A 49,005-nucleotide genomic window follows, 5' to 3' on the forward strand; every position below is an offset into this window, starting at 1 on the left:
ACACACTTAGATATATAAGGGTGATTAAAATGGGGTGGATAATGGGATTCGAACCCACGACCTCAGGAGCCACAATCCTGCGCTCTAACCAACTGAGCTACATCCACCACGATATTTAATTAATACTTAATTTAAATGGCATGCCTGGGAGGATTCGAACCTCCGACCTACGGCTTAGAAGGCCGTTGCTCTATCCAGCTGAGCTACAAGCACACAATAAATTAATGGATATGGGAATCCGGACTAGATCCGGTGACTCCCAGCTCGGAAGGATGGTGCTCTAGCCACCTGAGCTACTCCCGCGCATTCATTTAATTAATAGTTGATAGTGGATAATTGATAGTAAATAAATAGAAAAATTATAGACTATCAATTTTAAATTATCGATCGTCAACTGATTTTAATGGTAGGAGCAGCAGGATTTGAACCTGCGACCCCCTGGTCCCAAACCAGGTGCGCTACCAAACTGCGCCATGCTCCGATACTTAATTTATCACTTTTTTCCTAGCGACATCTAATAGTATAACCAAAAAGTATAATAAGGTCAAAAACAAAAAACCCGCTTAAAGTTGATTAAACGGGTTTATCTTTTAATAACTCATTTTTTATATCAAAAACTACCTTTTTTAATATTATTAAAAATCACAATGCTTATACTTTATCCCCTCATTATTTATCTCAATAACACCATAAGAAGGAGGCCAACCATCCCGAGGTAAACTTATACTTCCAGGATTAAAAAAAATAACTCCATCCTCTTTTTGAGCATAACGACAATGAGTATGACCAAAGATAACAATATCAGCCTCTACCTCTTTTGCTCTATAATATAACCTATCTATCCCATACTTAATATTATATTTATGACCATGCGTCAGAAGAATTACCTTCCCTCCTACTTCAAAGACTAACTCTTCACTATAAGTACTATTAAAATCACAGTTACCCCTTACTGCTAAAACCTTAAAATCACCTTTTCTACTTTGAACTTCCTTTAAATCACCTACTACATCACCAGCATACAGAAGATAATCAACTCCTTTTAAATCCTTTACGACCTTAGCCATCCTTTCTCCTCTTCCGTGGGCATCACTAAATACAGCTAATTTCATCTTAATCATCCAAACCTTTTCTTAAGAATTCTTTTAACTCAACTAAGGCGTTGGCCCTGTGACTTATCTCATTCTTAATTTCAGCTCCAATTTGAGCAAAGGTCCTCTCATATCCTTTGGGTATAAAAAGTGGATCATAGCCAAAACCTTCTTCCCCTTTTTCTTCAAAGCCTATACTTCCATAACATCTTCCTTCAAAAATTTCCTCTCTACCATCAGTAAATACTAGAGCTATAGAGGAGATAAAGTAGGCTGATCTCTCCTCTACGGGAACTCCTTTCAATAATTCAAGTAATTTCTTATTATTTTCTTTATCAGTTGCTCCTTCACCAGCAAAGCGTGCAGAATATACTCCCGGCTTTCCATCTAGTACATCTACAACCAAACCAGAGTCATCAGCTAAAGTGGGCATCTTTGTATATTCACAAATCTCTCTAGCCTTCTTTAGGGCATTTCCTTTAAACTCTTTACTATCTTCAACAACCTCTGGTATATCTCCTATATCTAGCTTAGATATGAGATCTATATTATTACCCTTTAAAATCTTCTTCATTTCTTCTATCTTATGTAAATTTCCTGTTGCTAAAAAAAACTTCATACCTATTCCTCCTCAACCAACTTCACTTTATCACCTAAAGCATCCTTTTGAAGATCAACTAACTCTTTAATCCCTTTATGGGCCAACCCTACTAACTCAAAGAGGTTATCTTTTGAAAATGGACTTTCTTCTCCTGTACCTTGAACTTCAATCACTCCACCCTTACCAGTCATAACCATATTCATATCTACTTTGGCATTAGAATCTTCACCATAGCAAAGATCTAACAACAATTCATCATCAACAATCCCTACACTTACTGCTGCTACAAATTCATTTACTGGAACCTTCTTAATCATCCCTTTATCTAACATATGAGACAGTGCATCAATCAAAGCGACAAATGCTCCAGTAATTGAAGCTGTTCTAGTACCACCATCTGCTTGAATAACATCACAATCAATCCAAATTGTTCTCTCGCCAAGAGCTTTTAAATCAACAACAGAACGAAGAGCTCTCCCAATTAGCCTTTGTATCTCTTGGGTCCGACCACTAAGCTTACCTTTTGCTGCTTCTCTAATATTCCTATTTTGAGTTGCCCTAGGTAACATTGAGTATTCAGCAGTCAACCATCCTTTACCTTGACCACGTAAAAAATAAGGAACTCTATCTTCTACTGAAGCATTACAGATAACCTTTGTTGAACCTGCTTCAATCAAAACAGAGCCTTCTGCATATTCTGTATAATTTCTAGTTATCTTTATATCACGCAACTGATCTTTACTTTCTCTTCCATCTACTCTTATCATTATAATATCTCTCCCTTATAAATTCTTATAGTAATATAGTTAACTAGCTACTTGCTACTAGTTACTTGCTATTGGCCAAACCTCCACCATTAAAGTAGGGTTTAATGTTACTTAGCTAAAAGCCAACAGCTAGAGGCTAGCAGCTAATAAAGCTATGGTTTATTACTATTATTCTTTCAATAAAACAAAATAATTATCCTCTTTATCCTAAACCTCTTAGACAGCCTCTCTATTATATAGGTTATTCCCTTTACTGTCTATTACACAAATTAAAGGTAAATTATCAACCTTTAATTTTCTTACTGCTTCTGTTCCTAAATCTTTATAGGCTATCACTTCAGCCTCTTTGATTGATTTGGCTATTAAAGCAGCAGCACCACCAATAGCAGCTAAATAAACTGCTCCTTCTTCTTTCATTGTATCTATAACCTCTTGGTTTCTAGCACCTTTACCAATCATAATCTTTAACCCTTCTTTTAATAATCGTGGAGCAAAGGGATCCATTCGATAACTGGTCGTTGGCCCGGCAGAACCAATGACTTGCCCAGGTTTTGCTGGACACGGGCCAACATAATAAATCCCTTGGCCCTCAAGCTTAAAAGGTAACTCTTCACCTTTATCCAAAGCTTCGATCATTCTCTTATGAGCAGCATCCCTACCAGTATAGATTATCCCAGATAATAATATTCTATCTCCTGCTCTTAACTCCCTAACCTCTTCTGTACTAAGAGGAGTAGTCACTCTAATCTCTCCCACTTAAATACCTCCCTTTTATTTCAATTGATAATTGATAGTGGACAATTGATAGTTAAAAGGCTTAAAATAATTTTACTCTTTTAACTATCGATTATCAATTCTCAACTATGAATTCTTATAAAACGATTTCCTTATGCCTTGCCACATGGCAATTAATATTAACCACTACTGGCAGGCCAGCTATATGGGTTGGGAATGTTTCAATATTAACAGCTAAAGCAGTAGTAATTCCACCTAACCCTTGTGGTCCAATATCCAAAGCATTAACCTCTTCTAAAAGTTTTTCTTCTAACTCCTTAAATTTATCATCATTATTATGTACTCCTATTGGTCTAAGTAATGACTTTTTAGCCAAAAGTGCCGCCTTTTCTACAGTTCCACCAATCCCTACCCCAACTACAATAGGAGGGCAAGGGTTTGGCCCAGCCTCTTTTACAACCTTTAGTACAAATTCTTTTAGACCACCTACTCCATCAGTAGGTCGCATCATCTTTAATTGGGACATATTCTCACTGCCAAAACCCTTAGGTGCTACATTAATCTTTAGCTTATCCCCAGGAACTATCTCAGTATGAATTATAGCAGGAGTATTGTCTTCAGTATTTTTTCGATCTATTAAAGGATCCTTTACAACAGACTTTCTTAAATAGCCCCTCTCATAACCTTCTCTAACCCCTTTATTTATAGCTTTATATAAATCCCCTCCAACAACCCTTACATCTTGTCCTAATTCCAAAAAGACAACTGCTATTCCAGTATCCTGACAGATTGGAACCTCATCCCGCTTAGCAATCTTAGCATTTTCAAGAAGTATCTTTAATACCTCCTTTGCTACAGGATTATCTTCCCTTTCATAACCCCTCTTGTATTCCTTTATTATATCATCACCTAAATTATAGTTCGCATCAATACAGAGCTTAGCAACTTCATTACTAATATCTTCAACCCTTATCTCTCTCATAAAATCCTCCTTTGAATTACCCCTACGCCTTCAATAAAATAATAAGATATTTAAGCTAAACCTCTATACTTATTATTTGCCCAAAATTTAAAGAAATCCTTTATTATAATCGATCATTATAGATTTTATCAAATATTATATACCCCATTAATATTGGCTAATTCAACATCAACTTCTCCATTTTCTATTTCTTTATCAATATCTGATTTTTTATAATATGAGCCCAAATGTGATAGCAGTAATTTATTTACTTTAGCCTTTTTAGCAAAGTTTATAGAATCTTTAACTGTCATATGACCCATCTTCCTCTTATCCTTATCTCTTTCTAATAAACTAGCTTCAGCTATCAATAAATCTGACTCTCTAACAAAACCTATTAACCCCTCATCCCAGCCTGTATCTGCAGTATAAGAGAGGGACTTGTCTTCTTTAAGCGCTTTCATAGCATAACACTCTTTAGGGTGGTTACTCCTCTTAAAAGAAAAATTCAAATCACCAAAATTTAATTTAGTATTTTCATCTATCTGATTTAAATAATATTCTTCCTTCACCTTAGATCTAAGATAATCTAATTCTCTTCCCTCATCAAATGGAAGGTACACTGCCAATGCTTCTTTTCGTTTGCCTCTTTTTATGTCTAACATTATAGCATAATGAAGTGGCAAGAGGTCTAAAAAATGATCCTCGTGTAGATGGGAGATGATAATAGCAGTTATTTTATGATAAGGTATAACTTTATTTAATCTTTCTAAAGTACCAGGGCCAACATCTATTAAGATATTCTGACCTCCATCTTGTAAAAGATAACTAGAACACCCTCCATCCTTAGTAGGAAAAGGGGAACGATTTCCTAAAACAGTTAACTTCATTTTATACTCCTCCTTCTTTAAATTTCATTATTTAACATAACCTTCTTAGCTAAATTTTATTGCTATTAAAAAGGTTTGCTTCAATTTTAAAATTGAAGCAAACCTTTTTAATAACCTTCTAAAAGCCAAAGCTAAACTTAGCTGTTATGGTAGGACCCGAAAAGTTCTCAACTAGATCATCAACTTTAGTTCCAAAAATTTCAGCTTCCCCACTTAAATTATAAGTCAACAAATAGCCTGCTCCTAACTCAACTCCTGTAAACCCACCCAGTTTATAATATAAATCTACCCTAGGTTCAAAGAGAATAAAGCTACTCTCAAGGATACTACCAGCAGGATGATTAATAACATCTTCTGCATTATCAACCCTTCTATGACGCATCTCTAGCTTAGTACTACCTCCTCCAAGTAAAGCTCCAAAGGCGATATCTGTTCTTTTAGTAGCAAATAAGCCTTTTTGGTACAAAAACCCACCATAATTAATCTCTAAAGCAGCTCTTTTTTCTCCATCACTTGAAGAAAGCTTACCGCTTAAACCATAACCTCCAATTCGGCTCCCCTCTCTTGAGCCAATAACTCCACCACCACCAAATAAAATCATATCCTCACTTAAAGCTTTAAATTTAGCATCATCTCCAGTTAATACTTCATTTAAAGAGCTTAAATCCAACCTCAATAAACCAAGCATTGGACCACCATTGGCCCTGAAATTATCAAAGACAAATTCTAATTCAAAATTTTCATCAGAGTCTGCTAAAAATTCTTCCCCACCAACTCTGATTACCTTCCCCGACTCTTTATTATTAACTTTATCATCTTCATTAAACTCTATAACCTTTACATATTCATTGGCTTCATTGGCCCAAACATCTTCTCCACTAAAACTTAGTACTATTAGCATTGATAACACAATAAATAAAACTACTATCTTTTTCTCCATCAAACCCCCCCTTTTTTACCTATTAATTTCTCTTTACAAGATAATTCCCTATATAAAAATATAACTTTTTCTGCCTCCTAATCATTTACCTGAAATATCAATATTACCTGTAGAAGCCTCTATACTTAAATTTGCTTTACCTTCTCCTATAAAACTATCTAACTCTTTCTCCTCAAATTTATAAGCTTTTAACTCTAACCCGTTAAGGTTTAAATTGCCTGTATTTGTCTTAGCCCTTAATCTAAGAGATGGATCATAAAGCCTAAGGCTTATAAGAATATAAAAACCAATAAAATAATTTTTTATACACTCTATCTCCTCCCTAAGTTTCTTACTTACTTTAATATTAATTTCAATTACTTATATTGTCAACCTTTTTCTAAAGTTATCTACAACTTTCAAAAAAAGCATATTTTCTTAACAATAAAAAAAGAGTATCGCAATTGCGATACTCTTAATAGCTTATATCCCTTCTTCAACTAAAGATCCTATATTATCACTTTCGCTTTTTTGCATAAAGTAAATAGAAGCTAAAATTACAACACCTATAATATCACTTCTCCAATCAGGAATTAAAAGAGTTAAAGCACTAACTAGCAATAACATCCTTTCTACACCTGTAGTCTTTCTCTTAAAATAACCTAAAATACCTCCTGATAAAGCAACTATACTAAAAATCGAAGTCCCAACTATCGTAATTATAGATAAAAAATTTGGCCCTGCTGCAGAAGCAGAATCAAGACCCTCAATAAATGCTGGGTCAATTAATAGTAATTGTGGTGAATAAGCAAAAGCAAAAGGAACCACAAAACCAGCTGCAGCAAGCTTAATGGCTGTTATACCAGTTTTAAAAGGATTAGCTTCTGCAATTCCAGCTCCAGCATAAGCAGCTAAAGCAGCTGGTGGAGTAAGATCTGCTACAACACCAAAATAAAGTACAAATAAGTGAGCAGCAAGTACAGGAACCCCAAGCTCTACTAAAGCAGGTGCTGCCATAGAAGCTAAAACAATATAAGTAGCTGTTGTAGGCAAACCTTTACCCAATATAGTACAAGCTATCATAGTATAGAATAGGGCTAAGAACAAACTTCCACCGGCTAAACTCACTGTAAGAGTTGCTAACTGTAATCCTAATCCCGTTAATGTAGTAACACCAACAATGAATCCAACGCAAGCACAAGCAATTGCTACACCTAGTGCACTTCTAGCTCCTTTTTCAAGAACATCTAAAAGCTCCTTAAAGGACATTCTTGTATCCTTTTTCCAGAAGCTTAAAAGATAAGCTAAAACTATACCTACAAAAGCTGCCCTTAAAGGAGTATACCCTCTAAACAGATAATAAAATATAGTCACTAATGGTATAGCCATATGACCTCTTCTTTTTAAGACATCCTTTACTTTAGGAATTCTCTCCTTAGGCATAGGTTGTAAGCCTAATCTTTTAGCCTCAAAGTGAACCATAAAACCAACAGCTAAATAATAAAGCAAAGCTGGTAAGATAGCCGCTTTAGCAATTGCAACATAAGGAACTCCAACAAATTCAGCCATAATAAAAGCTGCTGCTCCCATTATCGGAGGCATAATTTGTCCTCCTGTAGAAGCCGCTGCCTCTACTGCTGCAGCAAAATGAGGTTTATACCCTATACTTTTCATCAAAGGAATAGTAAAGGAACCCGTAGTTACAGTATTACCTACAGAACTTCCCGATATAGAACCCATTAACCCACTAGATAAAACAGCCGCCTTAGCAGGTCCACCAGCAGTTTTTCCAGTCAAAGCCATAGCTAAATCTATAAACAACTCCCCAAGACCTGTCTTCTCAGCAAAAGAACCCAACAAAAGAAATAAAAATACAAAGGTAGCTGATACACCTAAAGGTATACCAAATATACCCTGATCCGTAAAATACATATGACTTCCGATTCTACTTAGTGAATAACCTCGATGAGCCAACATCCCTGGCATATGCGGGCCAAAGTAAGCATAGCCCAAGAAGATAACTGAAATTGCAGGAAGTTCCCATCCTACTACCCTTCTTGTAGCTTCTAAGACCAATAAAATTGCTAGAATTGACATTGTCCTATCCAAAGTAGTGTAGACTCCTGCTCGTCCAACCAATGCTTCGTAATTGACAACTAGATACATAGAAATAACAAAACCTAAAAAAGCAAGTACTACATCAAGATAAAAAACCTTCTTACTATCCTTATACTTCTCACTTGTAGGATAAAGTAAGAATATCAATACTAAAACAAAAGCTAAATGGACAGCCTTCTGTTTTAAATCAAGTAAAACTCCAAAACCTGCAGTATATAAATGAAATAAAGACATAGCAGCTGCAATAATCGTAACAGCAATTGCCATTCTTCCTTTAAATTTTCTAAATCTACTTGTAGGATCGAAGGTTTCTAATAACTCCTTAGCCTTCTTATCCTTCTTATTATTTAACATCTTCATAATAAATCTACCCCCAATCTTAGTCTATCAAAGAAACTAAAGCTACTAACTTTAATTTCAACAACCCCCTTAACCTTTTCGTATAAATGGTATTCCTTACTATTAAAGACCAGCTTATGCTTAGCATAATTTCCTACCCTTAAAGGAATAAGACCTATTACCTTATTGATATCTCTAACTTTAAGGAAGCCTTCCTCTAATAAGTACTCACCTGGTAAATCATCTTCTGAAAAGGGCAATCCAGCTCCATAACTTTGATAATCGGTACCATACAAGATCAACTTACACCCATCAACTTTAAAATACTCTAATACAGGAGTTAGATGAACTGAATGGGTATATCGGATAATAAATTTACTACCATCATAAACTTTTGAGTTCCATATTATATCTCCACTCTCAAGCTCTCTAACTATCAAGAAAGTTTCATTAAAACCTAATAATATACCAGCTAGTAAAAAAATAATTAATATAATTAATAAATATAACTTCATAAAATTGATAACCGGACATTATAAAAATGCCCGGCATCCCCCCTTCAAAAATCAGAGATAACTTTTAATAAACTTAATTAACTTCATCAAAATACCTTTGAGCACCTGGATGCATAGGTACTGTCATTCCATCTTGAGCAGTATCAATTGTTATATCGTTGGCCCTATTATGAGCTCTAATTAACCTATCTCTATTCTCAAAGATTACCTTAGTAATATCATAGACTACATCATCTGATAATTCTTCTTGAACAACCAAAGTGGCTTGTAAAGCAACAGTACTTACTGCTTCATCTTGACCACGATAAGTCCCAGCTGGCACCTCAACACCAGTCAAGAAAGGGTACTCACTATTTAAAGCATCTATTTGGTCTTGACTCATACTTAATAATCCTATATCTTGTGTAGCTGCAACATCCATAACAGCTGAAGTTGGAATACCTGCAGTTATAAAAGCTGCATCTATTTGACGATCTGATAACCTTCCAGCTGCTTCTGCAAATGAAAGATAATCTTGTCTAATATCATCATAAGTAATACCAAAAGCGTTTAAGATTTGTTGTGCATTAGCTTCAGCCCCGCTTCCAGGAGCACCTACAGCAATCCTCTTACCTCTTAAGTCATCTATAGTCTCAATCCCAGCACCCCTTCTAACAACAATCTGAATAACTTCAGGATAAAGAGTTGCAATACCTCTAATATTTTCAACTCGATTGTCTTCAAATTGTCTCTCTCCATTATATGCATAATTTGCAATATCATTTTGAATTATAGCCAACTCAACCTCTTCATTCATAATTAGCCTAGAGTTCTCAACAGAAGCACCAGTAGATTGGGCAGAAGTATTTACACCATCAACCTCATTATTTATAACCTCTGCTATAGCTCCTCCAAGAGGATAATAAACTCCAGCTGTCCCCCCTGTGGCAATTGATATAAACTCTTCATTTGCTGAACAGCCTACTAAAAATAGCGAAACTGACAATAAAATTGCTATAACTACTCTCTTCTTATTAAACTTCATAATACCATTCTCCCTTCTCAATTATTTATTATATTATTTAAAATTTATAGTAGATGGCGGTTGGCCCACCATCTACTATAAGAGATAACTCTATTATTTAGATCTCCTTATTTAAAAAGTTTTTCTTTTGGCTATGTAAGAAATTCAAATGAAGCCTAGATTACTTTTATGAGTAATTTAGAAAATTATAAATAAGTATATACAGAACTATCTTTTATTGGTTAGGAATTCGCTGATACAATTATATACTACCTAACAAACAATGTCAAGTATTTATTTTTCATCTTTAACCTCTTTAAACTTCACCCCCTAAGATTAACATAGGTATGTTATATCACCTTGAATTATCGAAAGACTAATACTTAATAACTCACATCAACAGAGAAATTTAAATTTAAATGTGAAATCAGCAAACTAAATTAATTATTGCCAACTTAGCTTACTGATCCTCTATTCTAAAGCTTATCAACTTCTAAGAAAATAATCCCCTCTCTAAAGCCTTTCTCATAACCTTAACTGGAGCCTTTTCTCCTGTCCAAATTTCAAAGGCGATTGCTCCTTGATAAAGAAGCATACCTAAACCACTAACACCCTTGGCTCCTACTTTTTTTGCTTCTTTTAATAATACAGTCTCCTTAGGATTATAAACCAGATCGTAAATTACCTGGTTAGAATTTAAAGACTCACTACTTAAGATAGGGGATACATCAACCTTTGGAAACATACCTATCGGTGTTGCATCAACAATTAAATCGACCCCAGCAGCTATTTCCTTAATAGAAGCTACTGACTCAACCTTTAGAGCCCCTAACTTAGACTTAACATCAGAAGCCAAATCATCTGCTACTTTAATATCAAGATCATTGATGAAGATCTCCTTAGCACCTTCTAATCCTAATTGAAAGGCTACTGCCCTTGAAGCACCACCTGCTCCGATTATTAATACAGATTTTCCCTTTGGATCAAACTCTCCCTCTTCTCTAAGAGATCTAATAAAACCCCGACCATCTGTATTATGCCCTATCAATTCCCCACCTTTATTCTGGATGGTATTAACAGCCCCAATCAACTTAGCCTCTTCTGATAATCTATCTAAGTAAGGTGTTACTTGCTCTTTATGCGGTATAGTAACATTAACACCACTCATCCCTAACCCTTTAATTCCACAAACAGCTTCCTTAACGTTATCTACTTCCACCTCATAAGGTAAGTAAATATAATCAAGCCCTAGTTCCTTAAATGCAGCATTGTGCATTGCCGGTGATAAAGAATGTTCTACTGGATATCCAAATAACCCTGTCACCTTCACCTTCGATAAATCTAACTCTAATTTAGTCTCCTCCATACTCTTCTCCTCCTTTAAAGTTCAGTTAATAGAGAATATTTAATAAATTAAATCAGAAAATTAAAATTCTTTATTTTGTACTATTTATTCTCTACTGTCTGTAATTTATTAATTATTAAGCTCTCCTTAAACCTAATTTGGGCCAACACCATGCCTAAAACAATCAACCCACCTCCAAAGTAAGCTCTCGGTGAGATTAATTCTCCTAAAATAGCATAAGAGAATACACTCCCAAAGACAGGCTCTAAGGAAAAGATGATGGCTGCCTTAGCCGGTGTCGTCTTTTCTTGGGCCTTATTTTGAATAAGCAAGGCTATTGCCGTAGCAAAGAGTCCCATATAGAGAATGTTAGCCCAAAGCAAAGAACTATTTATTGATACAACCCCCCCTCTAAACACTGCTAAAACCCCACTTAATAAAGCAACAACCCCTATCTGAATAAGGGCCAACAATATGGCATCATTAAACTTTACATATTTGTCAACAAATAATATATGCAAAGCAAAGGATAAGGCACATAAAAAGATCAAAAGATCTCCATAGTTTAAACTAGCTACACCATCAAAACTTAAAAGAAATAACCCTCCAGTAGCAAAAATAACTCCAAAGCAAGTGGAAAGAGACAACTTTTTCTTAAAAAAGATAGCTCCTAGAAAAGGTACTAAAACCACTGATAAACCTGTTATAAATCCCGCCTTAGAGGCAGTAGTATACCTTAATCCACTAACCTGCAAAGCAAACCCTAAAAATAGAACAACACCTAAGTTGGTCCCGGATTTAAGTATATTAACATCAATCTTCTTTAACCTATTAAAGAAGAGAAGTAAGAGGATAAAAAAAGCCAGCCCAAATCTTAAAGTCAAAAAATAAAAAGGTCCAACATCATCAAAGGCCCCCTTCATTAAAGCAAAGGTACTACCCCAAATACTAACTACAAATAATAAAGCCAAATCAGATCTCAACTTACTATTAAAAAATCCATCTAGCATCCTTTACCTCCCTGACAAAGATCTACTTCTTCTAACCCATTATTAATTATACTTCCTCTAGTATACCTAGCATAAACTAAAGTAACTATAAGAGCCAAAAGCATTCTTACTGTCAGTATAATAAACCAATTACCACCAATTGCTATAAATAATAAAGTATCTTCAATTACAGCATGACAGATCGCTAAGAACACTCCTACAATCATAAGTTCTCTTGAAGATAGTTTGTCTTCATCTACAATCTTTAATAAAACTCCTGCACCATAAGTCAGACCAAATATCTGAGCAACTACCAAAGGTAGTCCAGCCTCTTTAGGAAGATCAAAGTGCTTGACAAAGGGAGTAAATAATTTCGATATCCTATCTAGTATACCTAAATCTTCTGCTAACTCTACACTTATTAAAAGAGGAAAGATAATTATTGCTATTCCTGTTAACATATCAAACCCACCAACGAAGACCTCTTCAAAAAATAGACCCCATTCCATAAAACTTCAACTCCTTGTAATCTTATAATATTAAATTTAATAAAACACCAGCAAATAAAGAAGCAGCTAACCTCAATATAGTTAGAGGAACTACTTTAACTCTCATCTTCTTCATTACTGCACCTTCAATGATTAAACTATGGGCCAACCCCAACATCGCCCCTAAAATAGTAACTTCCTTCAACCCTAAATCCAAACCAACAATTACAGCTATTGCACCATAGATATTTAGAAGATACCCTGTCAACAGGGCCAAAACAGCCTCTCCTGGAAGACCAACTATCCTCATTAAAGGACTAAAGAAACCGGCTAAATAATTTATTACACCTGTATACTTTAAAAAGGTTACCACTATGTAAACAGGAATGATTATCTTCACAAGCTCTAAATAGGTGAAAAATGCTTTCCTTCCACCTCTTTTAATAGCATTTATCATTTTATTCAATCCCCTTTCAAAGTTACTTATCTTATTATTTTATAATATAGAATTCTAGGTGTAAAGAGATATAATAATTAAGTGTCAGTAGTCTGTGTCAGTGCCAGTGAAATTCAAAACCTAATAAACCTATAGTTCTTAAGGTTTTACTGACACTGACTACTGACACAAACACTAGTAATAAAGTTAATATCTAAAAAGAAAAATGATGGCCTAGGCCATCATTTAAAATCTAGTCTCAACACCGAAGAATAAACCCTCTGTGCTTCTATTGATATTTGTTAAATCTGTTAAAGTGGTTCCATTAACCTCGATGGGAATACTAGAAAAACTTGTACTTTGTATAGAACCTTGGCTTTTTCTATAACCGATGTTGGCCCTTAAATCATCAGCAACCCTAAAGGAGAGACCAGCCTGCAAAGAATAACTTTCATCACCTCTAAAATTCCCTAAATCACCTACTTCTATATTAGGAGAAGAGATATTATAATCATTTAATAGACCATACTTATAATTTGCAAATAAGCCAATATGCCTTGTCAAGTTATGTTCAACCTCTCCAATTAAGTTAACACTTTGCTCTTGAATATCAAATAAACCTTGTCCAAATATATCAGTAGAAAATAGAGATTGATTAACTCCAGCCCCTAAACTCAACTTACTCCTATCATTTTCAATAAAATTCCTTATCAAAGACAAGTCAGTATTCTTTAAGTCAGAATTTATATACCCCCTATTATCACCAAAGGCATAGCTTCCTTGCAAAGTAAATCCTTTATTTAGATTTACCCTACCATTCACCTCTCTAAGACCTAAATCGCCTTCTAAACCACCACTGAGATTTTGTTGAGAGTTAAAGTAATTAAAACCCATTCCAAAACGATCTCCTGCATAAAGATTAGTAGAACCTACTAAAACCATTATTACTGTCAAAATTACTGCCCATCTTGCTTTCATCTTTGCACCCTTTCTAATTATAGACTTATATTATTAATTTTATCGCAAAACCCTTCTAATGAAAAGATGTAAATATTAGAAATAAAGTCAAATACTCAAAGCTCGCGATAACTCTAGTTATCACGAGGTTTTTACTGACACTCCCAATAAAGCTACGCTTTATTACTATAATCCTTCACTTTTATACCGATATAAATTCCTCTGCAAAACTCTTGATATTCTCTTCATTAATCTCAGACTTGCTCTCATTTACCTTTGCCATCATCTTGATAACCAACTTAAATAGGAAGTTCATCTTCTTAAAATCATACTCATAACCAAAATAGCCCTTTGCATCTACTTTATCCACTAATTCATCTTCAAAAACGGTTACTAACTGCTCATCTGCCCTCTCTACATCTCCACAACAGAGAAATAATCCTAGTCTCTTCTCTAATAAGGCACCCATATTCTCTTCACAGAACTTCTTAACCCGCCTTTGAATATTTCCTGCGTAGATTGAACCACCAATAGCTACAGCTTCATAATCATCTAAGTTCAAACTCTTTAAATCGTCCTTCTTCAGATTAAATAACTGAGCATCTTCTCCTATAAATTCCGCCAACCTCTTTGCTGCCTTCTCTGTAGCACCATACCTCGTTCCATAAGCAATTAATGTTTTCATCTATATTCCTCCTTTTATTATTAGTGCTAGTAAGGAAATAATCTTCATTCTTTTATCTCCCACTTTGAGTTCATTGTAACTTGGTCACCTTCTAAGTTGATTCTCGCAGTCCAGTTATAAGGCTTGGGCCAATCCTTGAAGAAGTCTGAACCAAAGAAGTATATGAACCTAAGCTCCCATTTGCTTATCTTAGGCTTCCATCCACCACTAGGATTAATCTCTATTAATACTTCTTCTCCAACTCTATCTATCTGGTAGTCACCACTTATACTCCCTGCTTTCTCTCTACTTGTTGATACAAGAAACTTACCGCTTATGATAACCCCGTCCTTTAAGGCTATTATATCTGGTATAGCAGGTGAAAAATCAATCCTTAACTGGTGTTCTCCTTGGCTAATACTCATTCCTTCAATCTCATAATAGCCGTTATTCTCTCTAATACTATAACGAACATCCTCATCCCAAACCTCTCCATCAGTCCTTGGCCCTAAAGGTGATAATGACCCTTCATAATCCGCATTCCATTCTACTAAAAAAGGATCTGATGAGTAACGTGTAAAGTAACACCTTGACCAATCCAAAAAGAAAGGAAGATTTTCAACCTCTTGCTTCTTTCCAGCAATCTTTATTATACTTTCTGTCCCTGCACGCCTGACAAAATAAAAATCATATAAGAAGTAAAGTGGCAAATAAGAAGGGTTTTCTGAGCTTCCCCCTACCGGGGCCAACAAATCAAATGGTTTAATAACTTTATCACCCTTCTCTTTTATCCTTGCCTCAACCTCTCTTCCCTTCTTATCTTCAAAAGAAAAGTAAAGGTCAACTCCCTTTGAATTAATCTCAAATTTAAAGTCTTCCATATCTCTCTCCAAAAAATTAGCCAATCCCTTGCCAGCAACATCAAGGTTGTCCACAGAAAGCATACTAGGCTGTTGATAAACATCAACAAAGCCATCATTACGCCAAGCTATTATCCTCAACTTACCATCTATTATCTGAGGTTCAAGGCCTGAATAGATTTGATCTGACCCTTCTTCGAAATTTATTAATAACAGCTTATCCATAGAGCTAAACTCTAAGTTAAAGGGAGAAAAGATAACTCCACTAGGCTCTTTATCATAAATACTTTGGCCCGCTTTAACTTTAGCTGAGAATATAAACATTAAAAGCAATATAATTAAAAATGATACTCTATTCATCCATATTACCCCTTTACTATTCTAGATTATTAATCTACATTTAAAATAATCTCTCCATTAGATATTACTTCTCGACTATTCCATTTCTAAGAGAATTTTCAGTTGCTTTTAATATAGTCTTACTGCTTATTGTAGCTCCACTAATTACATCAACTTCTACTGTCTGCTCTGCTAAAACATCTTCAGTAATTGCTTCTGCCTTACTTCCTCTCCAATTCTCATGACTTAAAATCTCAACATCCTCAATTTGATGGTCTCTAACTTCTACTGCTACTACTACCACTACTTCTCCAGCAGTATGCTCACCTTTATATCTCCCATCCTGCACCTGACTTAAATCAACATCTTCAATGTGGGTATCTGCTAAAATCCCTTCTACATCTACATCTATACAGCCAACTAAAAGACCAGCCAACATAATTCCCATTAATAAAATAAATCCTTTTTTTCTGATTTTTGTCATAATTTATCTCTCCTTTTTGTTTTTATTTCCTAACTTTATCTAACTCTCAATAAACATCTTTGACTGATTTCATACTCTTTAATAAATAAACTAAAAAGAAAGTACCTCCTACCCAAATCAAAAGATAAAAAGGCATCAAAGGATCTAAGCCTTCCGAAATAGAAGTGAATACCATAGCGATTAAAGCCAATCCATAAGTACTCATTTTAAATAACATAATAGCTGATAATATAAAACCCCATGCGTTAGCCTTTAATAATAAAACTGCACTTAATATCATAGTCGGTAAGAGTATTGATAAGTCAATAGCAAAAATTATACTAGTTCGCCATTCATAATTAATAATATGCTCAGGCAACTGCCCAGTACTAATAAAGTTAATTATTTGAATAAAATTTACAACAATTAATGATCCAGCAATAAAAAACATAAAACCACCTATCCATTTAACAGGTAGATTCTCATTAAATCTTTGGCTAATTTCTTGAACATCAACCTTTATTAAAGCAAAAATAATAGCATAAATTGATGCTGAAACTAATACTACATAAAGTAAGAAAAAGTTGTTAAATGCACAGGCAAATAAATAAAACATATAATTATAAAACATATAAAACAAACTACTTAACCAAAGTAACTGTCCTTTATATGAGCCTTTCATTGTAAAAAAAAGTGCCCCTATCATTAAAGGAATCACAACCACCAATGTTACTAGATCATTACCCAAGCCAACACTTTGACTGTAGGCATTATCTTGATAGAGATCTTCCATAAAAATTCCACCTACTGATGTTATAATCGCCAAGACAATAATAATAATAGATAAAATAAAAGAAACCTTAAATTTACTTTTTAACATGTTATCCACCGTTCTATTTCCCCCTTATACATAATTTTTTTCATAATTTAATTTTTTAGTAAATACTCAACCTCCCTTATTATCTTTTCTATCACATCTTCTCCTGTCATTTTAATACCTCTTCCTTTGATAAAGAATAATAGATTTCCATGAATAGAGTTAGCTATTAACCCTAATAAAATATCTACCTCTTCTTTACTTATTCCCTTTTCTTTAGCATACTCTTCTAAATTTCTTGCTGATGATTTTACCACCTCTGGCAAATAATCTTCTGCTATAATCTCTTTTGGGGGAATACCCAAATCCTCAAGAAATAATAATTGATATATCTTAGGATTTTCAATAAAAAATTGTGCATATACCTTAGCTAAATTAATTGACTTCTCTTTTGGAGTACTGTACTTTTTCATCTCTTTTAATAACTCTTTTTTACAATCATCAAAAAAATCCACCACACAATAAAATAACAATTGGTTTAAATCTGTAAAATAATTATATAAGGTTCCTGGGGCATAACCTGCAAGATGAGCTACCTTCTTTACGGTTAAATTTCCAACCCCTTCTTCTTTAACAATCTGCTTAGCCGCCTCAATGAAATACCCCCTCATCCGCTGCTGCTGAATTTCTTTTCTATCCATTGATTCCATCTCCTTATCTTTACTAAGTAATTTATATGTTGGTTTGAAGTTGAATTGTATAGTAATATAGTTACAGTTGATAATTGTCAATTGATAATTGATAGTTAAAACCTTAAAAACCAAAGTTCTTGTAAGGTTTTGACCTTAACTATCAATTATCAATTTGAAAAGTGCAACTTTATTACTATTAAACCACATCATAAATCGCATTCACCTTTTGAATGCTGTTCATAATATAAATATACTTCATTAAACTTGTTTTGTCAATACTTTCGGTAAAATATACCCAAATAAATAGAGTATGTTAACTTTAAAGTTAACATACTCTATTTAAAGATTTTAAATTTCTCCAAGTATCCTATTCTTATCCAATCTCCAAATAATAAATCCCCCAAGAACAAAGCCTATAATCTCTAATAATCCAAGGCTATCAGGAAGAACACTCCTCATAGAACCCAATATTAAACCTGTTAAGAAAGCCATTACTGGAGAATTATATCTATTTAATAGATAGGAAAGGGTCCATGAAAAGATTAACAACCCAACTCCCACTCCAAAACCAAATACTAATAAGACAATTATATTCAATGTACTAATAGCCTCTAATACCCCTTGATAAAGACCTAGCATAATCAACAATGTTCCCCCACTAACTCCTGGAAGAATCATTGCTATACTCCCTATAGTTCCACCAAAGAAGAATCGGGCCAAGGATATATCACTAGTTAAAACAACTGTATCTATATCAATTGAATAAAAATAAGTAAATATTAATCCTACTATAGCAAGGAAAATAGACTTGAAATTAAAATTTTCCACCTGATCTGCCGTTATCTTACTAGAAGCAAAGATAAGACCTAAAAGAAGGGCCAACATAAAACCCCTAAGATTACTCTCTAATAAACCAATAATCAATTTAGAGCTTACCCCTACCCCAATGACTGCACCGATACCAATAGGTATGAGCATTCTTAAATTAAGGTTTTTAATACTGTTTATCAATCTCTCATAAATCCTTAAAATCAAAGCTACAGTACCCCCACTAACCCCAGGTAAGGTATTGGCCATACCAATAGGGATACCTTTAATTAAATACTCCCAAAATCCCTTCATACTACCTCCTTTTATAGTTTACAGTTTAAAATTGACAATTGATAGTTAAAAAACTTAAAATCAAAAACTTATAACCTTTAGTTTCTATATTTTAATCTTTATATTTTTGATCTTAACTATCAATTGTCAACTATCAATTTTCAATTGCTCGTTATACTTTGTTTGCAAAAACTTAAGCAACTTCTTTTCAGCCTTATATTCATCTACTGGCTTAGCAGGTGACCCAATTACTGTAACTTTAGGTGCAACCTCTCTTCCATAAGGAACTGTAGATCCCGAACCTACTGTCGCTTCATCGCCTATGGTTGCAGTATGTACTACAGAATTAGATCCAATCATAACCTTAGACCCAATCTTACCACCGACAATAGCTCCACTACCGATAAAACTTCCAGAGTTTATAACAGTAGATATAACTAATCTATCTTCAGCACTCTCTAGAGTAGCCTTCTTCCTACCTACATTGAATATCCTAGCCATCGGGCCAATTCTAATATTATCCTTAATATCTACATTGCTCTCAATATTAGCTGCTGTACCAATGGAAACATCATTACCAATATTAACGTTGGCCCTGATAGTGACATTCTCTTCAATGGTAACATTATCACCTATCTTTACATTATTACCTATGATAGCACCAGTTCCTATATGACAATTATCACCAATCTCAGTCTGCCCTCTAACAACTACGCCACTACCTATAAAGGTTCCTTCTCCAATACTAACCTCTTCTTGTAAAATAGCATTTCCTACCACCCTACTAAAAGAACCTATAGAAACACCATCATATAACTCAGCCATAGAACTTACACTAGCTTTAGATGCTAAATCTATATCCCTTACCTGTTGATATTCTCTAGGATTTTCATACTCTAAAACTGGGAGAACAGTAATTGCTGGATCAAGGCTACTCTCTTTTATCAAAGATAGAACCTCTTCCTTATTTTGACTTGGAATAATAGTAGAAAACTCTACCTTACGACCATCACTCTGTCGAACAACTTTAACAGAATAATCAATCTTATGATAGTTAAATATCTGACGCAAACGATAACTTATTGTTCCCCTTATTGTAGCAACTATTTGACAATAATCCATATCTTCACTCCATTCCAAGAAAGCAAATTTATAAGAATAAAGCATAGCTTTATTCTTATAGAATCAGGAACCTGGAATCTAGAATCAGTAAAATTATTTTTAAATCTTTTACCCTTTATGATCTTACTGATTGCCTATTCCTGATTCCAGACTACTAAACTTATGATACCTCTTTTTCTTCCTTCATCTTTGCTTCTTTTTCATTTCGCTTTTGGTGAGCAATTCTAGCCGAAGCTGCTGAAGCAATACCAGCTACTAAGTCATCTAAGAAGGTATTAACCTTGTCATGGTTTGTATCTAACTTTTCCATTATCCCAAACTTGTTCTTATCTAAATACCCAAAACTGGTAAACCCAATGGTTCCATATATGTTAGCAATAGCTAAAGCCAAGCTCTCATCTACACCATATAAAGGTTCATCAGATTTAATTATACTGGACAAAGGTTCCTCTATATGTCCTTTTTCAGTAAGTTTATCTAAAGCTATCCCTGTTAACAGGGTATATTGTACCTCTCTTTTTTCTAATACTTTATGAACTGATTCTAAACATTCATCAATACTTAAATTTTCACTATAAGGTTTTTGTAGAGTGTATACTATATCTGCTACTGCCTTTAATTTAACTCCTCTTTCCTCTAAACGTTCAATTATTATATCTTTCATAAATCCCCCTCCTATAAAATTAATTTTTAAAAAAACATTGAATTGTATATTTATTATATTAAATATAACTATATAGGAATCTAGTTCTAATGTACAATCTATATATAAGTTCTAAATAATATCTAATCATATATTTTCACTTATTAATTGTACATTAAAAATAGTACTATATCTCTATTATATATTATATGCTAGCCCATTATAAAGAGTGCCTTATGCTAATTGTGTTAAGTTCTTCCTTTAATAAAGGGGTCCACTTTATATTATACTTAGAATCTAACTTTATACTTATCCTCTGATCATTAATTAGCAAATGAAGATAAACTCTTCTTTGACCAGAGTTGTTTAATAATATATTCTTTAACTCCTTAATATCAATATCACTATTACTTCCAAACTGTAAATGTAATGGCTTTAGATCACTCTTAACCCTAAGTTCAGTATTTAAATCACCTATTTTTTGAGCAATTATCTTTCTTTCATCATCTACTCTGCCCTCAACCATAATAGTATTACCTTCCAAAAGTAAATGACTATACTTATTATAATGAGTAGGAAATACTACAACCTCAAATTCACCAACCTCATCTTCAAGAGTTAAAAAAGCCATAGCTTTATTACTTTTAGTTATTATTTCGCGATTAAAGCTAATTAATCCTCCTATTAAAACATTATCCTTCTTTCCCTTAAGCTCTTTACTACTTATACTCCTCTTTTCTTTTATCATAGGTAAGTCCTCATCCAAAGGATGTCCAGATAGATAAAAACCAAGAACATCCTTCTCTTGGGCCAACAACCTTTTAGGTTCAAACTCTTTAATTGGAGGTATCTCTATCTCTTGAGCAATAAATTCTTGCTCATCTTCAAAGAGATCAAAGAAGCTTCTTTGACCATTACCCTGCTCCTTTTGAATTCGTTGGCCCTCTTCAAATAAACCCGATAACATATCTAACATCTGAGAGCGATGAAGATTTAAAGAATCCATAGCCCCTGCTTTAATCAAGCTTTCAATCACCCTTTGATTAACCTTAGATAGATTTACTCGATAGCAAAAGTCCTTTAAATCTTTAAACTTCTCCTTCTCTCTAGCTTCAATTATAGCTTCAATAGCTTTTTGGCCCGCATTCTTTACTGCCTCTAAACCAAAACGAATATTTCCACCTTCCACCTTAAAGTTAACTCCACTAGAGTTGACATCAGGTGGGAGAATCTTAATTCCTACTCTTTTAGATTCATTGATATACTCGCCTACCTTATCACTATTACCAATCACACTACCCATTAAGGCTGCCATAAACTGAACAGGATAGTGAGCCTTTAAATAAGCTGTCCAATAAGAGACATATCCATAAGCAGCACTATGAGCCTTATTAAAGCCATAACCACTAAAATACTCAATCAATTCAAAGAGTTCATTGGCCAACTCTTTAGAATAACCTCTATTAAGAGCACCTTCAACCTTTTCATTACCATTTATAAATATCTCCCGATGCTTCTTCATAACCTCTGTCTTCTTCTTACCCATTGCCCTTCTTAATATATCTGCTTCACCTAAAGAATACCCAGCCACCTTCTGAACTATCTGCATAACCTGTTCTTGATAGAGGATTACTCCATAGGTCGGCTCTAATATCTCCTTCAAATCTGGATGAAGGTATTCAATCTCCTTCTCCCCATGACGCCTAGCAATAAAATCATCTACCATCCCACTTCCCAAAGGCCCTGGCCTATAAAGGGCCAACAAAGAGATTATATCTTCTATCTCTTCTGGTTTTAATTTAGCAATCAAGCGGCGCATCCCGTCACTCTCTAACTGAAAAACACCTAAGCTATCACCAGAACTTAACAATTGATAGGTATCTTGATCATCTAAAGGGACACTTGCTAAGTCTACATCTTCTCCTCGATTTTCTTTTATCAAAGCTAAAGCCTTATTAATTACAGTTAAGGTTCTTAAACCTAAAAAGTCCATCTTTAAAAGTCCTAAAGCCTCTAAATCTCCCATTGGATATTGGGTAGTTACCTCACCCTTATTCGAGTATAAAGGAGTATAATCTGTAATTTCTCCTTTGGTAATAACAACACCAGCAGCATGAGTAGATGCATGACGGGCCAACCCCTCAAGCTTCTTAGAATAATCAATTATCTCTTTGGCTTCATAATCAGATTTATATAAATTCTGTAATTCCTCAGACTCTTCCATAGCCCTTTCTAAGGTTATCCCTAAAGAGTTAGGAATGGCCTTAGCCACCTTATCAGTCTTCCCATAACTTACACCTAAAGCCCTTCCTACATCACGCACTGCTGCCTTAGCTGCCATGGTTCCAAAGGTTATTATCTGTGCTACCCTATCTTGACCATACTTCTTAACTACATAATCTATTACCTCATCACGCCGCTCATAACAAAAATCAATATCAATATCAGGCATTGATATCCGAGCTGGATTTAAGAACCGCTCAAAGAGGAGATTATGCTTTAAAGGGTCAATTTCAGTTATATCCAAAAGATACGAGACTATACTAGACGCCGCACTTCCCCGACCCGGGCCAACGATAATACTATTATCCTTAGCATATCTAATAAAATCTCTAACAATTAAGAAGTAAGCTGGATATCCCATCTGATTAATTACTCCAAGCTCATATTCGATTCTATCCTTTATCTCATCAGTCAATTGACCATACTTCTCCTCTACCCCTTTATAAACAAGTTTCTTCAAGTAAGACTCTAAGGTCTCCTCTTGAGGTACGTCATAATGTGGTAAGAGGGTCTGATCAAAATCTAAATCTACATTACACCTTTTAGCAATCTTTAAGGTATTCTCTAAAGCCTCTGGATAGTCATTAAATATCTCTCCCATCTCTTGAGGAGATTTAAAGTAAAATTGATCATTAGGAAATTTCATCCTCTCAGTATCCTTCACCTCTTTACCTGTCTGAATGCACAAGAGAAGATCATGGGCTTTAGCATCATCTTCATCTAAATAATGGACATCATTAGTCGCTACTAAAGGTATATCTAACTCTTGACTTAATTGGACTAAACCTTTATTGACAATATGTTGTTCTGCTAATCCATGGTCTTGTAACTCCAAGAAGAAATTACCTTTAGCAAATATACTTTCATACTCTAATGCTATATCTTTAGCTCGATCTGATTGTCCATTATTGATCGAAGTCGCTACTTCCCCAGCCAAACAGCTACTTAAGCAGATAAGTCCATCACTATATTCCCTTAATAACCTCTTATCTACCCTCGGCTTATAGTAGAAACCTTGGAGATAAGCTTTAGAGACCAATTTCAGTAAATTCTTATACCCTTGATTATTCTGGGCCAACAAAACCAAATGGGCCAACTTCCTTGATCTAGCATCCTTCTTCAAATGATTATCGGCCACATAAACCTCACAGCCAATAATCGGTTTAACACCTGCTTTTTTCGCCTTTTGATAAAAATCAATGGCACCATACATAACCCCATGGTCAGTAATTGCCACTGCCGGCATCCCATAATCCTTAGCTTTCTTTACTAAATCATCAGTCCGTACTGCCCCATCTAAAAGGCTATACTCCGTATGTAAATGTAGATGGACAAAATTGCTCATTTGTAATTCACCCCCAAACTCTTCAGTAACAAGTCATCAGTTAAGAACCTATTAATTTTTTACTCATTATCCAGTGGCACAGAAGTGCCACTTTATTATTTCCTTAAACAACCCCTTTTATCCTCTTTTATCTTATTAAATTAAAGAGCATAGTTCAAGAAGGCTTTAAATAAATATAATATGAGGTATCAATTTAAAGATTAAAGGTTTTAAGGTCTAGCTGATAGCTGAAGACTGATAACTGATAGCTATTATGAAAAGGGTGGTTATAGATGGATAGATTAGTTTTGGTCTTTTTTGTTTCTTTAGGAGTAGTTTTAGGAGGGTCTATACTAGGTAGCTTAGGAGCTACTTTAACCCGCCAATCTCCTATAAAGGTAATGCTTGATGTTTCACAAGATATAAAGTTATGGGCTGTAGTTACAGCAATTGGAGGGACTTTTTCGAGCCTAAAGATTATCGAAGGAGGAGTCTTTGAAGGTAGGATATTGGTAGTCATAAAGCAGTTACTACTTTTAATGATAGCTTTTTTAGGTGCACAGCTAGGTATTTGGATACTAACTGTATTAACTGGAGGAAAATGAGATGACCTTTAAATTTCTCACCTTAACAAAGGAAGATCTATTAAGAATACTAGCTTCCTTTATCCTTGGTCTAATTATCGGTGCTACAATACTTAACTTATCTATAAGTCCTTACCTAGATGAGCTTATCTACCAAAATAAAGAGCTAGAAAGTCAGGTAGAAAGCCAAGAGACCCAACTTAATAATCTCGAAGAATCTCTTGCAGAAGAGAGGAGAAAGGTTATTAGAAGGGTAGAAGTTCAGCTAGATAGTACCTTAGATAAGCATATTAATCAAGAATTAAAGAAAAGAATCTTAGACCTTCTTAATAGTTTAGTTGGAAGAGATTTAGATGATGTTGACGGTAGCCTTCTAGCTCAAACATTAAATAATCGAATAATAATAATTGAGGGTAAAAGTTATAAATTAGATTTAATTTGGATAGTTATCCAACCAACCTCTATAGTTAACCTTAAAGTAGAAAAGAAGGATTAGATAATCCTAATCCTTCTTTTACTTAAAATCAACTATATAATTCAACAAACCCTTTAATTCTACTTATTGCTTCTTTTATATCTTCCTCAGAGGTTGCATAAGAAAGCCTAATATAACCTTCCTTACCAAAGGCTGTTCCTGGGACTACAGCCACACCAACCTCTTCTAAGATTAGCTCAGCCAAAGTCAGATCATCTTCTACCTTGCGCCCCTTAACTGTCATTCCGAGTAGATCCTTTATATTAACAAACAAATAAAAGGCTCCTTTAGGCTTATTAGCCTTCATCCCTTCAATATCATTAATAACATCAGTAATAATATCTCTTCTCTTATCAAAGGCCTTTAGCATCTCTTCTGTTGGCTTCTGAGTTCCAGCAATTGCTGCTAAACTGGCTTTTTGAGCAACAGAATTAGCATTTGAAGTACTGTGACTTTGCAATCTAGCCATAGCCTCAATTACCTTTGTTGGCCCTACACCATAACCAATTCTCCAACCAGTCATTGCATAAGCCTTTGATACCCCATCAATAATTACAGTTCTCTTCTTAATCTCTTCACCCAAAGAGACTATACTTGTAGCCTTAGCCTCATATGATATCTTTCGATAAATCTCATCAGAGATTACAAAAAGGTCTTCTTCAATAATAACCTGAGCAATCTTCTCCAATTCACCTTTAGTATAAACTGATCCAGTTGGATTATTTGGGCTATTAAGTATAAGAACCTTAGTCTTTGGAGTTATAGCCTGCTTTAACTCTTCTACTGTTAATTTAAAACCATTCTCTTCTAAGGTATCTACTACAACAGGCCTTCCGCCAGCAAATTTAATCTGTTCTGTATAGCTAACCCAATATGGAGCAGGTAATATTACTTCATCACCTTCTTCTACTAAAGCTAAAATAGCGTTAAACAAAGAGTTTTTGGCCCCACTAGATACTATTACTTGGTCACTACTATACTCGACTCCTCTATCCTCTTTTATGCTATCACAGATAGCCTCTCTTAAATCTTTAATCCCTACTGTTGCCGTATAATTAGTAAAGCCCTCTTCTATTGCCTTAATTGCCGCCTCTTTAACATGGGTTGGTGTTGAAAAGTCAGGTTCCCCAGCACCTAAACTTATGATATCCTCCCCTTCTGCCTTTAAAGCGTTGGCCCTAGCCGTTATTGCCAAAGTAGGTGAAGTATCAATCTTCTCTACCTTTGCTGCTAATCTCATTTTAATTCCTTCCTCCCCTTCTCATTTCTCTTATAAATATCAATTACCTATATTTACTATATGTAAGTCACAATGACTTTTTGACAAATAATACAATAAAATGGGCTGACGCCCATTTTAGCTGTCAGCTATCGGCTATCAGCATTCAGCTAAAAGACTTAAGAGCTTTAGTTCTTGATCTTATCTGAGGGCTGACAGCTGATAGCTATTGGCTATTTTTTAGACTTAATCCTTTTCTTCTTATCTAAGATCTTCTTTCTCAACCTTATATTTTCAGGTGTAACCTCTACTAATTCATCAGTAGTTATATATTCTAAAGACTCCTCTAAACTTAATTTGGTTGCTGGTGTTAATAACATAGCTTCATCTGAAGAAGACGATCTCATATTATCCAGTTTCTTTTGCTTACAGATATTAACATCTAAATCCTGCTCTCTAGAGTTAGAACCTACAATCATTCCTTCATAAACTTTAGTTCCTGGATCAACAAAGATAGTAGCTCTCTCTTGAGTACCAAAGACACCATAACGAGTTACCTCACCTTGGCGATCTGCTACTACAGAACCTGTTCTCCTACTAGAGATATCTCCTTTATACTCATCATAATGAGAGAAGGTTTGATTTAAGATTCCTTCTCCCTTAGTCTTAGTTAAGAACTCAGATCTAAAACCGATTAATCCTCTAGCTGGAATCTCAAAGGTTAACCTAACTCTAATTTGACTTAAGTGGGTCATATTCTTCATTTCACCCTTACGCCTACCAAACTCTTCAATAACTGTTCCCATGAACTCTTCAGGAACATCTACAAAAACTTCTTCGATAGGCTCTAACTTCTTACCATCTTCTATCTTGATGATAGCTTCTGGCTTTGAAACTTGGAACTCATAGCCTTCTCTTCTCATTGTTTCAATTAAAATAGATAGGTGTAATTCACCTCTACCAGAGACCTTAAAGGTATCTGGACTCAACTCTTCAACCCTTAAAGAAACATTCTTCTCTAATTCTTTAAATAATCTATCCTTTAATTGGCGAGAAGTAACATAGTCACCTTCTTGACCTGAAAATGGACTATCATTTGTAGTAAAGGTCATAGATACAGTTGGCTCTTCAATCTCAATAAAAGGCAAAGGCTCTGGATTGTGAACATCAGCAACAGTTTCACCGATATTTATTCCCTCAGTTCCAGCTAGAGCAATTATATCTCCAACCTTAGCTTCCTCTACCTCTTCTTTACCCAAACCTTGATAAGTGAAGATCTTAGTTATACTCTTAGTATCAATCTCACCATCTTGTTTGCAAATCCCTACTCTCTCACCTTGTTTTACAACTCCACGATGGACCTTACCAATAGCCATTCTTCCTACATAGTCATTATACTCTATTGTAGTAACGACCATCTGTAGTGGCTTATCCAATTCTCCTTGCGGAGCAGGAATATACTCCATAATTGATTTAAATAATGGTTCTAGGTTATCATTTTCTTCTTCTAAGTCATCTTGGGCAAAACCTTCCAAAGCAGAAGCATAAATTACAGGAAATTCAATCTGCTCTTCACTAGCTCCAAGTTCAATAAATAAATCTAATACCATATCTTCAACTACACTAGGTCTAGCATCTGGACGATCAACCTTATTAATAACTACAATTGGAGTTAGATCAAGCTCTAAAGCTTTGGTCAAAACAAATTTAGTTTGTGGCATTGGCCCTTCAAAGGCATCAACGACTAAAAGAACACCATCAACCATCTTTAAAATTCTTTCCACCTCTCCTCCAAAATCAGCATGACCTGGAGTATCCACAATATTTATTTTAGCATCTTTGTAATTAATAGCTGTATTCTTTGCTAAAATAGTAATTCCACGTTCTTTTTCTAAATCATTAGCATCCATAATTCTTTCTTCAACCTCTTGTTTAGCGTGAAAAATACCACTCTGCTTTAACATCCCATCCACTAAAGTAGTCTTACCATGATCAACGTGAGCAATAATTGCTACATTTCTAATATCATCTCTTATTATCATTTCTTCCCCCTTAATATAAAAAAACATCTATCACTTAGTATATAGTTAAACATAATAATTAATTTTAAGATAAAGTTTTTTCAAATTTATATTTTCTCCAACAAAACTCTAAACTAATTACTTAATCTAGCTATAGTTTAGATTATAATAGATTAAAGAAAATGTCAATTAGATTTGAATAAAAATCACTTGATTGAAAAAATTTCAATCAAAAAAGATAAGTCTGGGTATATTCTACTACCCAAACTTATCTTGATAATTAGTTTATAAATTCATTATAACTTAACCATTATTCTATTCTTTTCTTTAAAAGTTGCTACCTCTTTATATCCGATGTCTAATAGCAACTCCCTTACTTTAGTCAAATTCTCCCCAACCCTTTGAGCATTATGAGCATCAGAACTAGTTGTAACTTTAATCCCCAACCCGTAAGCCAACTCTAAAATTTGACGACTTGGATAAAACTCCTTAGCAGGTTTATTCATCCCATTAGTATTTATCTCAATTGTCAAATCTTCTTGAGCTATAACCTCTAATATAGGAGTTATTATATCACTTATGTCACCTTCTACCTTAAAACCAAAGACTTTGATTAAATCAAGATGACCTAATATATTAAAGAGTCCAGATTCGGCTGCTCCTTTAACATAGTTAAAGTATTCTTTATATAACTCTTTAATATCCCAATTATCATATTCATCTTTATAATCAGGATGATCAAACATCCAATCACCTATATAGTGAATAGAACCTATAACATAGTCTAACTCAAATTGCTTTAAAAATTTTTCAATCTCCTCTTCCTTGCCAGGAGTATAATCCATCTCTATACCTTTTTTAACCTGTATATCTGGATATTCTCCTGCCACCTCCTCAATCAGTTTAAAGTTAAAAGATTTGTAATAACGATTATGATCTGTAAACCCTATCTCCTTTATACCTTTTTCTATTCCAGACTCAAGAAATTCCCTTATATTATCTTTAGTTATTTCTCTATCCATATGACCCAATGGATGAGTGTGATAATCAACTAACATATAAATACCTCCTAGCCTTCCATCAATTTCACTTGAACCTTTCTGATTCTTGGCCCATCAAATTCAGCTAAATAAATCCCCTGCCAAATTCCTAATAATAAGTTACCACCTTTAATAATTATATGTTCACTATTTCCAAACAGACTAGCCTTAAGGTGTGCTGCAGAATTACCCTCTAAATGTTTGTAATTGTCATCCCAAGGGATTAGATCATCTAATTTATTTAATATATCAGTCTTAACAGTAGGATCAGCATTTTCATTTATAGTTATAGTTGCCGTTGTATGCGGAATAAAAACAATACAGCTTCCACCCCTTATATTAGATTCATTAACTATTTTTTGTACTTTAGAACTAATATCTATCAACTCAGAATGATTCTTTGTCTTTACTTGAAATTCTACAAACATTTTTACCACTCCACATAATACTATATTTATATATTAATTCTAACTTTAATCAGTAATTCCTTCTTATAACCAGAATTAATTTAATTCTAGTTATCTCTAACTTTTTCTGATTATAATTAAAGTCGCCAATAATGCTCCAACAAATAATACTATACCTAAATAAACCATATTTACCCTCCGTTAGTTTTTTTAAGTGACACTTAATAGTAATAAAGCTCCGCTTTATTACTATTAAGTCTGCTCTCCTTGCCTACAATGTGGTAAAGCCCCATCATTACACTCTTTACTTCCATGTAATCTATCTCTTGTATATAACATCCTATCAGTATACCCAGTATGGAGAAGCTTTTGGGCTTTCTCGCTATGGGGTTCACCTAAGAAGCTTTCATATAATCTATGAATGTGTGGATTATTGTGTGCCTTACGATGTTCTTTTTGACGATCGGCTTCAAATAACCCCTCTGCTCTTTTTAGATAATGTTGGCCCATCTTAGTCCAACGATCATAACCAGAATAAACAGGTTGACCACCTCCACCAACACATCCTCCATTGGGACAGGCCATTACTTCTATAAAGTCATACTCTTCTTCACCAGTCTTTATCTTTTCTATTAACCTTCTTGCATTTCCTGTACCTCTAGCAACAGCAGCTCTAATGACTCTACCATCGCCTAAATCAATCTCTCCATCCTTAAAGTCCTCTCCTCTTATCTGCCTTAGTTCTATATCCTCTAATTCTTCTCCTGTCAACTTTTCATAAACTGTTCTTAAAGTCGCTTCACAAACTCCACCTGTAGATCCAAAAATAACACCTGCTCCTGAAGCATGACCCATAGGCTCATCATAATCTTCTTCGGGAACTTTATTGAGATCTAACCCAGCTTCTCTAATCATCTCACCTAACTCCCTAGTTGTAAGATTAACATTTACATCTCTATCTTGACCGCTATCATTCATCTCTTCTCGTCCTGCCTCATACTTTTTAGCTACACAGGGCATTACCGAAACAGAGAATATGTCTTTAGGATCAACCCCAGACTGCTCTGCATAATAAGTCTTAACAAGGGCTCCAAAGACCTGCTGAGGAGATTTGCAAGATGATAAGTTTGGAATCAATTCAGGGTAAAAGCTTTCACAGAATTTAACCCAGCCTGGACAACATGAAGTGAATTGAGGTAAATCTCCTCCATTCTCTAACCTCTCAATCAACTCTGTTCCCTCTTCCATAACAACAACATCAGCTCCAAAACAATCGTCAAAGACCTTATCAAAACCTAACCTCTTTAGAGCACCTACTAACCTTCCGGTTACTAACTCTCCTGGCTCCATACCAAACATCTCTCCTATAGTAACCCTAATTGCAGGAGCAGTCTGAATTATAACATGCTTATCTGGATCCCTTAAAGCCCTCCAAACTTGCTCTTTATCGTCCTTCCCGTGCAAAGCGCCTGTAGGGCAGACTAAGATACATTGACCACAAGCTATGCAAGGTGTATCTAAAAGACTATCATTAAAAGCAGGACCAGCAACAACTGGAAATCCCCTCTCTAAAACATCATAAATATGTACTTCTTGAACTTCACTACAAACACTTATACACCTTCGACAAGCAATACACTTACTAGGTTCTCTTACCACTGCTGGAGATAGGTCATCTATTGGATATTCATTCTTCTCCCCCTGAAATTTTATCTGTCTAATATTGAACTGATCAGCTAAACTTTGCAGCTCACAATTTAAGTTTGCTGCACAAGTTAAACAATCAAAGGGATGATCTGATAGCAAAAGTTCTAATACAGTCTTTCTTGCCCTTAATACCTCTGGTGTATTGGTCTTAACCTTTATCCCTTCTTTGGCTTTATACTTACAAGCAGGTTGTAACCCTACTTCCCCTTCTATCTCTACAACACAGACTCTACACCCTGCCGGCTCATTTACCCCCTCTAAATAACAGAGAGTTGGTATATCTACATTTATCTTTCTTGCCGCATCTAATATGTTGGCCCCTTCTTTTACTTGAACTTTCTCTCCATCTATAGTCACAGTTATCTCACTCATTTACTTCCCTCCTTAATCTCTATGCCTTATGAATTGCATCAAAAGGACACTTCTTAGCGCAAACTCCACAATCTATACATATCTCCGGATCTATCTTATACACTTCTCCTCGCTGACCACTTATAGCATCAACAGGACATACCGGCTCACAGACACCACAAGCCCTACATTCATCTGGCTCTATTATCCATTTAGATAGACCTTCACATACACCTGTTGGACATTTTTTCTCCTTAACATGGGCCAAGTACTCATCTTCAAAACGTTCTATTGTACTTAAAACTGGATTAGGGGCAGATTTGCACAATCCACAAAGGGCTGTCTTCTTAATATTCTCTGCTAACTCCTTTAAGACCCCTAGATCGGCAACATCTCCTTTACCTTCTGTAATCTTATTTAAAATCTCTAACATCCTCTTTGTTCCTATTCTTCCTGGTGCACACTTACCACAGGCCTCATCTTGGGTAAAGTCGAGATAAAAACGGGATACATCGACCATACAGCTATCCTCGTCTAAGATTATCAAACCACCTGAACCCATCATAGAATCAGCATCCAATAAGGAATCGTACTCTAAAGTGATATCTAAATCTTCTTCAGTTAAGCACCCTCCTGATGGACCTCCTGTCTGAGCTGCTTTAAACTCCTTCCCTTTTGGTATTCCACCACCTAGATTAAAGACTACATCTCTTAGGGTTGTTCCCATAGGAACCTCAATTAAACCTGTATTATTAATATCCCCTGCCAGAGCAAAGACTTTAGTACCTGTGCTATCTTTAGTCCCTATCTTGGAATACCATTTTCCACCTTCATTTATTATTATTGGTATATTAGCAAGGGTTTCAACATTATTAATCAAAGTTGGCTTTCCATACAACCCACCCTGAGCTGGATATGGGGGTTTAGGCTGGGGATCTCCTCGATATCCCTCAACTGAAGTGATTAACGCTGTCTCCTCTCCACAAACAAAGGCGCCTGCTCCAATTCTAATTTCTAAATCAAAGTTGAACCCACTTCCTAATATATTCTTACCTAAAACACCCTCTCTTCTAGCATCCTCAAGGGCGGCCTCTGTTCTATCTATAGCTAATGGATACTCGGCCCTAGCATATATATAACCTTTTTGGGCTCCAATAGCATATGCTCCAATAACCATCCCCTCGATCACACTATGGGGATCCCCCTCTAAGATACTTCTATCCATAAAGGCTCCTGGGTCTCCTTCATCAGCATTACAGATAACATATTTAGATTCCCCATCAACCTTAGATGTTATCTCCCATTTAACTCCAGTTGGAAATCCACCTCCACCTCTACCCCTTAACTTAGATCTTTTGACCTCATTAATTACATCTTCAGACGACATCTCCTTTAATACCTTATTTAATGCCTTATACCCTCCCCTATACCGGTAATCTTCTATACTCAATGGGTCTATAGTCCCACAGTTTCTTAAAGCGATTCTTTGTTGATATTTATAAAAGTCCATATCTTCATGTTTCGCAATCTTTTCTCCAGTTTTAGGGTCTACATAAAGAAAATCTTCTATAACTTTTCCATCAACTAAATGTTCTTTTACAATCCTTTGAGCATCCTCTTCTTTTAACTGGCAATAAAAGACCCCTTCCTTACTACCATTAGGATAGATAACTACAATTGGCCCTTGTTCGCAAAATCCAAAGCATCCTGGCTGAATAACCCTGGTCTTCTTCCTTAAGTCGTACTCTTCTATGTACATTAACAAGTTCTTATATATTTTTGGCCCACCAGAGGAATTACAACTCGTCCCCCCACAGACTAAAATCTCTGTCGTTCCCATTATACCTACACCCCTTTCTCTTTACTCGTATTTTGCTAAAATTTCTGGCAAATCATCTACATCTATTCTTCCATATACATCACCATTAATAACTACTACTGGAGCCATACCACAAGCTCCTATACACCTTGTTCCTTCTAGTGTAAACTTCTTATCTTCAGTAGTTTGGCCCGGCTCTATATCTAATTCTTTACTCAATTTATCTAAGATATCCTTACTCCCTCTTACATAGCAAGCCGTTCCCATACAAACCTCAATCGTATATTTTCCTTTAGGAGTTGTTGTAAACAAGGAATAAAAACTAACAACACTATGTATTTGACTTAAGGGAAGTCCCATCTCCTCTGCTATGGTAATCTGTATATCTCTAGATAAGTGACCATAGATATTCTGAACTTCGTGCAAGAAATCTATTAAGTTATATTTTTCATTATTCTTCTCTTCTAATAACTTTTTAAAATGTTCTTTCTTCTTAATCTCCACTAACTTTTCTTTATTGATTTCTTCTATAGATTGGCCCATTTCAATCCCTCCTTTATTCTTTAGATTCTCTTCTGTCTTTTAAAGATATTATTAGTTGAAACTTATCTTTTTATTCTCTAAACAAAAAAGTTGCCCTAAATAGGCCAACTTTTTTGCACTATAAATATTGAATATCACTAGCGTTGCATTGTTAGAAAATAACAATGCAACGCTAGTGTGTCTATATTAAAAAATAACTTTAATCAGCATCAATAATTTAATATTAAAATAGATTTGTTCTCTAGGTTCACTCAATAAGTTCCTTACTCTTTTCTGCAATAAGTTCAGGATAATCAAGATGAATATAGTGACCAGCATCTAATATGAAATATTCTCCAGCAGTTGCTTTGGCATAAGAAACCAAACTTTCCTCCCATAATTCATCTTCATTCTCATTAGAGATGAAGATATGAAAAGGAAGATCAGTTTTTCCACTATCGAACACAGTCTTAGCATTAGTTTTTACCATATTTAATTCTTCTTTCATATTACTTGTTTGAACACGACGATAAAATATTGTTCTAGCTACTTTAGCTTCCTCTTCTGTTAAATGCCCCTTTTTCATCTCTTATCCCCCCTAATTATTATTTTAATAACTATTAACTATATTAAACTTAAATCTATGCTCTCCCTTATTATCTATAAAATACTTATAACGAAAATCCACTGGTCCCATTTCATATGATAATCCAATTCCTACAGTAGCATTTAAACTCAAATCATCAATACCTTCATCCTCAGCCAAAATATCACCAATATTAATTGAAGTAACTAAGTCCATCATTTCAATTCCAAAAATCCCACTTTGAGAAAAAGAATCAAACCTTCTTTCCAACCTAAGATTTATACGCTTTGTTCCTTCTTTGTCTTGAGAATGACCAATCAAATAATGTTCCAACTCATAGTAAGGCTTTAGCTTATCTGAACCTTTAATATATCCTAATTCGGGGATGATTGTATAATTGCCTAGTTTTATAGGTAACTTCAAATTAGAAATATAATAAATATCATCACCATCAGTTTGACCAGAGCTAATATCTAAAAAAAGATGAACTTCTTTACCCCAACTATAATATAACTCCCTTCGGTAATTACAATTAAAATAAATAGTCTCTATCTCTTCACCTTCATCTTTAACTTCTCCATTAAAAATAGCTAAATTTAAATTTTCTCCCAAAGCTCTTTGATAATTTAAATTAACTTTAGCCCCTTCTTCAGAAATGTAGCCTGGAAGGTTATAATTATACCAATTATTATATTTGGCATCTAAGCTAAGTTGAGGATTAATTTGATATTTAGTACCTAAATTATAATGCATTTCTTCTGTCTCAAAACCATATCCCAAACCAGCATAAAGTGCCCACTCTTCTAAATGATAATCTCCTTTAATTCCAATTATTCCTTCAAAAGGAAATATTGGGTTGAAGCCTAAAGATGCCTTAGCCGGTGAAACAAGTAATATATTGATCATTAATACTAAAAATATAATTGATTTTTTCATCTTTTATCACCCGTTCTTGTTATATAGTGTGGATGTGAGTAAAATCAAGACCATTAAAATCAAAATAAATCTACTATCATCTTAAACTTAACCTCCCAACCATCGAAACTATCAATAAAATCATTAAGATTAACTACTTCCAAGTTAGGAGTAAAATCATCCAATCCTAAATAAGATAAATTCAAGCTTCGCTGTTGGCCAGAATCATCTAAACTAACAGTATATGCCAAATTCCAACTCCAATCATTTGAAGTATTATTATTTCTTAACGACAAAAACAAAAAATCATCATCTTCACGATAATACTCTCCAATAATCAATTTATTCTCTGTATAATAACTAGCCCCTAATAAAAACTTTTCTTTAAAATCATCCTCTTCTAAATGATAATTAAGATTAAAGCTAGAATAAAAGAGTAAATCATTTAAAAAATCCTTAGAATAATCTACTCCTAAATTAAGTTCTTCTAAATCATCTTCTAAATAAGAAAGTACTAAACCATAATCACTTGTATATAATAATCTTTCCAGCTTAAACCAGCCACTAGATAAACTCTCATTGTCTTGATCCATAGCTAATCCAAAGTCTAAATCATAACCTCTATAAAAGAAATTTGCTTCTGTTCCTAAATAAATCTCATCATCTTCTAAAGGGTAAGTTGGAGAAGAGCTAAATCCTTCACTCCAGCCCCAATCTTTTTTTCCTACTTCTAAAAAAGTTGGCCCTAAAAAAGTACTTACCGTAGCTTGTTCTATCTGGGTTGAAAACTCACTTCCATCTAAATTCAAATCTAATCTATATTGATAATCCCCTAAAAGTCCCCAAACACCCAAATTTAGTTTAGAAGTATTAGCAATCATATCTATATCCTCTAATTGACCAGTTGATTGATTTATTCTTTCTCCCCTAATATAACTAAATTCATTGGCCAACTCACCACTTATCTCAACTGCTCTAACCTCAACTGATAGACAAAATAACATTAGTAAAATAACCAAGGAAAAGTTCATCTTAAACCTCTTCATCTTTATCACCTGCCTTTGATTACAATTGGTTCAAAATCAATTCTATATCCCCCATCCGATTAGATTGAAATAGCCTACTAGGCAAATCTTTTTCTACAATATCTATATATCTAAGCTCAGTTTTACGATCTCTATTTTGTAATAAATCCTCAATTATTAAATCAGCAATCCTATGACCATTAACGTCTCGATATTCTTGATAACTTACCTTTCTAAGTTGAGTTCCTCCTGAATCCTTTAAGATTACAGCCTTAAAATAACCATCATTAGTAATTCTAACCTTGGCCCGCTGATAGACCATAGCTCTTTCATTAGCTTTAAGCTCTAAAATATAATCTTTATCTTCTCTACTTACACCTTTAATTCCATAATCATTATAATAATCAAGTCCTACAGTTTCACCAATTCCAGCATCTCCAAATAGTCTTTGATTAGCCGAAACTCTAATTGGTCTTCTCAGTCCGTCTTGATACATCCAAGTATTATAACCGACTACTAAATACCTTTGATCCCTTAATCTTTCAGGGCCAACAAAGGTAGCCAACTGCTTCTCTCCAGCTTGATAAAGATAAACCTTTAAATGTGCTCTATCTTCTTCTCCATCTTCCCGAACAATATTTTCTATTTCTAAGATATAAGAACACGTAAAATTACCTCTATTATAAGCTAACTCTAACAAATCTTCTGCTTCTTTTAAACTAATTGCTTCTATAGGAACAGATACAAAAACCACTAATAACAATACAATTAACCCTTTTTCAATCCAATTTTTATTTATCATATACTTCCCTCCCGATTTATTTTAATTTATATATCCCTACTAAATATTCATCTTTTAGCCAAATACTCAGGATAGTAGTTAGAAAAGAAGCCAGTAAACTTTAAACCTAAGATAATCAATAAATAAAGCAAGGGGGAGAGGTTCATATAACCATAACTCTTTAAAGCTATTACTACTAGCACCTGTATAAAAAATATTCCAACCCAAAATAGAGTTATTATATTATTAGTTCTAATGAATATAGGATTTTTCTCCATAGCTTTAGGATAATCATACTTTGAATATTCACTAGTTAAAGGCTTATTAATAAAAACTGAAGTTAACCAAATTGCTGCAATTGAAAAGTGATTGAGTTCAATTCCAATATTCTTTATATCTACATATCCAAGAAGCCCTATGATAGATAGAATAGAAAAGTAAAGAAGGTTAGATCTCTCAAAATAACTAACCTCATACTTATTCCTCTTTAAAAAAACTATAACTAAGCTGACCAAAAGAGGGAGTACAATTCCTAAAAAGAGGCTTCGCTCTATGAAGATCCAAGAAAATATCCAAGGTATAAAGGATAGGTTCATCGCTTTTATCCCTGTTAGAAAAGAACTCTCTTTAGCTTCTATAGAAATATCAGAAGTATCAAAATCATCATCATCTCCAGAACCAAAGAAGTTATCCAGCTCCATCATCAACTTAAAGTCTCCCTCAACCTTATAAAGTCCATCCATCATAGCCTTGGCCCCATCTAGCCGACCATCAGATATCTCCCGCCAAACCTCTGTAGTTGTGACTACCTTAGTTCTAAAGTCTCCACTCTTTCCTTTCTTCAACTCACAACTTCGATCTTTAATAATAAAGTGATTAACTTCTTGAGTATCGGTAAACTCAAATTCTAAGATACATTCTAAGTCACCAGCACCTTTAGGGTTGAAAGTATGTTTCATCAAATTTAAGAGATGATATCCTTGCTCTGATTTGTATTTGTTTTCTTCTTTCTCATCATACCTTGAATTTGCCATATCTAAAAAATCATCCATAGGTACAAGGGGCTTCTTCAAAGTCTGCTTTATCTCATCACTAAAAGAAGCTTCTTTAACAAACTCTCGACCACTTTGGCGAACTGCTTCTAAATACCAAGCTATTCTCCTCTCTAAAGCTTTAACTGAGAGCAGCTCTCCCATTACAGTTAAGATTCTCTCATCTATAGAAGCAACCTTATTAAACTCTTCTATTAAAACCTCAAAGTTATGATCTTCAGGAAAACCAGCGGTAGAAATTAATACTTCTTTCTTCTCCTTTACTTCATACCTTCCTGGATGACCATAAACACCATCACAATCAACTATCTCTGGTTTAGCCAAAGGAAGTGTTCTTTCGATAAACCTCTTAGTTAAAGATGTCATCCCATAATGGTAAAGAGGTGTTGCCCAGATAATCATATCTGACTTTAACAACTTAGGAATTAATTCATCCATACTATCTCTAAAGATACACTTTCCAGGAGTCTTCTCCCAACAAGAAAAACAACCTGTACATCCATTAATTTCTTTATCTTTCAATTCCACATAATCTATCTTAAAATCTGAAATTTCATCCTTAACCCCTAAGATGAAGTTATCTACCAACTTTGCCGTATTTCCTTTCTTACCTTTAGGGCTTCCATTTAAAATTAATATTTTCTCCATTTTCACACCTCTCTATATTTTTATTTGTTAAACTAAATTAATATATAGTGACAAAATTTAATTATCAACTCTAAACCCATCTAAACATACCTTAAGGTCTCAACAACATTTAACCTCGCTGCTTTGAATGCAGGATAAAGAGCCGATAATCCAGTTGAAATCAAAACTAAAAAGAAAGGAATAATCCCATTTTTAACTGCCATATTAATAGCAAAAGGAACCTCTTGGCTTGCATCTGGAGGTAGATAGGTTAGATTTGCCCCATTAATCCAACTTCCTAGACCAAATCCACAAATAATTCCAAGCAACCCTCCAATAACCCCTAAAATCAAAGCCTCTTGAAATAACTGGGAAAAGACCTGACTACGTCTAGTACCTATAGCCCTAATAGTCCCAATCTCATTCATCCGTTCAAAAAAGGACATAGACATAATCTCTAAAATACTAAAGAAGACTAAAACAAAGATTATAACCGCTAAAAATAAGAATACCATATCGTAAAGTCCTTTAATCTGATAATAAGCTTCTGCTAAATCTAGCCAACTTTTAACCTCAACACTTAAACCTGCTTCTTCAAAATCTTTTTCTAAGTTATTTACTATTTCTTCAAGTTGAGCATTCTCATTTAAAGTAACCTTAAATTTATCTACGCCATCTACATTTAAAATCTCTTGAGCAAAGCCAATTGGTATTATTACAAAATTATTATCTGCCATACTAGAACCAGTCGAAAAGCCTCCAGTTACCTTTAAACTTCGAGCACTATAAGCACCTTGGGGAGTAGTAGTCATAATCGAAACCCACTCATCAATATCTACATTTAGTTGTTTTTTAACCCCACTTCCTAATAAAATCCTAGCTCGATCACCAAAAAATAGATTAGTTCCTGATTCAATCATTATTGATGACTCACTATCCAGCTCAATCCCCTCACCAAAGACAGGAATACTATTGTCTTCTGTTCCTAAGATTCCAGTAAGTCCAAGAGTAGGAGTATAATCTCTAATATCTTCTTCTCCACTAAATATCTCTTCAATCTTTACTATATCATCTCGACTTAATAATCTCCGCTTACTATCTTCAAGATCCCAAAATCCTTCTTTAGCTACCTGAAAATAACCATTACGAGCAACTTCCATCCACTTTAAACCTTGGTAGGTATCCTCTACATAACCTATAGCTAAAAATAAAAAGGTAGTACTGATTACGATAATAATTAAACTTAATAATGTCCGCCGTTTATTTCTTAAGATATTTCTTAATGCTATCTTAAACACCTATTCCCACCTCCTTTAATACCCCATCTTGAATCTTGAGCAATCGTTTAGCATAATCATTAATAGCCAAATCGTGGGTTACAACTATAAAAGCTACTTCTTTAGTTTGATTTAAATCAAGCATCAATTTAATAATCCCTTTACCAGTCTTGGTATCTAAGCTTGCTGTAGGCTCATCTGCTAAAACTACTTTAGGATCTGTTACAAGTGCCCTAGCAATTGCCACCCGCTGCTTTTGACCACCTGACAGTTGTGAAGGAAGATTATCCTTTACCTCCTCTAAACCTACCTGTTTTAAAATCTTATCTACCCTCTTTTTCCTCTCTGATTTATTTACTTTCTGTAACAACAAGGGATATTCAACATTCTCCCAAGCACTTAGGACTGGTATTAATTCAAAACTTTGAAATACTAGACCAACCTTATCCCGTCTAAGTAAAGTATTCTCTTTATCACTTAAACTACTTAAAGCTAAACCATTGATATATAGCTCTCCCTTAGTAGCCTTGTCAATTCCTGCTAATAAATTAAGTAAAGTAGTCTTCCCACTACCAGAAGGGCCATTAATCACTACAAAGTCTCCTGCCTCAATAGTCAAATTAGCCTCTTTTAAGGCTATAATTTCTTCTACCTGACTAAGATAAGATTTGCTTACTCCTTCAGCTTTAATAATTGACATAGTCAATCCCTCCCTCTAGTTCAGCTTTGGCCCATAGACTATTAGGGTAAATTTCTAGTGCCTTATTAAAGTACTCTTCTGCCTTAGTTATATCTCCTTCTTCTCGCATAATAACCCCTAACCAAATATAAGAGATAAAATTATCATGCTTATCATCACTAGCTAAGGCCCTATTTAAGCTTCTAATTGCTTTATTTCTATCTCCTCCACCAATCTCAGGCGCAAAGTAATAATAGTTCCCTAGCGAATTTAAAGCCCTATAATTACTGCTATCCATACTTACAGCCCTTTGTAGTAACCTTAAAGACGTTGGCCCGTATTGCATCACATACATATTACCCCTATAATTAAATTGTCTCATATATGAGTCTGCTAATAAAGAATGAGCCTGCGAGCTAGCCTCCTCTCTTAAAGCTTTTTCTGCCAGCCCTTCAGCCTTTTGAAAGCCAATGGCTGCCCTTCTATTTTCTCCTATCGCTTCATTTATTTCAGCTAATAAAAACTCTGTTCTCCCTTGCCAATAATAACTTTCATATTTATTATTAACCTCTGTAAAAACCTCTTTACTCTCCTCTAAAAGTGAAATTGCCCTATTAATATTTTCTTTTTGCTCCTTTTCCGTCTCACCCTTTGGATTATAATATAAGCTCCTAGCCTCTAAATATAGTTCTTCACCTTCATTTAAATTACTTTGAGCATCAACCTGCAAATTAATTAAAGTAAGCATTAGTAAACAGATTAAAATAGAAAATGATAAAGATTTATTTTTCTTCATTACTTTTATTCCTCCTTTATTTCTCTTTCTTACTTTAATTGTACTTTATTCTAAGAAAGCAATCATCTAGCTAAAGGAGTAATTTAAAATAAAAAAAGCAGGAGATTTATCTCCTACTAAAGTATGAAAATCTATTCTATATTTTAAATAATAACCTTAATAATGGTTCCCTCACCCAATTTTGAATTTATCTCAAACTTACCAGTTACCTCTTCTACCCTTTCTTCTACACCTTTTAAACCAAGATGACCTGCTTTATTCTTTAGCTGCTCAATATCAAAACCTTGCCCATTATCTTTAATCATTAATTTAGCAGATTCTGGTCTTAAAATAATTAGATTTATATTTACCTTAGTTGCTTTAGCATGTTTTATCACATTATTTAAAGATTCTTGAATTATTCTATATAAAGCCAATTTTACTTTATAACTTAGTAACTGCTCATCTCCTTTAAGAGAAGGTTTAATATCAAGATTATACCTTCCACGGTATAGATTAATTAAATCCTCAACAGCCACAAAAAAATCCTTATCTTCTAAATTATTTGGTCTTAATTCATAAATCATAAGCCGCATCTCAGTCTGAACTTCCTCAACCATCTCTTTTGATAACTTTATCACCTCTTTAGACTTTTTAATATCTATATCTAAAAATCCCTCTAGAGTATTTAACTGTAGGTTAATCCCAAATAGGTTCTGAGATACAGAATCATGCAATTCTCGAGCTATTCTATTTCGCTCTTCTAAGACAGCTAGTTTCTTATTTTCTTTCTCTAATCGAAGGGCTTCCTCCTGTTTATCTAATGCATAATAAAAAACAGAAATCATAACAGAAATAACTCCAACACCTAAACTAATATAAAATGTATAAGGACCAGATATAAAATCAGAAACAAAAATACTAAAAACTTTAACTACCAAATTATAAGTTACTACACTAACAAAAAAACTATTTATTATATGTAAAAATAAATTATTACGATAACAATAAATATATTCATTCAATAAAAGAGGCGTTATATTATTTATAACAAAGATGGAGTAACCTACTATACTTCCAAAAATAAGGTTGTTTAGTAATAATTTAAAATTGAAACCATTATAGGGATAGAAGGTGAAAAAATAAAACATTGTAACTCCAATCCCTATCAATATCGCCTGCTTAATCTCTCCAACTAAAATCTCTTTAATCTTATCCTTCATAGGATCACCTTTTCACTAAGTTATTATCAATAGCTTTAATTACAGCTTGAGTCCTATCATTAACATCTAATTTCTTTAAAATGTTGCTAACATGGGTTTTGACTGTTCGAGTTGATATATACAATTCTTCACCAACCTCTTTATTACTCTTCCCTTTAACTAAGCAAGCTAAGACATCTTCCTCCCTTGTAGTTAAAGGCTCTATACTAAGGTCTTTGCCAGTTGCTCTTTTCATTATCTTTTTAGCTATTCTTGGGTGTAAGACTGGCTCACCTTTACTTGCAGCGAAAATTGCTTCAACCAGCTTTTGAGGAGGGGAGTCCTTCATCAAATAACTCAATGCCCCAGCATCGATAGCTGCTATTATCTCTTCATCCTTACTAAAGCTAGAGAGGATAATTACTTCAGTACCTATACCCTCTTTCTTAATCTGGGCTGTTATCTCTATCCCACTAATATCACCCAAATGAAGATCAACAGTCGCAACATCTGGCTTTAACCGTTTAATCTCTTCGATAGCTTCTCTTCCGCTTTGGGATACTCCGATCACCTCTATATTATCTTGGGTAGAAAGATAACTCTCCAGCCCTTGTAAAACAAAAGGATGGTCATCAACTAAGAATACTTTAATCATATTAACCCCTACTTTCTTAATCTTTACTTACATTATACAACTAACATCAATAATAGTCCTCTACTTTTAGTCTAATTTTGATATAAAAAAGTAGGAGATTAATCTCCTACTTTAGTACTAGGTTTTCAAATATCATCTAGCAATTATCATTTGCTTTTTCATCAAAACACATAACCCTAATAACACCTCTTACTGAAGCATAAAATGGAACTGCAAACAAAGCACCCAAGACCCCAAACAATAAAGTTGCAATCAATATTATTATAATAATTATTACTGGATGTATATCAAGTTTACCTCCTTGCAAGATAGGCCTTACTACATTTCCTTCAAATTGTTGAACAATTAACATAAGAATAGCTACTTTAATTACCATGTCTAGACTAGTAGTTAAAGCTATAAAAAATGCAGGTAAGGTTCCAATTGCTGGCCCTAAAAAAGGAATTACTGATGCCACCGCCAACATAATTGATAAACCAATAGCATTAGGAACCCCAATGATCAAGTATCCTCCAAACATAATACAACCAGAAATAACACCAACTAAAAGTTGACTTGGAATATATATTCCAAATATTAAATCAATAGTAGATAATATTTCTTTAGCCTTTTCTTTATACTTTAATGGAGTAATTTCCATAACTTTATTAGCAAACTTTTCATCATCTTTCAAAAAATAAACCGTTAGAAATGGTATTAATAACATTATTACAGCAAATTGAGTAAGGGAAGCAAATGCACCAAAGAAGTCATATTCACTGACTCTTCTTACCCCCTCTTGAACAAAAGCAGTAATCCTTTCTCCTAAATCAAACTCACCTAAAAAGCCCAACTCTTCTATTTGACTAAACCCTTGATTTATCACACTTTCACTTACCTCATAATTGGAGAGAAAACGTATCAACCTTCTCATCTCGGTATATATTATACTCCCTCCAAAATAGGTAATAAAAGCAATTAACAATATCATTCCAATAAATGTTAATAATATGGAAAACCCTTTGTTTTTTATCCATCTCTGCAAAAATCTAACAACAGGTCGGAGCATATAATAAAAGAATGCAGCCATTAACATTGGGATACCTACTAAATAGATTATACTCTTTATATTATCTAAAAGATTTGGTATTTGAAGGCTTAAGAAGATAATAATTAAGATCATTATTATCCCACTCGCTATTCGAAAGAATCTATTACTAAACATATTTGCACCTCCGTTGATTTTTAAGATAAAAAACATCAGTAATCTTATAAGTAATTTTGATAATTATTTTATAAAGAAGATTATCCTTGCACTTGAAAATATTATATCACACATATTATTTAAGTTCTACTCTGCATATTATAGTAATATAGTTGCACTTTGTGCAACTGGTAATCAGTGATGAGTGAAGAGTAATCAACAAGGTCAAAACCTAAGAATAAAGGGTTTCTGGGCTTTTAAGGTTTTACTCATTACCCATTACTGATTACTCTTCACTAGTAATAAAGCTTTGCTTTATTACTATTAACTCTCAACCTTTATCTCTTCTCGCAATTTCAAAAGTGCTTTATCTTTATTCTTACATTCTAACATAATATCGAAATCTTTATCTGTTAAGCTCTTTAATAGATCTATATATTCTAAAAAATCATCCTTCTCTATATTATCAGCGTGACTGGCATATTTTTTTTCACTTTTAGGAGAGGAAAAATGAAGTTTAGGCTTTTCATCACCCCAAGTAGCGAAGATACGTGGAATAAGCTCTTTTAAATCTTCATCTTCTTGATGATTACAGTTAAAATGATGAATATCAAAGACCATAGGAATTCCTAAATCCTCTGCTATCTCTAAAACCTCTGTTGTATTATAGGTAGTATCATCATTTTCAATAATTAATCTACCTTTAATATCTTCAGATAACCTAGCAAAATTACTCTTAAACTTCTCTATAGCCTTCTCTTTATTTCCATAAGCTCCTCCAATATGGAGGACCATTTTATGAGTTCTATCTAAACCCATACCAATTAGTAATTTAGAATGGTATTCTAGATCATCTATAGCCCTGCTTACAATATCCTCTCTATTACTATTTAATACGGTATACTGTCCGGGGTGGGTACTAGTTCTCATACCATTCTTTTTAACATAATTACCAACCTCTAATAGATCTTTTTTTAAATCTAAGATATAGTCCCAACCCTCCATTATCGGATGAGTTGCTAGGGGAACAATATTTGAAGAAAAACGGTAAAAATTTATATTATGAGCTTTATTGAACTTTAAAATTCGTAGGGTGTTAGCTAGGTTCTTCTTTGCTATGGTCTTTAGTCTTATACGTTGGCCCTCAGAGGATAATTTCTTTAATGAATTTAATGTTATCCTGTGATTTGGAGAAGCATCTTTCAAACTCATATTTACACAAGCATATCCTAATTCCATAACTTTATTCCTCCTTGCAATAATATAAAAAAGACCTCCTAGATTTAGGAGGTTGAAAGTTGTTAATATGTTTAGTATTTACTTACACTCTTTACAATAACCAAAAAATTCACAGCGATGATATTTTACGTCTCCTTCAATTGCCATGTTTACTTTTTTATCCATATCTAAATCAACCTCAAAATCAACATCTTGAACTAATCCACACTCTAAGCAAGTAAAGTGATAGTGATTCTCTGTATTTGCATCAAAACGGCTATAACTGCTACCATAACTCAATTCAATAATCTCTCCCATTTCTCGTAAAACATTAAGGTTACGATAAATAGTTCCCAGACTAATGTTTGGAATTTCTTTCTTTACTTGGTCATATATCCAATCAGCAGTGGGATGAGATTTTGTAGCTTTTAAAACTTCTAATATCTTTTTTCTCTGTTTTGTCATTCTTCTTGTTGTCTTTTTCATCTTCTCACCCCTTTCGTTATCATATTATATATCAGCTTAATTATAACAATTATCGACTTTTGTGTCAATTAAAAAGAGGAATAATAATTATTATCGTCAATATATTAATATATAAGAAATTACTTTTTAGACAATACTATTAATAGAACTTCAAAGGAGGAAAAATAATGAAATGCTATAGAGAGAATGACCCAAATAAGATAGCTATTATCGGTGCTGGTGGAGTCGGTGCTACTACTGCTTATGCTCTAATGGTTCAAGGCATCGCTTCACAAATTGCTTTAATTGATATTAACAAAGATAAAGCAGAAGGAGAAGCAATGGATCTAAATCATGGTTCTTCTTTTATAAAGCCAGCAGAAGTATATGCAGGAGACTATTCTGATTGTAAGGGAGCTAATGTTATAATCATAACTGCTGGGGCCAACCAAAAACCCGACGAAACTAGGTTAGATCTAGTTAAGAAGAATACTGAGATCTTCAAAGAGATGATTCCAGAGATTATGAAGTATAATGATAATGCTATTATTTTAGTAGTTAGCAATCCAGTTGATATCTTAACTTATGTAACATTAAAATTATCGGGATTACCTAAAAATAAGGTTATCGGTTCTGGAACTGTATTGGATAGTTCACGATTTAGATCACTAATAAGTAGAAACTGTGAAGTAGCAGCAAGCAATGTTCATGGTTATATTATTGGAGAACATGGAGATAGTGAGGTTCCAGTCTGGAGTCTAACCAATATTGCTGGAACCTCTTTAGATAACTATTGTCCTGTCTGTAACTACAACTGCGGAAATGAGGATAGAAAAGAGATTGCCCATAAGGTAAAGACCTCTGCTTATCAGATAATTGAAAAGAAAGGGTCTACCTTTTATGCAGTTGCCTTAGCTGTAGCTAGAATTGTAAGATCAATATTAAGAGACGAAAACTCTATATTAACTGTCTCTAGCCTAATGGAAGGACAGTATGGAGTGGAAGATATCTGCTTAAGCTTGCCAACAATAGTTAATAGTTCAGGAATAAAACGGGTACTAGAGCTGCCATTAGATCCTGAAGAGGAGTCTGGTTTTATTAATTCAGCAAATACTTTAAAAGAAACTACTAAAAAATTAACTTTATAAAGGAGAATTATAATTAATCTAGAATATTAAAAAGTGTTATTAAAGGGGGTGATTTTACAATGAAAGAACGTGTAAAAGAAATTTTAGATAAGGTTAGACCATCTCTACAAGCTGATGGTGGTGATGTTGAGCTTATAGATGTTACAGAAGATGGTATAGTAAAGGTACAGCTTAAAGGTGCTTGTGCTGGATGCCCTATGTCACAAATGACTTTAAAGATGGGAATTGAAAAGAACCTAAAGGAAGCTATTCCTGAAGTAAAGGAAGTTCAATCTGTATAGTAATAAAGCAAAGCTTTATTACTAGTGTCAGTGTTAGTGTCAGTTAGGGTTTAAGTTCTTGAATTTACTGATACAGACACTGACACTATTTTTTATATACATCGCAACTCTTATAATAAATTCCTAAAAAAGCTTAAATAAATAAGGCTATTGTTTGAAATTTAATTGACAATGACAATCATTAATGATACATTTTTGTTAGCAAGATAAAATATTGTATAAATTTTTTCTTGACATCTCCGATTAAATTATCTATAATAATATTTGTCGCGTTTAAAGTGACGTCTCCATTAATCTTATCGGAGCATGGCGCAGTTTGGTAGCGCACCTGGTTTGGGACCAGGGGGTCGCAGGTTCAAATCCTGCTGCTCCGACCATTAAAATCAGTTGACAATTGATAATTGAAAATTGATAGTCTAAAATTTTTCAAGTTTTTAACTATCAATTATCCACTATCAACTATTAATTAAATGAATGTGCGGGAGTAGCTCAGTTGGCTAGAGCACCAGCCTTCCAAGCTGGGTGTCGC

48 protein-coding genes and 4 tRNA genes are annotated in these 49,005 nt (G+C 34.1%); 5 read left to right on the forward strand and 47 right to left on the reverse strand.

Annotated elements, in window-relative coordinates; all coding sequences use genetic code 11:
* Positions 1 to 30: 30 nt before the first annotated feature.
* The 27 genes from HALSAC_RS0102220 to HALSAC_RS0102355 all read right to left on the reverse strand — a co-directional run bounded on the left by HALSAC_RS0102220 (position 31) and on the right by HALSAC_RS0102355 (position 24,483).
* A tRNA-His gene (locus tag HALSAC_RS0102220) sits at positions 31 to 107 on the reverse strand.
* Positions 108 to 136: 29 nt separating this feature from the next.
* A tRNA-Arg gene (locus tag HALSAC_RS0102225) sits at positions 137 to 213 on the reverse strand.
* A 191-nt stretch (positions 214 to 404) separates the two neighbouring features.
* Positions 405 to 481: transfer RNA gene (locus HALSAC_RS0102235), tRNA-Pro, on the reverse strand.
* A 154-nt stretch (positions 482 to 635) separates the two neighbouring features.
* Entirely contained in the window at positions 636 to 1,121 is a 486-nt protein-coding gene (locus HALSAC_RS0102240) for a metallophosphoesterase family protein (protein ID WP_245579417.1), read from the reverse strand.
* The gene (gene rdgB / locus HALSAC_RS0102245; protein WP_027338896.1) at positions 1,114 to 1,710 is read right to left on the reverse strand and encodes an RdgB/HAM1 family non-canonical purine NTP pyrophosphatase; all 597 of its coding nucleotides are present in this window, start codon (positions 1,708 to 1,710) and stop codon (positions 1,114 to 1,116) included. Before rdgB ends, HALSAC_RS0102240 begins: the two co-directional genes overlap by 8 nt.
* Positions 1,711 to 1,712: 2 nt before the next feature.
* A complete protein-coding gene (gene rph, locus HALSAC_RS0102250) occupies positions 1,713 to 2,459 on the reverse strand; it encodes a ribonuclease PH (protein WP_027338897.1) in 747 nt (248 codons plus the stop codon).
* Positions 2,460 to 2,675: 216 nt separating this feature from the next.
* Positions 2,676 to 3,215 (reverse strand): Fe-S-containing hydro-lyase, encoded by a 540-nt coding sequence (locus HALSAC_RS0102255; protein WP_027338898.1) that lies wholly within the window; start codon positions 3,213 to 3,215, stop codon positions 2,676 to 2,678.
* A 115-nt stretch (positions 3,216 to 3,330) separates the two neighbouring features.
* Entirely contained in the window at positions 3,331 to 4,176 is an 846-nt protein-coding gene (locus tag HALSAC_RS0102260; RefSeq protein ID WP_027338899.1) for a fumarate hydratase, read from the reverse strand.
* 128 nt (positions 4,177 to 4,304) lie between these two features.
* Positions 4,305 to 5,045 (reverse strand): MBL fold metallo-hydrolase, encoded by a 741-nt coding sequence (locus HALSAC_RS0102265; protein ID WP_027338900.1) that lies wholly within the window; start codon positions 5,043 to 5,045, stop codon positions 4,305 to 4,307.
* Between the two features lie 118 nt (positions 5,046 to 5,163).
* Positions 5,164 to 5,985, reverse strand: coding sequence for a hypothetical protein (locus tag HALSAC_RS0102270; RefSeq protein ID WP_027338901.1), 822 nt, complete (start codon positions 5,983 to 5,985; stop codon positions 5,164 to 5,166).
* A gap of 462 nt (positions 5,986 to 6,447) precedes the next feature.
* Entirely contained in the window at positions 6,448 to 8,442 is a 1,995-nt protein-coding gene (locus HALSAC_RS0102275; protein WP_156924120.1) for a TRAP transporter permease, read from the reverse strand.
* A complete protein-coding gene (locus HALSAC_RS14815) occupies positions 8,439 to 8,936 on the reverse strand; it encodes a DUF1850 domain-containing protein (RefSeq protein WP_051412044.1) in 498 nt (165 codons plus the stop codon). The genes HALSAC_RS0102275 and HALSAC_RS14815 overlap by 4 nt, the downstream gene beginning before the upstream one ends.
* Before the next feature lie 73 nt (positions 8,937 to 9,009).
* A complete protein-coding gene (locus HALSAC_RS0102285) occupies positions 9,010 to 9,960 on the reverse strand; it encodes a TAXI family TRAP transporter solute-binding subunit (protein WP_035571170.1) in 951 nt (316 codons plus the stop codon).
* Between the two features lie 472 nt (positions 9,961 to 10,432).
* Complete coding sequence (locus HALSAC_RS0102290; protein ID WP_027338904.1) at positions 10,433 to 11,305, reverse strand: shikimate dehydrogenase; 873 nt, start codon at positions 11,303 to 11,305, stop codon at positions 10,433 to 10,435.
* 80 nt (positions 11,306 to 11,385) lie between these two features.
* A complete protein-coding gene (locus tag HALSAC_RS0102295; RefSeq protein ID WP_027338905.1) occupies positions 11,386 to 12,294 on the reverse strand; it encodes a DMT family transporter in 909 nt (302 codons plus the stop codon).
* Complete coding sequence (locus HALSAC_RS0102300) at positions 12,288 to 12,782, reverse strand: nucleoside recognition domain-containing protein (protein WP_027338906.1); 495 nt, start codon at positions 12,780 to 12,782, stop codon at positions 12,288 to 12,290. The genes HALSAC_RS0102295 and HALSAC_RS0102300 overlap by 7 nt, the downstream gene beginning before the upstream one ends.
* A 22-nt stretch (positions 12,783 to 12,804) precedes the next feature.
* Positions 12,805 to 13,218 (reverse strand): nucleoside recognition domain-containing protein, encoded by a 414-nt coding sequence (locus tag HALSAC_RS0102305; protein WP_027338907.1) that lies wholly within the window; start codon positions 13,216 to 13,218, stop codon positions 12,805 to 12,807.
* Positions 13,219 to 13,443: 225 nt separating this feature from the next.
* Entirely contained in the window at positions 13,444 to 14,175 is a 732-nt protein-coding gene (locus HALSAC_RS0102310) for a hypothetical protein (RefSeq protein WP_027338908.1), read from the reverse strand.
* A 181-nt stretch (positions 14,176 to 14,356) separates the two neighbouring features.
* Entirely contained in the window at positions 14,357 to 14,839 is a 483-nt protein-coding gene (locus tag HALSAC_RS0102315; RefSeq protein ID WP_027338909.1) for a flavodoxin domain-containing protein, read from the reverse strand.
* A 44-nt stretch (positions 14,840 to 14,883) separates the two neighbouring features.
* Positions 14,884 to 16,038: a hypothetical protein gene (locus HALSAC_RS0102320; protein ID WP_027338910.1), complete on the reverse strand. Its 1,155-nt coding sequence runs from the start codon at positions 16,036 to 16,038 to the stop codon at positions 14,884 to 14,886.
* Between the two features lie 64 nt (positions 16,039 to 16,102).
* A complete protein-coding gene (locus HALSAC_RS0102325) occupies positions 16,103 to 16,501 on the reverse strand; it encodes an FMN-binding protein (RefSeq protein ID WP_035571173.1) in 399 nt (132 codons plus the stop codon).
* A gap of 46 nt (positions 16,502 to 16,547) precedes the next feature.
* Entirely contained in the window at positions 16,548 to 17,369 is an 822-nt protein-coding gene (locus tag HALSAC_RS0102330) for a hypothetical protein (protein ID WP_027338912.1), read from the reverse strand.
* Between the two features lie 38 nt (positions 17,370 to 17,407).
* Positions 17,408 to 17,998 (reverse strand): TetR/AcrR family transcriptional regulator, encoded by a 591-nt coding sequence (locus tag HALSAC_RS0102335; protein WP_027338913.1) that lies wholly within the window; start codon positions 17,996 to 17,998, stop codon positions 17,408 to 17,410.
* A gap of 339 nt (positions 17,999 to 18,337) precedes the next feature.
* The gene (locus tag HALSAC_RS0102340) at positions 18,338 to 19,111 is read right to left on the reverse strand and encodes a DUF368 domain-containing protein (RefSeq protein WP_027338914.1); all 774 of its coding nucleotides are present in this window, start codon (positions 19,109 to 19,111) and stop codon (positions 18,338 to 18,340) included.
* A gap of 126 nt (positions 19,112 to 19,237) precedes the next feature.
* Positions 19,238 to 20,212: a DapH/DapD/GlmU-related protein gene (locus tag HALSAC_RS0102345; protein ID WP_027338915.1), complete on the reverse strand. Its 975-nt coding sequence runs from the start codon at positions 20,210 to 20,212 to the stop codon at positions 19,238 to 19,240.
* A 160-nt stretch (positions 20,213 to 20,372) separates the two neighbouring features.
* Positions 20,373 to 20,876, reverse strand: a complete 504-nt coding sequence (locus HALSAC_RS0102350) for a phosphatidylglycerophosphatase A family protein (protein WP_027338916.1) — start codon at positions 20,874 to 20,876, stop codon at positions 20,373 to 20,375.
* Between the two features lie 199 nt (positions 20,877 to 21,075).
* Complete coding sequence (locus tag HALSAC_RS0102355; RefSeq protein WP_027338917.1) at positions 21,076 to 24,483, reverse strand: DNA polymerase III subunit alpha; 3,408 nt, start codon at positions 24,481 to 24,483, stop codon at positions 21,076 to 21,078.
* A gap of 272 nt (positions 24,484 to 24,755) precedes the next feature.
* Here HALSAC_RS0102355 and HALSAC_RS0102360 point away from each other — a divergent pair, with 272 nt between their 5' ends.
* On the forward strand, positions 24,756 to 25,067 hold the full coding sequence (locus HALSAC_RS0102360) for a YtrH family sporulation protein (RefSeq protein WP_027338918.1): 312 nt from the start codon (positions 24,756 to 24,758) through the stop codon (positions 25,065 to 25,067).
* Position 25,068: 1 nt separating this feature from the next.
* On the forward strand, positions 25,069 to 25,542 hold the full coding sequence (locus HALSAC_RS0102365) for a sporulation membrane protein YtrI (protein WP_027338919.1): 474 nt from the start codon (positions 25,069 to 25,071) through the stop codon (positions 25,540 to 25,542).
* 28 nt (positions 25,543 to 25,570) lie between these two features.
* Here HALSAC_RS0102365 and HALSAC_RS0102370 read toward each other — a convergent pair whose 3' ends face one another.
* From HALSAC_RS0102370 to HALSAC_RS0102465, 20 genes are all read right to left on the reverse strand, one after another.
* Entirely contained in the window at positions 25,571 to 26,761 is a 1,191-nt protein-coding gene (locus HALSAC_RS0102370; protein ID WP_027338920.1) for a pyridoxal phosphate-dependent aminotransferase, read from the reverse strand.
* A 212-nt stretch (positions 26,762 to 26,973) separates the two neighbouring features.
* Positions 26,974 to 28,782, reverse strand: coding sequence for a translational GTPase TypA (gene typA, locus HALSAC_RS0102375; protein WP_027338921.1), 1,809 nt, complete (start codon positions 28,780 to 28,782; stop codon positions 26,974 to 26,976).
* Positions 28,783 to 29,057: 275 nt separating this feature from the next.
* Positions 29,058 to 29,819: a histidinol-phosphatase HisJ family protein gene (locus HALSAC_RS0102380; protein ID WP_027338922.1), complete on the reverse strand. Its 762-nt coding sequence runs from the start codon at positions 29,817 to 29,819 to the stop codon at positions 29,058 to 29,060.
* An 11-nt stretch (positions 29,820 to 29,830) separates the two neighbouring features.
* Complete coding sequence (locus tag HALSAC_RS0102385; RefSeq protein WP_027338923.1) at positions 29,831 to 30,229, reverse strand: secondary thiamine-phosphate synthase enzyme YjbQ; 399 nt, start codon at positions 30,227 to 30,229, stop codon at positions 29,831 to 29,833.
* A 231-nt stretch (positions 30,230 to 30,460) separates the two neighbouring features.
* Positions 30,461 to 32,287 carry an NADH-dependent [FeFe] hydrogenase, group A6 gene (locus tag HALSAC_RS0102390; RefSeq protein ID WP_027338924.1) on the reverse strand — a complete coding sequence of 609 codons (1,827 nt, stop codon included), beginning with the start codon at positions 32,285 to 32,287 and terminating at the stop codon, positions 30,461 to 30,463.
* 19 nt (positions 32,288 to 32,306) lie between these two features.
* The gene (locus HALSAC_RS0102395) at positions 32,307 to 34,109 is read right to left on the reverse strand and encodes an NADH-ubiquinone oxidoreductase-F iron-sulfur binding region domain-containing protein (protein WP_027338925.1); all 1,803 of its coding nucleotides are present in this window, start codon (positions 34,107 to 34,109) and stop codon (positions 32,307 to 32,309) included.
* Between the two features lie 18 nt (positions 34,110 to 34,127).
* Positions 34,128 to 34,628: an NADH-quinone oxidoreductase subunit NuoE family protein gene (locus HALSAC_RS0102400; protein WP_027338926.1), complete on the reverse strand. Its 501-nt coding sequence runs from the start codon at positions 34,626 to 34,628 to the stop codon at positions 34,128 to 34,130.
* A 247-nt stretch (positions 34,629 to 34,875) separates the two neighbouring features.
* On the reverse strand, positions 34,876 to 35,193 hold the full coding sequence (locus HALSAC_RS0102405) for a hypothetical protein (protein ID WP_027338927.1): 318 nt from the start codon (positions 35,191 to 35,193) through the stop codon (positions 34,876 to 34,878).
* Positions 35,194 to 35,217: 24 nt separating this feature from the next.
* Positions 35,218 to 36,129 carry a hypothetical protein gene (locus HALSAC_RS0102410; protein WP_027338928.1) on the reverse strand — a complete coding sequence of 304 codons (912 nt, stop codon included), beginning with the start codon at positions 36,127 to 36,129 and terminating at the stop codon, positions 35,218 to 35,220.
* Between the two features lie 59 nt (positions 36,130 to 36,188).
* The gene (locus tag HALSAC_RS0102415) at positions 36,189 to 37,154 is read right to left on the reverse strand and encodes a hypothetical protein (RefSeq protein WP_027338929.1); all 966 of its coding nucleotides are present in this window, start codon (positions 37,152 to 37,154) and stop codon (positions 36,189 to 36,191) included.
* A 19-nt stretch (positions 37,155 to 37,173) separates the two neighbouring features.
* Entirely contained in the window at positions 37,174 to 37,935 is a 762-nt protein-coding gene (locus HALSAC_RS0102420; protein WP_027338930.1) for an outer membrane lipoprotein-sorting protein, read from the reverse strand.
* 47 nt (positions 37,936 to 37,982) lie between these two features.
* Complete coding sequence (locus tag HALSAC_RS0102425) at positions 37,983 to 39,614, reverse strand: NAD(P)H-dependent oxidoreductase (protein WP_027338931.1); 1,632 nt, start codon at positions 39,612 to 39,614, stop codon at positions 37,983 to 37,985.
* Between the two features lie 80 nt (positions 39,615 to 39,694).
* The gene (locus HALSAC_RS0102430; RefSeq protein ID WP_027338932.1) at positions 39,695 to 40,891 is read right to left on the reverse strand and encodes an ABC transporter permease; all 1,197 of its coding nucleotides are present in this window, start codon (positions 40,889 to 40,891) and stop codon (positions 39,695 to 39,697) included.
* Positions 40,884 to 41,570 (reverse strand): ABC transporter ATP-binding protein, encoded by a 687-nt coding sequence (locus tag HALSAC_RS0102435; protein WP_027338933.1) that lies wholly within the window; start codon positions 41,568 to 41,570, stop codon positions 40,884 to 40,886. Before HALSAC_RS0102435 ends, HALSAC_RS0102430 begins: the two co-directional genes overlap by 8 nt.
* On the reverse strand, positions 41,557 to 42,345 hold the full coding sequence (locus tag HALSAC_RS16265) for a tetratricopeptide repeat protein (RefSeq protein ID WP_027338934.1): 789 nt from the start codon (positions 42,343 to 42,345) through the stop codon (positions 41,557 to 41,559). Before HALSAC_RS16265 ends, HALSAC_RS0102435 begins: the two co-directional genes overlap by 14 nt.
* 143 nt (positions 42,346 to 42,488) lie before the next feature.
* A complete protein-coding gene (locus HALSAC_RS16270; RefSeq protein WP_027338935.1) occupies positions 42,489 to 43,547 on the reverse strand; it encodes a sensor histidine kinase in 1,059 nt (352 codons plus the stop codon).
* A 4-nt stretch (positions 43,548 to 43,551) separates the two neighbouring features.
* Complete coding sequence (locus HALSAC_RS0102450) at positions 43,552 to 44,181, reverse strand: response regulator (RefSeq protein WP_027338936.1); 630 nt, start codon at positions 44,179 to 44,181, stop codon at positions 43,552 to 43,554.
* 136 nt (positions 44,182 to 44,317) lie between these two features.
* Entirely contained in the window at positions 44,318 to 45,385 is a 1,068-nt protein-coding gene (locus tag HALSAC_RS0102455; protein WP_027338937.1) for an AI-2E family transporter, read from the reverse strand.
* Between the two features lie 303 nt (positions 45,386 to 45,688).
* Entirely contained in the window at positions 45,689 to 46,603 is a 915-nt protein-coding gene (gene uvsE / locus HALSAC_RS0102460) for a UV DNA damage repair endonuclease UvsE (RefSeq protein ID WP_027338938.1), read from the reverse strand.
* Between the two features lie 78 nt (positions 46,604 to 46,681).
* The gene (locus HALSAC_RS0102465) at positions 46,682 to 47,068 is read right to left on the reverse strand and encodes a Fur family transcriptional regulator (RefSeq protein ID WP_027338939.1); all 387 of its coding nucleotides are present in this window, start codon (positions 47,066 to 47,068) and stop codon (positions 46,682 to 46,684) included.
* A 167-nt stretch (positions 47,069 to 47,235) separates the two neighbouring features.
* Between HALSAC_RS0102465 and HALSAC_RS0102470 the strand changes: the two genes are divergently transcribed.
* The 3 genes from HALSAC_RS0102470 (at position 47,236) to HALSAC_RS0102485 (ending at position 48,853) form a co-directional block, all read left to right on the forward strand.
* Positions 47,236 to 48,195, forward strand: coding sequence for an L-lactate dehydrogenase (locus HALSAC_RS0102470; protein ID WP_027338940.1), 960 nt, complete (start codon positions 47,236 to 47,238; stop codon positions 48,193 to 48,195).
* A 59-nt stretch (positions 48,196 to 48,254) separates the two neighbouring features.
* Entirely contained in the window at positions 48,255 to 48,476 is a 222-nt protein-coding gene (locus HALSAC_RS0102475; protein WP_027338941.1) for a NifU family protein, read from the forward strand.
* Between the two features lie 300 nt (positions 48,477 to 48,776).
* Positions 48,777 to 48,853: transfer RNA gene (locus HALSAC_RS0102485), tRNA-Pro, on the forward strand.
* The last annotated feature ends 152 nt before the right edge of the window (positions 48,854 to 49,005 follow it).

The organism is Halonatronum saccharophilum DSM 13868 (assembly GCF_000517025.1).
Lineage (GTDB): Bacteria > Bacillota > Halanaerobiia > Halobacteroidales > Halobacteroidaceae > Halonatronum > Halonatronum saccharophilum.

Bases quoted from the DNA above. Each gene is read 5' to 3' on its own strand.
- HALSAC_RS0102380 (WP_027338922.1), bottom strand. From the start codon at position 29,819: ATGTTAGTTGATTATCACACTCATCCATTGGGTCATATGGATAGAGAA.
- uvsE (WP_027338938.1), bottom strand. From the start codon at position 46,603: ATGGAATTAGGATATGCTTGTGTAAATATGAGTTTGAAAGATGCTTCT.
- HALSAC_RS0102265 (WP_027338900.1), bottom strand. From the start codon at position 5,045: ATGAAGTTAACTGTTTTAGGAAATCGTTCCCCTTTTCCTACTAAGGAT.
- HALSAC_RS0102320 (WP_027338910.1), bottom strand. From the start codon at position 16,038: ATGAATAGAGTATCATTTTTAATTATATTGCTTTTAATGTTTATATTC.
- HALSAC_RS0102390 (WP_027338924.1), bottom strand. From the start codon at position 32,287: ATGAGTGAGATAACTGTGACTATAGATGGAGAGAAAGTTCAAGTAAAA.
- HALSAC_RS0102400 (WP_027338926.1), bottom strand. From the start codon at position 34,628: ATGGGCCAATCTATAGAAGAAATCAATAAAGAAAAGTTAGTGGAGATT.
- rph (WP_027338897.1), bottom strand. From the start codon at position 2,459: ATGATAAGAGTAGATGGAAGAGAAAGTAAAGATCAGTTGCGTGATATA.
- rdgB (WP_027338896.1), bottom strand. From the start codon at position 1,710: ATGAAGTTTTTTTTAGCAACAGGAAATTTACATAAGATAGAAGAAATG.
- HALSAC_RS0102240 (WP_245579417.1), bottom strand. From the start codon at position 1,121: ATGATTAAGATGAAATTAGCTGTATTTAGTGATGCCCACGGAAGAGGA.
- HALSAC_RS0102285 (WP_035571170.1), bottom strand. From the start codon at position 9,960: ATGAAGTTTAATAAGAAGAGAGTAGTTATAGCAATTTTATTGTCAGTT.
- HALSAC_RS0102335 (WP_027338913.1), bottom strand. From the start codon at position 17,998: ATGGATAGAAAAGAAATTCAGCAGCAGCGGATGAGGGGGTATTTCATT.
- HALSAC_RS16270 (WP_027338935.1), bottom strand. From the start codon at position 43,547: ATGAAGGATAAGATTAAAGAGATTTTAGTTGGAGAGATTAAGCAGGCG.
- HALSAC_RS0102315 (WP_027338909.1), bottom strand. From the start codon at position 14,839: ATGAAAACATTAATTGCTTATGGAACGAGGTATGGTGCTACAGAGAAG.
- HALSAC_RS0102455 (WP_027338937.1), bottom strand. From the start codon at position 45,385: ATGTTTAGTAATAGATTCTTTCGAATAGCGAGTGGGATAATAATGATC.
- HALSAC_RS0102270 (WP_027338901.1), bottom strand. From the start codon at position 5,985: ATGGAGAAAAAGATAGTAGTTTTATTTATTGTGTTATCAATGCTAATA.
- HALSAC_RS0102470 (WP_027338940.1), top strand. From the start codon at position 47,236: ATGAAATGCTATAGAGAGAATGACCCAAATAAGATAGCTATTATCGGT.
- HALSAC_RS0102290 (WP_027338904.1), bottom strand. From the start codon at position 11,305: ATGGAGGAGACTAAATTAGAGTTAGATTTATCGAAGGTGAAGGTGACA.
- HALSAC_RS0102305 (WP_027338907.1), bottom strand. From the start codon at position 13,218: ATGATAAATGCTATTAAAAGAGGTGGAAGGAAAGCATTTTTCACCTAT.
- HALSAC_RS0102405 (WP_027338927.1), bottom strand. From the start codon at position 35,193: ATGAAAAAGGGGCATTTAACAGAAGAGGAAGCTAAAGTAGCTAGAACA.
- HALSAC_RS0102275 (WP_156924120.1), bottom strand. From the start codon at position 8,442: ATGAAGATGTTAAATAATAAGAAGGATAAGAAGGCTAAGGAGTTATTA.
- HALSAC_RS0102295 (WP_027338905.1), bottom strand. From the start codon at position 12,294: ATGCTAGATGGATTTTTTAATAGTAAGTTGAGATCTGATTTGGCTTTA.
- HALSAC_RS0102425 (WP_027338931.1), bottom strand. From the start codon at position 39,614: ATGGAGAAAATATTAATTTTAAATGGAAGCCCTAAAGGTAAGAAAGGA.
- HALSAC_RS0102345 (WP_027338915.1), bottom strand. From the start codon at position 20,212: ATGGATTATTGTCAAATAGTTGCTACAATAAGGGGAACAATAAGTTAT.
- HALSAC_RS14815 (WP_051412044.1), bottom strand. From the start codon at position 8,936: ATGAAGTTATATTTATTAATTATATTAATTATTTTTTTACTAGCTGGT.
- typA (WP_027338921.1), bottom strand. From the start codon at position 28,782: ATGATAATAAGAGATGATATTAGAAATGTAGCAATTATTGCTCACGTT.
- HALSAC_RS0102415 (WP_027338929.1), bottom strand. From the start codon at position 37,154: ATGAAGAGGTTTAAGATGAACTTTTCCTTGGTTATTTTACTAATGTTA.
- HALSAC_RS0102365 (WP_027338919.1), top strand. From the start codon at position 25,069: ATGACCTTTAAATTTCTCACCTTAACAAAGGAAGATCTATTAAGAATA.
- HALSAC_RS0102420 (WP_027338930.1), bottom strand. From the start codon at position 37,935: ATGATAAATAAAAATTGGATTGAAAAAGGGTTAATTGTATTGTTATTA.
- HALSAC_RS0102450 (WP_027338936.1), bottom strand. From the start codon at position 44,181: ATGATTAAAGTATTCTTAGTTGATGACCATCCTTTTGTTTTACAAGGG.
- HALSAC_RS16265 (WP_027338934.1), bottom strand. From the start codon at position 42,345: ATGAAGAAAAATAAATCTTTATCATTTTCTATTTTAATCTGTTTACTA.
- HALSAC_RS0102260 (WP_027338899.1), bottom strand. From the start codon at position 4,176: ATGAGAGAGATAAGGGTTGAAGATATTAGTAATGAAGTTGCTAAGCTC.
- HALSAC_RS0102300 (WP_027338906.1), bottom strand. From the start codon at position 12,782: ATGGAATGGGGTCTATTTTTTGAAGAGGTCTTCGTTGGTGGGTTTGAT.
- HALSAC_RS0102310 (WP_027338908.1), bottom strand. From the start codon at position 14,175: ATGAAAGCAAGATGGGCAGTAATTTTGACAGTAATAATGGTTTTAGTA.
- HALSAC_RS0102370 (WP_027338920.1), bottom strand. From the start codon at position 26,761: ATGAGATTAGCAGCAAAGGTAGAGAAGATTGATACTTCACCTACTTTG.
- HALSAC_RS0102325 (WP_035571173.1), bottom strand. From the start codon at position 16,501: ATGACAAAAATCAGAAAAAAAGGATTTATTTTATTAATGGGAATTATG.
- HALSAC_RS0102360 (WP_027338918.1), top strand. From the start codon at position 24,756: ATGGATAGATTAGTTTTGGTCTTTTTTGTTTCTTTAGGAGTAGTTTTA.
- HALSAC_RS0102465 (WP_027338939.1), bottom strand. From the start codon at position 47,068: ATGAAAAAGACAACAAGAAGAATGACAAAACAGAGAAAAAAGATATTA.
- HALSAC_RS0102340 (WP_027338914.1), bottom strand. From the start codon at position 19,111: ATGAAGGGATTTTGGGAGTATTTAATTAAAGGTATCCCTATTGGTATG.
- HALSAC_RS0102410 (WP_027338928.1), bottom strand. From the start codon at position 36,129: ATGAAAAAATCAATTATATTTTTAGTATTAATGATCAATATATTACTT.
- HALSAC_RS0102355 (WP_027338917.1), bottom strand. From the start codon at position 24,483: ATGAGCAATTTTGTCCATCTACATTTACATACGGAGTATAGCCTTTTA.
- HALSAC_RS0102385 (WP_027338923.1), bottom strand. From the start codon at position 30,229: ATGTTTGTAGAATTTCAAGTAAAGACAAAGAATCATTCTGAGTTGATA.
- HALSAC_RS0102350 (WP_027338916.1), bottom strand. From the start codon at position 20,876: ATGAAAGATATAATAATTGAACGTTTAGAGGAAAGAGGAGTTAAATTA.
- HALSAC_RS0102475 (WP_027338941.1), top strand. From the start codon at position 48,255: ATGAAAGAACGTGTAAAAGAAATTTTAGATAAGGTTAGACCATCTCTA.
- HALSAC_RS0102435 (WP_027338933.1), bottom strand. From the start codon at position 41,570: ATGTCAATTATTAAAGCTGAAGGAGTAAGCAAATCTTATCTTAGTCAG.